Origin of the sequence: Curtobacterium sp. MCBA15_001, from assembly GCF_001864835.1 — a bacterium.
In the GTDB taxonomy this organism is placed as follows: Bacteria; Actinomycetota; Actinomycetes; order Actinomycetales; family Microbacteriaceae; genus Curtobacterium.
Window position 1 is genome coordinate 55003 of the sequence record NZ_MJGI01000027.1, and the last position, 54883, is coordinate 109885.

The following is a 54883-nucleotide window of genomic DNA, read 5'->3' on the forward strand; positions in this document are numbered from 1 at the left end:
GGGCGCTTCCGTTCGCTCGAGGTCCAGTCGATCGCCGGACGTCGGCGTTCGGGCGGCAGGTACCCGAGCCGGTAGACGGCCATCAGCTCGAGCTCCGGGGGCACGCGCAGCAGCTCCTGGATCTCCTCCCACGCGCCGGGCGTCTCCATCGGGAAGGACACGAACTGGATGCCGAGGCCGAGCTCGGTCGTCGCGAGCCAGATGTTCTCCATCGCCGCGCCCATGCTGAACACCGAGTAGAAGCCCGACAGCTGCTCCTTCCGGTACTCGTGCCGGTCGAGCATCACCCCGAGCAGCAGCGGCGACCCCGCGACCAGCTTCCGGTTCTCCTCGCCGAGGGTCTGCGGCACCCGGAGCGTGTTCATCAGCAGCTGCCCGCGCTTGGTGAAGACCTGCTTCGTGAAGGGCTTCAGCGGTCCGGGGAGCTTGTCGAACAGCATGCCGTCGCGCCGCTCGTCCATCTCGGCCTGACTGAAGCGGAAGTACGGCTTGTAGCGCTGGAAGAACGTGCCCTCGGCCATCGTGCGGGTCATCGAGCGGCCGCTGATCTCGGCGACCCGGTCGATCGTCGGCCGTTCCTCGACCAGGACGAAGCGCCACGGTTGGCTGTTGAGCTGCGACGGTGCGCGGCCGGCCAGTTCGACGAGCAGCCGCTGGTGCTCCTGGGACACGGGGTCGGGCAGGAAGGCGCCGTTCGTCGTCCGTCGCCGTCGGATGGCCTCGAAGAGCTCCACGCAGTTCCTCCCTGACGTCAGCGCCGCGCGAGCAGCGCCCCCAGGTAGGACGGTGCGGCGGCGACCGCGACCTTCCAGTGTGCTCTCGCTCGGGGGTCGGTGCGCGGGGCGACCGCGAGCGGCACGAGAGCCGGCAGCAGGAACAACGCCGACCGGTCTCGTGTCCACAGCGGGGTCGTGGCCGCGACGCCGGTCAAGGTGGCCGTCACGACGAACAGTCCGTGGTGGACGACCCGGAGCTTCCTCGTCCGGATCAGCCGGACGGCGACGGCCGTGCCCCAGAGGCAGTTCGCGACGTAGGCGACGCTCGCAGCCGTGACCAGACGCCGGGCGGGACGCGATCCCGTGGGAGCCGCACCGGGCCTCCTGGCCGTCCTGGGTCCCATGGACTCAGCCTAGGCGGAGTGCTTTCCGGACGGCAGAGTCGTCGTCGAGCCGTGGAGCAGCACCTTGCCATCGGTCGAGAGTGGGATCAGCCCGAAGAGGTTGACGACCAGCAGCACCGAAGCGGTGTACTGGGAGACGACATCTCCAGGGCGAAGCGTCCAGTACGCAACGGCGAAGACCGCCCCTGCGACGGGACCAGCGGAGGCGATCAGTCGAGCGCGATACCCGCAGACCGCGGGATGGAGCACCGCGACGACGCGAGACGAACAGATGACCGCACCACGTCCAGGTCCGACGAGCACTCGGACCGCCACCAGGTGTGCTGTCTCGTGCACGCCGACACAGAAGAGCATCGCAACAGGAGCAGCGACCGCCGCCCAGGTCGTCTCTGCCGATGCGCCGACCGCCAAGAAAGAAACACCGAGTGCCCCGGACATGACTGCGGTCGCTAGGCCCCACACCGATGCGAGTGCTCGGAACGCCGCAGTGGCAACGGCTAGCCGTCTGTCGCTGGGGACGACTCGACGGCGAGCGCTGCCGAGTACGTGGATGGCGCGTGCCGCTGCGACATCTTCGACACCGGACTCTGCGATGGTGTTCCTCCGGTGCCGCGCTGGGGCATGTGCGAGCCCGTTCTGGAGGAGGACTGCGCTGATCTCGTACACGCTGCCTTGGACGACCGCATCGAAACCGGTGGGAAGGTCAACGAGCTGATGTCCCGCGGCGACCTGACGTATGACGACACCTTCGTGGGGGCGGAGCGGCCTCAAGAGAGAACGGATGTCATCCTCCGATGCCGAACAGCGAACGGCGAGACTGTCATCAGGAGCAGACCAAGCAACACAGAGACAGCCGCTCCCAGTGGAGGCGGAGCGGAGTCGTCCACGAGCACGCTCGGGAATGCAGTGAGCGCAGCCGTCAGGATCGCCGCGAGCACACCTGCACCGGGGAGGTCGAGATCGCTCGGGAAGGCAACTCCAGCGAGGACGGCGGAGCAGAGGCACAGCCACACCGCTGGCAGGATCAGCAACCAGGTCGGAGAATCGAAGATCGGCGTCCCGATGAAGACGGACGCAGCCGCGATGGCCACGACGACGCCGGCGGCGACCATTGCGACGACGCTTGTCGTGTTCCACGGGTCGGAGCGGATCGAGATCACGAGCGATCGACGCCACAGAGTCCTCCTGTCGGTGGAGTAGAGGGGAAGGAGGAGGGCTGCTGGTGTTCCGATGACAGCAATCTGGAACAGCAGGCCCTGGATGTCGGGCTCAGCGATGATCGCCACGCCGACGCGGGTCCCGATCAACAGCGCTGCGACGATCACGAGCGACGAGGTCATCATCGGGTCCCTGAGAGCAAGCAACGCCGCCGTGCTCCCACGGTGTGAGCTGACGAACCGCGGGAGCCGGCGCGCGAAGCCTGCCGTTTCGGGGGGTCCTGAGGCGCGCGTGGTCTTCACGACTGCCAGAAGCAGCCCGACAGCAACGAGTGTGACGACGAGCGCCGCAACAGTCGCGGTGACGAAGCGGAGCGGTCCAGCCCCAGACAGCGACGCTACCCACGTCGAGGTCGTGAGAGTTCGGTAGGCGACGACTGCACCGCAGATCGTTGCGACGGCAGCGACGCTCGTGGCAGTCGCGTCACCCCGTCCCAGGGTGCTGGCGACTCGCCGGATGCCGTGGATCGACGCGGAGGCACCGCAGGAGGAGCCCACTCCGAGGATGATCGCGGCAGCCGTTGTGAACGCCGCGTCAGCACCACCGATCAGCGCTGTGCCAGAAGCGAGCAGGGGGGCAAGGACGACTGGGGCGAGAGTGCTCGAGACGATGACGGTCGGTGCGGCCATGGCGAAGGAACGTGCTCCTCGGCTGATCGGTGCACTCGCGAGCATCGTGTCCAACGACCGGATGCTCGGAGCAAGAACGGTCAGCACGCTGGTGATGCACGCACTGGCCAGCCCCGTCCCGAGGGCACTCTCGACGAGGACCTGCGTCCGGAGCGCCGACGGTATCCGGTCATCTCCCACTCCGGAGAACGCCGTCACCACCGCGAACACCAGCCAAGCGAGGACGAGTACGACGACACCGGACAGCACGGCATGTGTGCGCCAGCGTCTGCCCGTCACGCTTCGAGTCACGTCCCCCATCCAGACGGCCCCGACGAGCCGGCTGACCCGCACGACGTCACGCACGACGCCGAAGGCGGCGCGCACCTCGGAGGTGGTCGCCGACCAGCAAGACGACGAACAGCGATGCTGAAGCGCCAAGCCACCACACGATGATCCCGGCGCCGTCGAGACTCACGCTGGCGAGTTCTGATCCGGCTCCGGACACGACGCGGACGAGTCCTGGCAGCGCGATGTCCACGCCCCGGGACGTCGACGCGATCAACGCCACAGCAGCGGCGACGAACAGCAGGACGGGTGCAACCACCATCGCGGACGAAGCCGTGATCAGGAGCTTGACGATGGACATGGTTGTTCCTTTCAGGTGGAGAGTGCGGCAGTGAGGTCGGCGTGGATCGAAGCTGTGTCCGAGACGCCGGTGAGACGGAGCATGACGTCTTCGAGGGAGGCAGCATCGGTTTCAGCGATGAGCTGCGCGGGTCGACCGTCGGCGACGATTCGCCCGTGATCGAGCAGGACGATTCGCTCGAACCAGTGTTCAGCAGCGAGGACGTCATGGGTGGCGACGAGCACGGCAGACCCGGTCTCACGCATTGCATCGACGAGCGCGCGGATGACGACCACAGCGTGTGGATCGAGCCCCCGGAATGGTTCGTCCATCACGATCATCGACGGTCGGTGTGCGACGGCCCCGACGATCTGGAGCTTCTTCTTCGTTCCGTGAGACATCTCACCGATGAACTTGTCGAGGTGCGTTGTCAGCGCGAGCCGCTCGACGATCGCGTTCCTCCACGGACGATGATCGCGACGACCGCGAAGTCGATCCAGGTGCTCGAGGTACTCGACGCCCGTCAGGGAAGACGGAATCGGAAGTTCGTCGGGGACGAATCCGATCTGCTGTTTCGCCTGGATTGACGAGTGCGTCAGGCCGTCTACCTCGAGGAGATCGGCGTCGATCTCATGGATCCCGACCAGGCCGTGAACCAGGGTCGACTTTCCACTTCCGTTGGGACCGAGGAGTGCGACGAGCTCTCCGGGCCCGACCTCGAGGTCAACCCCGGAGAGACCGCGCGTGCCGCTTCGGTACCTCTTCGAACAGTCCAGCGCGAGAAGGCGGGGATGCGTCACGGCCGTCGTGTCACTTGAAGCAGCTGAACTTGACGTTCGCGTTCAGAGGATTGTTCCAGCTGATGTTCACGATGGCACTGAATCCGCGGTAGCCATGGGAGATGCACGATGCCGTGAGGTAGGCAACGAGACCAAGCCCCAGAACGATCGCCGCGGCGACCACGATGATGAGGACCGGATTGTGACTGGACGCGACCCGATCGAGGACTCGATCACGTGCGCTCAAGGCCAGGATGTTCGCTTGGACCGGGATGGTCGAGACTGCAAGAGACATCAGCACTTCCTTCCGTATGCCGGGCAACGCCTCGGCACCGCCGATCCGAGGTGACCTCGGATGCCGGACCTCGTTGCCCGGCACGACCGAACGTAGCACCTGAGATTTCAGGTGTCACGCACCATCATCGATGTCGAATGAGCGTGGACGATCCGGAATGTCAGCCCCGTGGCTGGAGTCAGACGGACTCGCGCGAGACCAGGCGGGACAGCACGATCGCGGACCGGGTGTGGTCCACCTGCGGGGCCAACCGGACGCGGTCGAGGGCTTCTTCGAGCGCCGGCAGGTCCCGCGAGCGCATGTGCACGACGGCGTCGGCGCTGCCGGTGACGGTGCCGGCGTCGACCACCTCGGGCACGGCGTCGAGCAGCGACCGGAGTTCGTCGGGCGAGACCGTGCCGCGGCAGTACAGCTCGACCCATGCCTCGGTGCCCCGGTCCTCGACCGCGGGGTCGACCTTGATCGTGAAGCCGCGGATGACGCCGTCGGCCACCAGCCGGTCGACGCGACGCTTGACGGCCGAGGCCGAGAGTCCGACCACCGACCCGATGTCGCCGTAGCCGGCGCGGGCGTTGTCCCGGAGTCGATCCAGGATGCGGTGGTCGAGCGAATCCATTGCACCTGACTCTACGCGGAGTTCTTGCGAGGACGCCGCACCCGACGCACGAAACGTGCGCGCGTTCGCAGCCTGTCGGAGCGTCCTGCTCCCTAGACTGATCGCAGGCGTCGACCTGGTCCGCCTGACGAACACGGTGAGTGAGCCTGCATCTCACCGAGATCGCTCCGAGCGGTGGTTCCTGGCAGGCTCGGGCCCGAAGTCCCCAGGAGGACTCCAGTGTCGAACACGACCACAGCGCCCAGCGCAGCGACCCACGCGGCTCCCGTCCGCACCGCCACCAAGCGCACGATCCTGATGTGCAAGCCGGACTTCTACACGGTGAGCTACCGGATCAACCCGTGGATGCACCCCGAGGACCCGACCGACACGTCGAAGGCCGTCCGCCAGTGGCAGGACCTGTACGACGTGTACCAGGGCCTCGGCTACGAGATCCACCTCATCGACCCGATCGACGGCCTGCCCGACATGGTCTACGCGGCGAACGGCGGCTTCGTGCTCGACGGCATCGCGTACGGGGCGAAGTTCCAGTACCCGGAGCGCCAGCCCGAGGGCCCCGCGTACATGGACTGGTTCCGCCAGGCGGGCCTGCGGGTCGCCGAGCCCGTCGAGACGAACGAGGGCGAGGGTGACTTCCTGCTCGTCGGCGACGTCATCCTGGCCGGCACCGGGTTCCGGTCCGACAGCACCTCGCACGAGGAGATCGCGAAGGTCTACGGCCGCGACGTCATCACGCTCAAGCTCATCAACCCGAGCTTCTACCACCTCGACACCGCGATCGCCGTGCTCGACCCCGAGCCCGACGCCGAGGGCACGTCGAACATCGCGTACCTCGAGAGCGCGTTCGACGAGCCCTCGCTCGCGATCCTGCGCGAGCGCTTCCCCGACGCGATCATCGCGACCGAGGAGGACGCCGCGATCCTCGGGCTGAACTCGTACTCCGACGGCTACAACATCGTGATCGCCGCGCGGGCGACGACGTTCGCCTCGCAGCTGCGGGCGAAGGGCTACAACCCGATCGGCGTCGACCTGTCCGAGCTGCTGCTCGGCGGCGGCGGCGTGAAGTGCTGCACGCTCGACCTGCACCCCGTCGGCACCGGCACCTCCGTGGCACGGTCCTGATGCCCACCGTCGACACCGGCACCGCGACCGCGGCGGCGCTCGCCGTCGAGGACCGCTCCCTCGCCCACAACTACAGCCCGCTGCCCGTCGTCATCGCCTCGGGCTCCGGCGCCACCGTGACGGACGTGGACGGCAAGGAGTACCTCGACGGCCTCGCCGCGTACTCGGCCGTCAACTTCGGCCACGGCAACCCCCGGCTGCTCGACGCGGCCCGGGCGCAGCTCGACCGCGTCACGCTGACCAGCCGTGCGTTCGTGAACGACCGCCTCGGCCCGTTCGCGTCCGCGCTCGCCGAGCTCACCGGCACCGACATGGTCCTGCCGATGAACACCGGGGCGGAGGCGGTCGAGTCCGCGATCAAGGTCTCGCGCGCCTGGGGCTACCGCGTCAAGGGCGTGCCGGCCGAGCACGCGACGATCATCGTGGCGAGCGGCAACTTCCACGGTCGGACCACGACGATCATCTCCTTCTCGGACGACCCCTCCGCGCGTGATGACTTCGGTCCGTACACGCCGGGCTTCCGCACGGTGCCGTACGGCGACGCCGAGGCCCTGCGCGCGGCGATGGACGAAACCGTCGTCGCGGTGCTGCTCGAGCCGATCCAGGGCGAGGGCGGCGTGGTCATCCCGCCCGAGTCCTACCTGCCGTCCGTGCGGGCGATCTGCGACGAGTTCGGCGCGCTGTTCGTCGCCGACGAGATCCAGTCCGGGCTCGGTCGCACCGGGCACACCCTCGCGGTGTCGCGCGTCGGCGTCCGCCCGGACCTGATCACGCTCGGCAAGGCCCTCGGCGGCGGCATCGTGCCGGTGTCCGCGGTCGTCGGCTCCCGCGAGGTCCTCGGCGTCCTGCGTCCGGGCGAGCACGGCTCGACGTTCGGCGGCAACCCGCTCGCCGCAGCCGTCGGGTCCGAGGTCGTCGCGATGCTCGCCGAGGGCACGTTCCAGCAGCGGGCCCTCGACGGCGAACCGCTCCTGCGCGGGCTGCTCGAGGACCTGGTCGGGCACGGTGTCGTGGCGCACCGCGTCGCCGGACTGTGGGCCGGCATCGACATCGACCCCGCGATCGGGACCGGCAAGGAGATCGCGAAGGCGATGGCGGCACGCGGAGTCCTGGTCAAGGACACCCACGGGTCGACGATCCGCTTCGCGCCACCACTCGTCGTGACCGACGACGAGATCGCCATGGCGATCGGCGTGCTCGGCGAGGTCCTGCGCGACCGCAGCTGACGCAGCGGACCCGCACCGGGCCTCCCGGCCGGAGGCGCGGTGCGGGCCCACGCAGACGCCGCTAGACCGCCCAGCGCTCCGCGAGCTGGTCCATCAGCGCGTCGAGCCGCTCGTCGACGACCTGCTCCTCCGGGTGCGCCTCGTACCACGCGATGACCTCGCGGACACCCTGCCGGTACGGAGTACGCGGGCGGTACCACGGCACCAGCGACCGGATCTTGCTGTTGTCGAACACCGAGCTGTTCGCCTTGTCGCCGAGCAGCGCAGCACCCCAGTCCGCGTCCACCGCGGCGATGGCATCGGCGGGCACGTGCACGATCCGCAGGTCCTCGACGCCCGCCGCAGCCGCGATCTCGTGGGCGATCGCGTTCCAGGTCGGGGCCTCGTCGCTCGTGATGGTGAACGCTTCTCCGATGCTCGAAGCGTTGTCGAGCAGCCCGGTGAACCCGACTGCGAAGTCACGGCTGTGCGTCAACGTCCACAGCGAACTGCCGTCGCCCGTGATGATGACCGGCTTGCCCGCCCGCATCCGTGCGATCGCCGTCCACCCGCCGGTCAGGGGCAGCTTCGTCTCGTCGTAGGTGTGCGACGGCCGGACGATCGTGACCGGGAAGTCCTGCTCGCGGTACGCCTGCATGAGCAGGTCCTCGCACGCGATCTTGTCCCGCGAGTACTGCCAGAACGGGTTCTTCAGCGGCGTCGACTCCGTGATCGGCAGGTGCGTCGCGGGGGTCTGGTACGCCGAGGCCGAGCTGATGAACACGTACTGGTTCGTCCGGCCGGCGAAGAAGTCGATGTCCGCCTGCACCTGGTCGGGCGTGAAGGCGATCCAGTTCACGACGGTGTCGAAGTGACGGTCGCCGAGGACGTCCGCCAGTGCGGCGCGGTCCGACACGTCGGCCTGGAGGCGCTCCACACTGTCCGGGATCGGCCTGCCTCCGGTGGTCCCGCGGTTCAGGACGGTGACGTCGATCCCCTGTCGGGTCGCCTCCGTCACACACGCGGCGCTGATGACGCCGCTCCCACCGATGAACAGGACACGCGCTCCGTTACTGGTCATGCGTCCACGAAACCACCTTCCGGGCGCGATGCCGCGCAGTTTCGGGGTGCGGGGTCGCTCGGGTGCATCGGAGGTGCGGTGATCGCGGCCGCGCGGCGATGACGGCGGGCAGGTCGGAGACCCGCTCGGCCCAGGCGCCGGCGACCGGGGACACCCACGAGAGCAGTTCGACGGCGAGCCGCTGGTCGCGGCCGAGGTCACGCTCGTGGATCGGTTCGTAGTGCGCGGCGCGGTTGCGGACGAAGTGCAGTTGCTGCAGGCGTTGCGCGACCTCTGCGCGACGGACGCGCAGATTCGGGGCTCCGTCCGGGAACGCCCGGTGCACGCCTGGTACCCAGAGCGCCGTGTGGTAGCGGGATTCCACGAGGTACCGCCAGAAGCCGAAGGTGAGCTCCGCGACCACACGGCCGTGCACCTCGGGACGGCGTCCACGTTGCGTGGCGCGGAGCCGGGCCTTCGCGAGGTCCGCAGCACCCTGAGCATCGAGCGGCACGTGATCGAACCACTCCGAGGAGTCAGACCTCCGGGATGCCCATCCCGCGAGCTCGCGATCGATGGCGTTCCGCACGATGACCTCGACCAGCCCGGTGAGCACGAGCACGCGCGACGCGGCGCGGAGGTCCCACTCGTAGAGCTCGACCGCCTCCGTCAGGGTCGTCGTGTTCTGGCGATAGGACGTCAGGCGTGGAGCGCTCAGCAGCGCCGCCACTCGCTCGTGATCCATTGGCATCCGTCACCCTCCCCATGTACCATCGGTGACGAAGACCCCGGAACGATCCCTGGCTCGCGCCACATCGCCGGGGTTTCGTCTTGCCCTGCCCGCATCTGGTACATCAGTCTACTGACGGGCCCCGTCGAGACTGATCGGGCCGCGGGACCTGGGGACTACTGTCGCGATCCGAGCCGCACCGACGCGGCCACGACAGGAGTGACACGCACATGGAGTACCGCTACCTCGGCAACTCGGGCCTCAAGGTCTCCGAGATCACCTACGGCAACTGGCTGACCCACGCGTCCCAGGTCGAGAACGACGCGGCCATCGCCTGCGTCCGGGCAGCGCTCGACGTCGGCATCTCGACGTTCGACACCGCCGACGTCTACGCGAACACCGGAGCCGAGACCGTCCTCGGCGAAGCGCTCAAGGGGGAGCGGCGGCAGTCGCTCGAGATCGCCACGAAGGTCTTCGGACCGACCGGGCCCAAGGGACACAACGACACCGGACTGAGCCGTAAGCACATCCTCGAGTCGATCGACGGGTCACTCGAGCGCCTGCAGACGGACTACGTCGACCTGTACCAGGCGCACCGGTTCGACCACGAGACCCCCCTCGAAGAGACGATGCAGGCCTTCGCCGACGTGGTCCGTTCGGGCAAGGTGCTGTACGTCGGCGTGTCCGAGTGGACCGCCGACCAGCTGCGTGCCGGTGCTGCGCTGGCGAAGGAGCTCGGCTTCCAGCTCATCTCGAACCAGCCGCAGTACTCCGCGCTGTGGCGGGTCATCGAGGGTGAGGTCGTCCCCACCTCGAGGGAGCTCGGCATCTCGCAGATCGTCTGGTCGCCCATCGCGCAGGGCGTGCTCACCGGCAAGTACAAGCCCGGTCAGCCGCTGCCCGAGGGCTCGCGTGCCACGGACGACAAGGGCGGCGCGGACATGATCAAGCGGTTCATGCGCGACGAGGTGCTCTCGTCCGTGCAGGAGCTCGAGCCGGTCGCGAAGGAGCTCGACCTGTCGATGGCGCAGCTCGCCGTGGCGTGGGTCCTGCAGAACGAGAACGTCGCGTCGGCGATCATCGGGGCGTCCCGCCCGGAGCAGGTGCACGACAACGCGGGCGCCGCGGGTGTGACGATCCCCGCCGAGCTCATGTCCCGCATCGACGATGCACTCGGCGGCATCGTGGAGCGCGACCCGGCGAAGACGAACGACAGCAGCCCGAAGACCCGCGAGGCCTGACGAGGGCAACGAGCTCAGCGTCTGCATCCTCGACCTGCCTGTCCTCCTGGCTGCGGCGGGTGGCCAGTCGGTCATCGGACGTCACCCTGCTGTCTGATGCGGCCGTCCCGAGCTGCTGCGAACCTCATCGCACGCGGCGTCACGGGGAAGCCGCACACTCAGGGGGTTCATCTCGATGAAGACAACCAACAAGCTCATCGCCGGCACCGTCGGCACGGCGGCGATGGCGTTGATGTTCGGCGCCATCGCCGTCGCACCGGCATCAGCGGCCACCACCGCAGCGTCGTCTGTCGTCTCCTCGAAGACGACGACGAACAGCGAGTGTGTGTCAGCGGTCACTGCAGCGCAGCGGAAGGGGGACACGACCGTGTCGCTCGCTTCCTGCACCTCCACGGTGACCCTGTCGGAATCGCCGGAGGAGAGCGTGACCGCTGCTGACCTCGCCCAGGCAGAACAGTCCTTGAGCGCGACGCAGTTCACCCAGCTCAAGGCGGCGGCTGCAGCGGGATCGGTGAAGAAGAAGAACTACAGCCAGGGCTTCAACAACATCACCGACAAGCAGTCGCAGAGCGGCACGTTCTACTACGACGGCAGCCGCGCCTGGGTGACCTCGAAGTACCGCGGCTACCAGGGCACGCACAACTGTGTCGTGAACTGGGCGGTCGGGTACGTCGTGGAGGAGAAGGCCTGCTCCGAGAGCGGTTCGAACTCGCAGCGCGACCTCTACGTGCGTTGGCACATCTCGGCCATCCCGTCCGGTGGCTTCGTGAACTGGGACGAGTCGCACACGATGCACGTCAACGCGACCGGCCGGATCTGGCAGTAGCCGAAGGGATCAGACGATGTTGGAGACCACGAACTACTCGCACGTCTGGGTGTTGCTGGCGACCGTGGTCGTGGCGGTTCCTGCAGTGCTCGCGATCATCTCGACGCTCCGCTCGCACATGCTCCGGCTCGGACGGAAGGCGATCTGGACCGTGCTCCTGCTCGTCCCCGTGATCGGAGTCATCGCCTGGCTCATCGTCAGGCCCACCGGGTTCGCCTTCACCAGACAGCGACCGACTCCGCATCAGTAGCCGAACGGGAGAGGCGCCGGACCGACAGGTTCGGCGCCTCTCCCGTTGTGGGACGACTCCGGATCGGTTCGCCCGCTGTCGTCTTCCGGGGACGTCATCCCCGGAAAACCAAAAACCCCCGGCGAACCGGGGGTTTCTTGGTGGCTGGACACGGCATCGATCCGTGGACCTTTCGATTTTCAGTCGAACGCTCTACCAACTGAGCTATCCAGCCGTGGCGACCCTGACGGGACTTGAACCCGCGACCTCCGCCGTGACAGGGCGGCACGCTAACCAGCTGCGCTACAGGGCCATGTTGAGTTGCTGTCTTGCTGTGGTGTCGTTCCGAACTGCTTGCTGTCTCACGTGGAGTGACCCCAACGGGATTCGAACCCGTGCTGCCGCCGTGAAAGGGCGGTGTCCTAGGCCACTAAACGATGGGGCCGCAAGCAGTACATCGCTGCACCGGAGGTCAAGCATACGGAAGCCCTGCGCGGATGACAAATCGAGTCGCCGACACCGGCTCCGCCCGGCGTGTCGCGCCCCGTCACGCGGGCCGCGAGGGCTTCACTCGCGACGGGCCCGCCCGAGATCTGCGGGTTTCCGATTCTGCGCCGTCGGTGTTCAGTGCGAACATCGTCGTCGGCCCGTGCCCCTCAACCGAGGGGCTGCCCCGGTCCGGCACCTGTTGTTACTGTTGCGCTTGTTGACAGTGTTACGTGCGTGAGCCATGCCGCGCTGTTACGAAATCGAGACCCATGTCGATGCCCACTCTCCTGAACCCCAGCCTCCGCCGCCGCGTGATCGCCGCCGCGGTCGCCGTCGTGCTCGCGACCGGGGCAGCCGTCGCGCTCAGCCCGGGCAGCAGTGCGTCGGCGACGAGCTACCCGAGCTGGGCCGACGTCCAGGCCGCCAAGGCGTCGCAGTCGGCGCAGCAGGACAAGGTCACCGAGATCAAGGGCCTCATCGCCGACCTCGAGACGCAGGCCACGGCGAAGCAGCAGTCGGCGGACGACGCGGGCACGGCCTACCAGACGGCGCAGACGACGTTCGACGCTGCGACGCTCCAGCAGCAGCAGCTCCAGGACCAGGCCGACGCGGCCGAGGTGACCGCGTCGAAGTCCGAGGCGCAGGCCGGCCAGCTCGCCGCGCAGCTCGGCCGTGCCAGCGCGAACGACGTCACCACTGACCTCCTGACCCACCCGACGGGGTCGAAGGACTACCTCTACGAGCTCGGCGCGATGTCGAAGCTGAGCGAGCAGGCCGACGGCATCTACTCCCAGGCGACGCAGGACCGTGGCACCGCACAGGCCGAGGCCGACAAGGCGGACAAGGCAAAGAAGGCCCTCGGGGCGCTGGCCGAGGCAGCGCAACAGAAGATGCAGGCCGCGCAGCAGGCTGCGGATGCGGCCCAGCAGGCCGTCGCGGCGCAGAACGACAACCAGACCCGACTCGAGGCGCAGCTCACGCTCCTGACCTCGAACGCCACCGATGTCGAGGCCAAGTACAACGAAGGCGTCGCCGCTGAGCAGGCCCGCCAGGCGGCCCTCGCCAAGCAGCGCGCCGACGCAGCCGCGGCAGCCGCACGCGCCGCCGCGCCGTCCGGGGGCGGGTCGGGCAGCGGCTCGAACGGCTCCGGTGGTGGGACGCCGACGGCGTCCGGCTGGGTCCGTCCGAGCGCCGGCTACCAGACGAGCCCGTACGGCTACCGCGTCGACCCGTACACCCACGCACACGCACTGCACGCCGGCGTCGACCTGGCCCCGGCCTGCTACTCGCCGATCTACGCGGCCCACGACGGAACCGTGACGTTCGCGGGCAACGGCGGCGGCTACGGCAACGAGGTCATCCTCGACAACGGCGGCGGCATCTCCACCGCCTACGGCCACATCGTCAACGGCGGGATCATGGTCAGCAACGGCCAGCACGTCTCCGCCGGGCAGCAGATCGCCCAGGTCGGTTCGACCGGCTGGTCCACGGGCTGCCACCTCCACTTCGAGACCCGGGTGAACGGCGCCGCCGTCGACCCGGTCCCCTTCATGGCAGCGCGGGGGATCTCGGTATGACCGTGTGCGCGCCCGAGAGGCCCTGACCCCCATGAAGCAGCCTGCACGCCCACTCGTCTGCGGCATCGCCACGATCTCGTTGCTCGGCATCGGGCTCTCGGTCGCCGTGGCCGGTCCCGCGGGGGCGACCCCCGCAAGCGCCCCGTCGTGGGCGGACGTGCAGGCAGCGAAGGCCGACCAGGCCGAGACGCAGCAGACCGTCGACGAGCTCGCCTCGCGGCTTGGGTCGCTGCAGGACTCCGCCGACCAGGCCGGCATCGTGGTGCAGCAGGCCGGGCAGACGTACGCGCTCGCGGCCTCCGAGCAGCAGGAGGCGCAGGCGACGCTCGACGACCTGGGTTCCCAGGCCGAGCGCGCGAAGGCGGCAGCGGATGCGTCGGCGGGTCAGGTCGCCGCACTCGTGGTCGAGCTCTCACGCACCGGCGGCGGGGACCTCTCCACGAGCATGCTCGTCGACGCCTCCGACGCCAAGGACCTGCTCTACCAGGTCGGCACCATGTCGCACCTCTCGGAGCGGTCCGCGACGGTCCTCGCCAAGGCGCAGGCTGACCAGAACACCGTCGACGCCCTGGCCGCCCAGAAGCGGCAGGCGACGAAGGCCCTCGCGAAGGCGACCGACGCCACGAAGAACGCCCTCGACACGGCGAACAGCGTCGCGGCCCAGGCGAACGGCGCGCTCCAGGACGCCCAGGGGCAGCAGAACGAGGTGCTCCAGCAGCTCGCCTTCCTCAAGGGCACGACCGTCGCCACCGAGAGCGCGTACTACACCGACCAGCGTGCACAGCAGGCCGAGGTCGCCCTCGCCGCGCAGGCGACGAAGGACGCCGCGGCCGGGTCGAGCGCCCCGACGCGGACGACCACCACCACGACGACGAAGAACAACCCGGTCCCGAGCACGGGCGGCAGCAACGGCGGCGCGAGCAGCAGCAACCCGGCTCCGGCTCCGTCGAAGTCGAGCAACGCAGCACCGGCCCCGGCACCAGCACCAGCCCCAGCCCCTGCTCCCGCCCCCTCCAAGTCGAGCGCCCCGGCCCCCGCGCCGGCCCCGGCCCCCGTGACCACCGCCCCGAGCACCCCGTCCAAGGCCGCCGGTGCCATCGCCTTCGCCCGCGCGCAGCTCGGCGACGCCTACGTCCTCAACGGTGCGGGGCCGAACGTCTGGGACTGCTCCGGCCTGGTGATGATGGCCTACAGCTCGCAGGGCATCGCGACCGGCGGGCACAACGTCGTCTGGCAGTACAACTACTTCAAGTCGATCGGCCGCCTGGTCCCGCTGTCGCAGCGTCAGCCCGGCGACATCCTCTTCTACTCGTCGAACGGCACTGCCTCTGGCGGTTACCACGACTCGATCTACACCGGCAACGGCCGCATGATCGAGGCGGCCCGCCCCGGCGTCGGCGTGGTCGAGCGTGGCGTGTGGCTGCCGAACCAGCTGCTGCCCTACGTGGCTCGCCCCTCCGGCTCGATGTAGCGCAGATCGCACCCACCAACGAACATCGCGCCCCGTCGAGACGGGGCGCGATGTTCGTACAGGGGTGCGGACCCCGGGCGGGCGAGCGGCCCGCGGAGCGTCAGTGCGAGCGGGGCACGTAGGCGGCCTGGCCGGCCGTCACGATGGCCTCGGCCTCGGCGGCGTCGCCCCAGCCCTCGGCCTTGACCCACTTGTTCGGCTCGAGGTCCTTGTAGCGCTCGAAGAAGTGCGCGATCTCGGCCTTCGTCTGCTCGTCGACGTCCGAGATGTCCTGGATGTGCGCCCAGCGCGGGTCCTTCGCGGGGACCACGAGGACCTTCGCGTCGTTGCCGGCCTCGTCGCTCATCTTGAAGACGCCGACCGGGCGGACCTTGACGCCCACGCCCGGGAAGGTCGGGTACTCGAGCAGCAGCAGCGCGTCCACGGGGTCGCCGTCGTCCGCCAGGGTCTTCTCGAAGAAGCCGTAGTCGGTCGGGTAGACGAACGAGGTGAACAGCACGCGGTCGAGGTACACGCGACCGGTCTCGTGGTCCACCTCGTACTTGTTGCGGCTGCCCTTGGGGATCTCGACGACGACGTCGTACGCGGCCATTGGTTGCTCCTGGTCTGTCGGTTGCACGGGAAAGCGCGGCTAACGTTACCGGGTGAACTCTCCGCGTCCCCGGCTCGACCCCGCCGTCGCCGCGACCCGGCGTGCGGTCCGCGGTCTGCTCGCCGAGGCACGCGCAGGACGATTCGTCGCCGACGGTGACCTGGTGCTGGTCGCGCTGAGCGGCGGAGCCGACTCGCTCGCGCTCGCGGCGGCCACCGCGTTCGAAGCACCGAAACAGGCACTCCGGGCCGGTGCGGTCGTCGTCGACCACGCGCTGCAGGCGGTTTCCGAGGCGGTGGCGAGCCGGGCCTCCAGACAGGCATCCGAGCTGGGGCTGGACCCGGTCGTCGTCCGGAGCGTCCAGGTCGGCACCGCAGGTGGTCCCGAGGCCGCCGCACGGGAGGCCCGCCACGCGTCGATCGCGCGGGTCGCGTCCGACCTCGGGTCGCCCCTGGTGCTGTTCGGCCACACCCTGGACGACCAGGCCGAGACGGTCCTGCTCGGCCTGCTGCGCGGCAGCGGGCCCGACAGCCTGTCCGGCATGCAGCCGCTCGCGGGCCGCGACGGTGGGCCGGCGTACGGTCGCCCGCTGCTCGGCGTCCGCCGTCACACCACGCGGCAGGCGTGCTCGGCGGCGGGGCTGGCCCCGTGGCACGACCCGCAGAACCAGGACGTCGCGTTCACCCGGGTGCGCGTCCGGAACGCCGTGATGCCGGTGCTCGAACGCGAGCTCGGGGCGGACGTCGCCGAGTCCCTGGCGCGGACGGCCGACCAGCTGCGTGAGGACTCCGCAGCGCTCGACCACTTCGCCGAGGAGATGGCCGAGGACCTGGCGGAGCACTCGGAGGCGGGCATCGCGCTGTCGGTGCGGCAGCTCGCGGCGAACCCGCCCGCGCTCCGGCAGCGGCTGGTGCGCCTGGCGGTCGAGAGCGAGTTCGGCGTGACCCTGAGCCGGTTGCAGACGCTCGAGGTGTGTCGTCTGGTGACCGACTGGAGCGGGCAGGGGCCGATCGACCTGCCCGGCGTCCGGGCCACCCGGGACGGGGACCGGCTGTCGTTCGCTGCGCAGTAGGGTGGCGTGGTGGAACTCTCCGACGTGCAGGACGACCTCTCCGAAGTGCTCTTCACCCCCGAGCAGCTCGACGACAAGATCGCCGAGCTCGCCGCGGCGGTCGACCGGGACTACGCCGACAAGGACCCGCTGCTCGTCGGCGTCCTCAAGGGCGCGGTCATGGTCATGGCGGACTTCTCCCGCCACCTGACGCTGCAGGCGAAGATGGACTGGATGGCGGTGTCGTCCTACGGCTCCGGAACGAAGTCGTCCGGTGTGGTGCGGATCCTCAAGGACCTGGACACCGACCTGCACGGGCGTGACGTCATCATCGTCGAGGACATCATCGACTCCGGTCTGACGCTGTCCTGGCTCAAGCAGAACCTGGAGTCGCGCGGGGCCGCCAGCGTCGAGATCGTCACGCTGCTGCGCAAGCCCGAGGCTGCCAAGGTCGCGGTCGACGTCCGGTACGTCGGCTTCGACATCCCGGACGCCTTCGTGGTGGGCTTCGGCCTCGACTACGACGAGCGCTACCGCAACCTGCGCGGCATCGGGGTCCTCGCCCCGCACATCTACTCGTAGACGAACCCGGAGTTCTTCGTCGACGGACCCGGTCGCCGGTGGGCGAACCGGCAGTTCGCCCGCAGAGGACACCCATTCTCGCCACAGAATCGCGGCCGTATGCTGGCGAGCACGCAACTTTCGGCAGAGAAAGGCTCGGGCCCTGGCGCCCGGATCACATGGACTTCAAGCGCATCCTCCGCGGGCCGTACCTCTACGTGCTCATCGCACTCGTGGGGATCTGGATCGGATGGGCCTTCATCAGCCAGTCCGGCACGCAGCAGATCGACACGCAGAAGGGGCTCGAGCAGCTCTCGGACGGCAAGGTCTCCTCCGCGGTGGTCAACTCCACCGAGCAGCGGGTCGACCTCACCCTCAAGGACGGTGGCACGACCGAGCAGTTCTACTACTCGACGCCGCGTGGTGCCGAGGTCGTGGACGCGATCGCCAAGGCCGACCTGCCCAAGGGCTACAACGACACCGTCCAGCAGTCGAACTGGTTCGTCTCGCTGATCCTGACGCTCCTGCCGTTCCTGCTCATCCTCGGCCTGTTCTGGTTCCTGCTCTCGAGCGCTCAGGGCGGCGGCTCGAAGGTCATGCAGTTCGGCAAGTCCAAGGCGAAGATGAACAACAAGGAGAACCCGCAGGTCTCCTTCTCCGACGTCGCCGGTTCGGACGAGGCGATCGAGGAACTCCACGAGATCAAGGAGTTCCTCAAGGAGCCGGCGAAGTTCCAGGCCGTCGGCGCCAAGATCCCCAAGGGCGTGCTGCTGTACGGCCCTCCCGGAACTGGCAAGACCCTGCTCGCGCGCGCCGTCGCCGGCGAGGCGGGCGTGCCGTTCTACTCGATCTCCGGCTCGGACTTCGTCGAGATGTTCGTCGGTGTCGGCGCCAGCCGTGTCCGTGACCTCTTCGAGCAGGCCAAGGCGAACTCGCCGGCCATCGTCTTCATCGACGAGATCGACGCCGTCGGTCGTCACCGCGGCGCCGGCATCGGTGGCGGCAACGACGAGCGTGAGCAGACGCTGAACCAGCTCCTCGTCGAGATGGACGGCTTCGACGGCAAGACCAACGTCATCCTCATCGCCGCGACGAACCGTCCGGACGTGCTCGACCCCGCGCTGTTGCGTCCGGGCCGCTTCGACCGCCAGATCGGCGTCGACGCCCCGGGTCTGGCCGGCCGCAAGCAGATCCTCGAGGTGCACGCGAAGGGCAAGCCGCTCGCTGCGAGCGTCGACCTCGAGCTCCTCGCCCGCAAGACGCCGGGCTTCACCGGCGCTGACCTGGCGAACGTCCTCAACGAGGCCGCCCTGCTCACCGCCCGATCGAACGCGCAGCTCATCGACAACCGCGCGCTGGACGAGGCCGTCGACCGTGTGATGGCCGGCCCGCAGCGTCGGACCCGGATCATGAGCGACCAGGAGCGCCTGATCACGGCCTACCACGAGGGCGGCCACGCCCTGGCGGCGGCTGCGATGCGGCACACCGACCCGGTGACGAAGATCACGATCCTGCCGCGCGGCCGGGCACTCGGCTACACGATGGTGCTCCCGCTCGAGGACAAGTACTCCGTCACGCGCAACGAACTGCTCGACCAGCTCACCTACGCCATGGGTGGCCGCGTCGCCGAGGAGATCGTCTTCCACGACCCGACGACGGGTGCGTCGAACGACATCGAGAAGGCCACGGGCACCGCACGCAAGATGGTGACCGAGTACGGCATGAGCCAGGCGGTCGGTTCCGTCAAGCTCGGGTCGGGCTCGAGCGAGCCGTTCGTCGGTCGTGACATGAGCGGCGGCACGGGACGCGACTACTCGGAGAACATCGCCGAGACGGTCGACGCCGAGACCCGTGCGCTGCTCGAAGCCGCCCACGACGAGGCCTACCAGGTGCTCAACGACAACCGCGACATCCTCGACCGCCTGGCCGGTGAGCTCCTCGAGAAGGAGACGCTTGACGCCCCGGAGCTCGTCGAGATCTTCAAGGACGTCCGCAAGCTCCCGGAGCGCCCGCAGTGGCTCTCCAGCGACAAGCGCCCGGTCAGCAACCTGCCCGCGATCGACGTCCCCGGCAAGGCAGCCAACACGGCCGCCGAGTCGAGCGACCGCGAGCCGTCGAAGACCCCGCGGCACCGTCCGTTCGGCAACCCCGGCATCGCTCCCGCCTAGGCCGGCATGACCGACCTCCCGACGCGACGGGACCGCCGCCTCGCCGTGGCTGGCCGTCGCCGTGACCCGGGTGTGCCCAGCAACGGGCGCACCCGGGTCATGGGCATCCTCAACGTCACGCCCGACTCGTTCTCCGACGGTGGACTGCACGCGGCCTACGACGCAGCCGTCGCGCACGCACGGGACCTCGTCGCCGGTGGGGCCGACATCGTGGACGTCGGCGGCGAGTCCACCCGCCCGGGTGCCGAGCGTGTCCCGGTCGAGGTCGAGCAGCAGCGGGTGCTGCCGGTCGTCGAGCAGCTCGTGGCCGAAGGCATCCCCGTCAGCGTCGACACGATGAACGCCTCGACCGCCGAACGGGCCGTCGAGCTCGGTGCCGCGATCGTCAACGACGTCTCGGGTGGGCTGGCCGACGACGACATGGCGCGCGTGGTCGCAGCGACCGGGTGCGGGTTCGTCGTGATGCACTGGCGCGGGCACAGCGACCGGATGTACCGCGACGCCGTCTACGCGCACGCGGTCGACGAGGTCCGGCGCGAGGTCGAGATGCGCGTCGCCGAGCTCATCGTCCTCGGGGTCCGTCAAGACCAGGTCGTCATCGACCCGGGGCTCGGGTTCGCCAAGCAGGGCGTGCAGAACTGGGAGATCCTGGCGGGCTACGAACGCTTCGCCTCGATCGGTCTGCCCGTGCTCGTCGCGGCGTCGCGCAAGCGGTTCCTCGACGGCATCGGCAGCCCGGTCGGCGCACCACCGGCGGACCGCGACCTCGCGACCGCCGCCATCAGCCTGTTGGCAGCCGAGCGCGGGGCCTGGGGCGTGCGCGTGCACGACCCGGCACCCACCCGCGCCGTGCTCGACGTCTGGGAAGCCTGGAGGGCAGCTCGATCGTGAACGACACCATCCGCCTCGTCGGAGTCCGTGCACGTGGCCACCACGGGGTCTTCGACCACGAGCGTCAGGACGGCCAGGACTTCGTCGTCGACGTCGCCGTCGAGGTCGACGCCCACGCGGCCGCCGGTCCGGACGACCTCGAGAAGACCGTGCACTACGGGGTGCTCGCCGAGCAGGTCGTCGCCGAGATCGAACGCGACCCGGTCGACCTCATCGAGACCCTGGCCGAGCGCATCGCCGCCGCGGTCCTCACGCACGACGCCGCCCTGGCGACCGAGGTCACCGTGCACAAGCCACAGGCACCCATCACGGTGCCGTTCACCGACGTCTCGATCACGATCCGCCGCGAACGCACGCGGACGACCGTCGCTCCGGACGCCGCGTGACCCGCGCCGTCGTCGCACTCGGCGCCAACCTCGGCGACCGGGGGAGCACCCTGCGAGCCGCAGCGACCGCCGTGGCCGCGCTGCCCGGGGTCACCGCCGTGGCGTCGAGCCACGAGGTCGAGTCCGTCGCCCTGACGCTCGACGGCCTGGACACGGACAAGCCCCGCTACCGGAACGCCGTCGTGGTCGTCGACACCGAGCTCAGCGCCCAGGACCTGCTCGACGCCCTGCGCCGGGTGGAGGACGAGCATGGTCGGACCCGTGACGTCCGCTGGGGTGACCGGACGCTCGACCTCGACGTGGTGACGTACGGCGACGAGCACATCGCGACCGACACCCTCGACGTGCCGCACCCGCGAGCGCACGAGCGGGCCTTCGTGCTCGCGCCGTGGCTCGACGCCGACCCCGACGCCGTGCTGCCCGGTCGCGGACCGGTGGCCGACCTGCTGGCCGCGCTCGGCGACGACACCGAGCGCGTCGACGAGCCGCGCCTGCTCGACCCGGCGACCACGGCCTCCCGACCGAGCGCGAGCGGGACGGACGCCGCCTCATGAAGACGACCCGCGCCTCCACCCTCGTCAGCCTGGCCGTCGTCGCGGGCATCGCCGGCTTCGCGCTCAACGCCGCGCTGGCCTCGCGCCAGGCGCCCGCGCTCATCCTCGTCAGCCCCCTCGGCTTCGCGCTGGCGTTCATCGGCATCGTGCTCATCGCCCTGGCGGTCCCGGTCCGGCGGCACGCCCGCGGCGACGCCGGTCGTCGTGTCGACCCGATCTACGCGACCCGCGTCGTCGTGCTCGCGAAGGCATCGAGCATCTGCGGTGTGCTCTTCGGCACCTTCGCGCTCGGCTTGCTCGTGTACCTCCTGACCCGCTCGGTCGTGCCTTCGCTAGGCTCGACACTGCCGAGTGTCCTGGCGGTCGGCGGCGGGATCGTGCTCACCGTGTGCGCCCTCGTCGCCGAGCGCATGTGCATCGCCCCACCGGACGACGACGACCGCGACGACCCGCGGGGTGGCACCACGGCACGATGACCACCTGGAGGGCCCGATGCCGCGCGAACGACTCGACGAGCCGGGCCTCGGCCTGACCGGCATCACCTGGACCCGGGTGTCCGCCAAGCTGGTGTGGACCGAACTCGTCACGACCGTGCTGGCCGGCGTCGTCGTGACGGCGGGCTGCGTGCTGTTCGCGGTGCTGAACGGCGGCCCGTCGGACACCGCCGGGCTCGTCTGGACCTGCATCGCCGTGGCCGTCGGCATCGCCACGGTGATCACCGCGATCCTGACGCCGCGCCGGGTCCGCGCGATCGGCTACGCCCTGCGCGAGGACGACTTCGTGCTCCGCAAGGGCCTGATGTGGCAGCGCTTCACCGCGGTGCCGTACGGCCGGCTGCAGCTGGTGGACGTCAACCGCGGGCCGCTCGACCGCGCGCTCGGGATGAGCGAACTGAAGTTCGTGACCGCCGCCGCGTCGACGAACGTCCGCATCCCGGGCATCCCCGCCGAGCACGCCGACGAGCTCCGCGACCAGCTCGTCGAGCTCGCCGAGTCCCGCCGCGCCGGGCTCTAGGAGCCACCGTGACGTTCAAGCCCGGCCCGCCGCCCCCGGCACCCGCACGCCGCGGGAACGCCGCTGCGGCCGCGCCCCTGACCGACGGCGAGTGGCACCGGCTGCACCCGCTCACCCCGCTGCTGCGCGGGGGCATCTTCCTGATCGTCGTGCTCGGCATCCTGGTGAACAACCTGCGCGACACCCTGGTCGAGATGGTGATCCCCGGTGGCGGACCACAAGAGGACGGCGACCCCGTCCGCTACGTCTACGAGCACGGTGCCGTCGGGTGGGTGCTGCTCGGCATCGTCGGCTTCCTGGTCGTGCTCATCGGCCTGTTCTGGCTGTCGTGGCGGATGCACGAGTTCCGCGTCACGGGCGAGATCGTCGAGGTGCGCTCGGGGGTGCTGTTCCGCAACCACCGCAAGGCGCGGCTCGACCGGATCCAGGGCATCAACGTCTCGCGGCCGCTCATCCCACGGCTGTTCGGCACCGCGAAGCTCGAGATCGCCCAGGCGGGCAACGACGCCAACGTCCAGCTGGCCTACCTCGGGGCGAAGGCGGGCGACGACCTGCGGCAGCGCATCCTGGTGCTGGCGTCCGGAGCGCAGGAGGACGAGGCCGACGGGCAGAGCGACCGCCCGCGCTACGACTCCGAGGGCATCGTCTCCGACCGCGTGCATGAGTTCCTGTCGCCAGAGTTGGACGCCGGGGCCGTGCGTGCGACGCGGATCGTCAAGGTGCACCCCGGGCGGCTCATCGCGTCGATGGTGCTCTCCGGCACGACGGTGTTCCTGTTGGCGGTCATCGCCGCGATCATCATCAGCATCGCGGTCACCGGCGAGTACTTCCTGCTCGTGTCGCTGTTCCCGGCCGTGATCGGCGCCGGCGGCTACTACGTCCGCAAGTTCTCGAAGTCGCTGCAGTACACGATCGCCGACACCCGGGACGGCATCCGCATCGGCTTCGGTCTCGTGTCGACGTCGAACGAGACGCTGCCGCCCGGCCGCATCCACGCCGTGAGCGTCGCGCAGCCCCTGCTCTGGCGGCCGTTCGGCTGGTGGGACATCCGGATCAACCGGGCGACGAACGCCGGCAACGGCGCATCGAGCAACCAGCAGGTCTCGTCGATCGTGCTGCCCGTCGGCACCGCGGCCGACGTCCGGCAGGTGCTCGAGATCATCCTGCCGTCCCTGGTCGGCAGCGCGGTCGTCGGGCCGCAGGCATCGAAGGACCTGCTGCGCGAGGGATCCGCCGAGGCCGTCAGCGTCGTCGACGACAGCCTCACCACCACCGGCGACCAGGGGGGCTTCCGGCACTCGCCCCGTCGTGGCCGCTGGCTCCGCCCGCTGTCCGCCCGCCGGAACGGGTACCGCTTCGTGCAGGGTGCCGTGCTGCTGCGGCTCGGGGCCGTGTGGCGCAGCCTGGTCGTCGTGCCGCTGCCCCGCGTGCAGAGCGTCAAGGTCTCCCAGGGCCCGGTCGACCGTCTGTTGCGGCTGGCGTCCGTGCACGTGCAGACCGTGCACGGGCCGGTCACCGCGGCCATCGGCGCGCTCGACGCCCGTGACGCCCAGCAGCTCTGGTCCGAGGCATCGTCGCGTGCGGTCGAGGCCGCAGCGACCGACACCTCGCACCGTTGGCGGTCCGGGCGTGGGTCCGGCGCGTCCGGCCAGGAGGCCCGGGTCGCCGCCGACACGTTGCCAGCGCGACCGTCCGGCCAGGGTGACGGGCCGTGGGCCAGCCACACCGAGCCTCCTGTCGGGTGGACCGACGTGCCAGCGCCCGGAGCGGTGCGGTGAGGGCCGGTCGCCTGGGCGTCGGCGTCGTCGGCGCCGGACGGGTCGGACCCGTGCTGGGAGCCGCACTGGCGAACGCCGAGCACGCGGTCGTCGGCATCACCGCCGTCTCCGAGGACAGCCTCGACCGCGCCGAGGCCCTGCTGCCCGGCGTCCCCGTGATCGACACCCCTGCACTGGTCGAGCGGAGCGAACTCGTGCTGCTCGCGGTGCCGGACGACCAGCTCGCCGGCCTCGTGCAGGGGCTCGCCGACGCGGGGATCTGGCAGCCGGGGCAGCTCGTCGTGCACACGAGCCCGGACCACGGCGTCGGTGTCCTCGCCCCCGCCATGGCCGCCGGCGCGATCCCACTCGCGATCCACCCCGCGATGGCGTTCACCGGCACGAGCGTCGACCTCGCCCGCCTGCGTGATGCCTACTGCGCGGTCACCGCTCCGGCGCCCGTGCTGCCGATCGCCCAGGCGCTCGTCGTCGAGATGGGTGCGGAGCCCTTCGTCGTCACCGAGCAGGACCGCCCCGCGTACGCCGATGCCGTGCGCGCCGCGGTGAGCTTCTCGACCGCGATCGTCGACCAGTCGGCGGGAACGCTGTCGGGCATCGGGGTCGAGCACCCCGGACGGGTGCTCGGCGCCCTGGTCCGTTCAGCGGTCGACAACGCGCTCGCCGCCGCCGACGGCCAGTCGACGCTGTAGCCGCGCGCGCCGCCCGCCCTCGCACGCGGGGCACGGGACGGCGGACGCGGGCGGGTACCATCGATGCGATCCCCCACGACCTCCGGAGCCGCACCCGCATGACCGACGAGACCGCCACCACCGACACCGCGATCGCCGACGCCGCCGCCCTGGCCGAGCAGGAGACGAGTGAGCAGCGGCAGGTCCGGCTCGACAAGCGGGCGCGACTGCTCGACGCCGGCGTGCAGGCCTACCCCGCCGAGCTGCCGATCACGACGACGATCCCCGCGGTCCGCGCGCAGTACGAGCACCTGGAGACCGGCGAGGAGACCCAGGACGTGGTGGGCGTCGCCGGCCGCATCGTGTTCTCGCGCAACACCGGCAAGCTCTGCTTCGCGACGCTGCAGTCCGGCGACGGCGCACGCATCCAGGCGATGGTGTCCCTGGCCGAGGTCGGCGACGAGTCCCTCGCGCGCTGGAAGGAGTTCGTCGACCTGGGTGACCACGTGTTCGTGCACGGACGGGTGATCTCCTCGCGCCGCGGCGAGCTCTCCGTGATGGTGGACGACTGGGCGATGGCGGCGAAGGCGATCCTGCCGCTGCCGAACCTGCACAACGAGCTCGGCGAGGAGACCCGGGTCCGTCAGCGCTACCTCGACCTGATCGTCCGCGACCAGGCCCGCGCCACCGTCCGTGCCCGTGCCGCCGTGATGGCGTCGCTGCGTGAGACCTTCACGGCGCACGAGTACCTCGAGGTCGAGACCCCGATGCTGCAGACCCAGCACGGCGGCGCCTCGGCCCGGCCCTTCGTCACGCACTCCAACGCGTTCGACACCGAGCTCTACCTGCGCATCGCGCCAGAGCTGTTCCTGAAGCGAGCCGTCGTCGGTGGCATCGACCGGGTGTTCGAGATCAACCGCAACTTCCGCAACGAGGGCGCCGACTCGTCGCATTCGCCCGAGTTCGCGATGGTCGAGGCCTACCAGGCGTACGGCAACTACGAACAGATGGCCGACCTGACGCAGGAGCTCGTGCAGAACGCCACGCGCGCGGTCACCGGCGGACCGCTCGAGGTCACCCTGCCCGACGGGTCGAGCTACGACCTCGGCGGCGAGTGGCCGCGCATCGACATGTACGGGTCGCTGTCCGAGGCGGCCGGGCGGGAGATCACGCCGGAGACGCCGCTGGCCGAGCTGCAGGAGCTCGCGGCGGCCGAGGGCGTCGAGGTCGCCCACGCCACGCACGGCAAGTACGTCGAGGAGCTCTGGGAGCACTTCGTCATCGACTCGCTCGACCGCCCCACGTTCGTGATGAACTTCCCGGTCGACACCTCACCGCTCACCCGCGAACACCGCACCCGCCCGGGCATCGTCGAGAAGTGGGACCTGTACGTCCGCGGTTTCGAACTCGGCACGGCGTACTCCGAGCTGGTCGACCCGGTCGTGCAGCGCGAGCGGTTCGTCGAGCAGGCGAAGCTGGCGGCCGGGGGCGATCCCGAGGCGATGCGCGTCGACGAGGAGTTCCTGCGTGCGCTCGAGCACGCGATGCCCCCGTCGGGCGGCATGGGCATGGGAATCGACCGGCTCCTGATGGCGATCACCGGCCTGGGCATCCGCGAGACGATCCTGTTCCCGCTGGTCAAGTAGTCCCAGCTGACGTCATCGGCGCCGGGGTTAGGATGCTCGGGTGCCGCATGGAGTCGTGACCGGGATCATCTTCGCCCTGACGCCGACCGTCGTGGTCGGCCTCGTGTTCTGGTTCGTCATGCGCGCCATCATGCGGGCGGACCGCACCGAGCGCGCCGCGTACGCCAAGGTCGAGGCAGAAGAGCGCGCGCGGTTCGAGCGCGAGCACGGCGTTCCCGCACCCGCACCCGCCTCCGCGGAGTAGCCGGAACCCGACGTCTGCGCGTCGCCGCGCGTTCACACGCCCGTTGCCGTCCGGTGTGAGCATCGACGCCATGTCCATCACCCAGCTGTTCCGTACCCGCAGCCTCGTCGGCGACATCGAGAGCGAGTACGACGAGTACGACCGCGACGCCGACCTCGAGGTCTCGAAGCGTCGCGAGGGGTGGCTCGAACCCTCCTGGTGAGGTCGCGACCTGCCTGCTGTTCGGGGTACGGCGACCGGATCGACGTGATCCGGTTCGACGTACCCCTTTTCCTTGTCCACGAAGCGCTGCACCCCGGGGTACAAGCTTGCGCTGATGCAAGAACTCCCTCCGTACCACCGGAAAACCGGCGACATCCCCTTGCTCGTGCGGATGTACCTGCGGCAGACTGACGGCACGGTGTACCCCGTGGGGGGCGGCCCCCACGATGAAGCACGGAGATGCCTGGGAATCATTCGGTTCCGTTTGTGGGGTACACCTCGGGACCGCTCTACTTGGTCTCACCCACCGCCGTCACCGTCAATGCAGGGAGAGTCACATGACGATCGCAACGACAACACCGAGCACGACCTCGCGCCGGACGAAGAAGGCCACCGCCAAGGCCGAGCCCACCAAGGTCGAGAGCACCACCCTCGACACCGTGGCCGAGGTCGAAGCGGACGAGCAGCTCGCCGGGGTCCGCGGTGCATCGGTCGACCAGGTCGGTGACTACCTGCGCCACATCGGTCGTCTGGCCCTCCTCACCGCTGAGGAAGAGGCCGACATCGCCCGCCGCATCGAGGTGGGCCTGTTCGCCGGCGAGAAGCTGGTGACCGAAGCCGGTCTCCCCAAGGCCCTGCAGCGCGAGCTGAAGTGGCTCGTCCGCGACGGCGAGCGTGCCAAGGAGCGGATGATCACCTCGAACCTCCGCCTGGTGGTCAGCATCGCCAAGCGCTACTCGCAGCGCGGCCTGCCCTTCATGGACGTGATCCAGGAAGGCAACCTCGGCCTGGTCCGTGCGGTGGAGAAGTTCGACTTCACGCAGGGCTACAAGTTCTCGACGTACGCCACCTGGTGGATCCGTCAGGCCATCTCCCGTGGCCTCGCCGACAAGGCGCGCACCATCCGCATCCCGGTGCACACGGTGGAGCTCATCAACAAGATCTCCCGCACCGAGCGCGACCTGACCGTGGACCTCGGCCGTGCGCCGATGCCGGAAGAGGTCGCCGCCGAGCTCAGCATGAGCGTCGAGGAACTGGTCGACCTCAAGGGCCGTTCGCACGAGCCCGTGTCGATCCACACCGTCGTCGGCGACTCCGACGACAGCGAACTCGGCGACTTCATCGAGGACGAGGACGCCGCGTCGCCGAACGAGCTCACCGAGACCACGCTCCTGCACCGCGACATCCGCTCCATCGTGGCGGAGCTGCCGAGCGACGAGGCGAACGTGATCCGCATGCGCTACGGCCTCGACGACGACAAGCCCATGACGCTGGACGAGATCTCGAAGATCGTGCACACCACGCGTCAGGCTGTCAGCCGCGTCGAGTCCCGCGCCAAGCTGCGGCTCTTCGCCAAGGCGGTCTCGCAGGACATGCAGCTCTACCTGACCGAGTAGCGCACGAAGGCTTCGGTCGGCGTCCACTGCGACGTCGACTCGGGGAACCGGGTCGTTCTGTGGGAAGACGATCCGGTGGGGTGATGGGACGGCCCGTCCGAGCACAGCTCGGGCGGGCCACATCCATGTCCGGGGACGGTCGGCGCGCAGACGCCGCGCGGCTTCGGCGGCGCGCTCAGTCCTCGGCGTCGCGCCGCAGCTTCTGCCGCAGGTCGCTCGGGATGAGCTCGACGAGCTGGTCCGGCCGGACGGGCAGGTCGAGCAGGCTCAGCTTCACGCGTCCGGTCCGTCCGTGCCGCTCCGCATCGAGTCGGACGACGCTGCCCGCGTCCTTGCGCAGCCGCATGTCGATCTGGGCACCCGTCGCGACCTCGCCGACGACGAGCCCGTCGACCTCGAGCGCCGCGCTCCGGGTGCCCTCGGCGATGTCGAAGCGGTAGCGCTCCCGCGCGGCGAGCACGACGGCGCGGTCGATGCCGGCCATCGGGGCGACGGGGGTGACGACCGAGCCGGAGAGCGCGGGGGAGAGGACCGGTCCGCCGGCGGCGTAGTTGTAGGCCGTGGACCCCGCCGGTGTCGCGGCGACGATGGCGTCGGCGCGGTAGTAGCCGTACCCGAAGCCGCCCACGCTGAGGTCGGCGGACACCTGACCGGCACCGGGACGCCGGACGATCGTCAGGTCGTTGAACGCGAGGTAGTCGGTGCGGGCGCCGCTCCAGGACAGCTTCGCCTCGAGCGCGTGGTGCGGTTCGAGCTGGTAGTCGCCCGCTGAGAGCCGTTCGAGCGCGGCCTCGAGTTCCGGCGGCTCGATCTCCACCAGGAACCCGACGTTGCCGTGGTTGACGCCCAGAACCGGGACCGGCCGCCGGGCGACCAGTCGCATGGCGCCGAGCATCGTGCCGTCACCACCGAGTGCGACCACGAGGTCCACGATCTCGGTGAAGTCCTCGTCCTCGACCACGTCGATCGTCGCGCCGATCCGGGCGGCGTCGATGCGTCGGGCGACCAGGCGGCCAAGGCCGGAGGAGTTCCAGCGCTGCAGGGTCGCGACGGACTCCTGCACGTTCTTGGTCGGGTGCACGACGAGACCGACGACGGGCTGCTCCATGCGCCGGATGCTACCGGGCTGACCTGACCCGAAGGGTTCTCAAATCCGGCCGTATGCAATATTCTGTATGGATGCGGCCGTCAACCCTCTCCCTCAGCGTGCCCACCGTCCAACACGGCCGCGAGGTCGTCCTGCTCGCGGAACACGAATCGCGAGACTCCGGGTTCGGGTTCGTCGACGCGGAGCACCTGCTCGTCGCCGCTGTCCTCCTGTGCAGTGGCATGCCACGGCTGCGCGACGTCCTGGAGCGCCACGGCGTGACGACTGCCCGCGTCCGCGAGGCCATCCGGGTGTTCGTCGGCGCCGGGGTCCCGCCCTACCCCGGGCACGAGGACCGTGTCACCTGCACCCCTGCCGGCGCCCGCGTCCTCGCGCGGTCCGCCCAGATCGCCGGGCCGCACGAGCGTGTCCGACCGCACCACGTCCTGCTGGCCGTGCTCGACGGTGTCGACGACCCGCTCATGGGTGCCGCGCACGACGTCCTCGACCGGCTCGACGTCGAGCCCCGCCGGTTCCGCCGAGCGCTCCGCCGCGCCGCCCGCCACTGACGCCGCCGCTCCCTCGCGCCGCCCGCCGCCGACCCGTCGCGCTCGCCGCCGATGCGCGCACTGCGGGCGATCGAGGTCACGCCCACGGCGAACAGGGGCAGCCTGGACGGGCAGCGCTGGTTACGCTCGATGTACGTCACCGGACTCCCACGGGTCCGGCAAGGGAGAGCACATGTTCGAGAGATTCACCGACCGAGCCCGTCGTGTTGTCGTCCTCGCTCAAGAAGAAGCGAAGATGCTCAACCACAACTACATCGGCACCGAGCACATCCTCCTCGGCCTCATCCACGAGGGCGAGGGCGTCGCCGCCAAGGCGCTGGAGTCGCTCGGCATCTCGCTCGATGCCGTCCGCGAGCAGGTCCAGGACATCATCGGGCAGGGCCAGCAGCAGCCGACCGGGCACATCCCGTTCACGCCGCGCGCCAAGAAGGTGCTCGAGCTGTCCCTGCGCGAGGCGCTGCAGCTCGGCCACAACTACATCGGCACCGAGCACATCCTGCTCGGCCTGATCCGCGAGGGCGAGGGTGTCGCAGCCCAGGTCCTCGTGAAGCTCGGCGCGGACCTCAACCGTGTCCGCCAGCAGGTCATCCAGCTCCTCTCTGGCTACCAGGGCAAGGAAGCGGTCGCCGTCGGCGGCGAGCAGCAGCAGAACGCGCAGCAGGGTTCGCAGGTCCTCGACCAGTTCGGTCGGAACCTCACCCAGGCGGCGCGCGACGGCAAGCTCGACCCGGTCATCGGGCGCGAGAAGGAGATGGAGCGGGTCATGCAGATCCTCTCCCGTCGCTCCAAGAACAACCCCGTCCTGATCGGTGAGCCCGGCGTCGGCAAGACGGCCGTCGTCGAGGGCCTCGCGCAGGCCATCGTCAAGGGCGACGTCCCCGAGACGCTCAAGGACAAGCAGCTCTACTCGCTCGACCTCGGTTCGCTCATCGCCGGTTCCCGCTACCGCGGTGACTTCGAGGAGCGCCTCAAGAAGGTCACGAAGGAGATCCGCACCCGCGGCGACATCATCGTCTTCATCGACGAGATCCACACGCTCGTCGGTGCCGGCGCTGCCGAGGGCGCGATCGACGCCGCGTCGATCCTCAAGCCGCTGCTCGCTCGTGGTGAGCTCCAGACGATCGGTGCCACCACGCTCGACGAGTACCGCAAGCACTTCGAGAAGGACGCAGCCCTCGAGCGCCGCTTCCAGTCGGTGACGGTCAACGAGCCGTCGCTGCCGCACACCATCAACATCCTCAAGGGCCTCCGCGACAAGTACGAGGCGTTCCACAAGGTGTCCATCACCGACGGCGCGATCGTGTCGGCGGCGAACCTGGCGGACCGCTACGTGCAGGACCGCTTCCTGCCCGACAAGGCGATCGACCTGATCGACGAGGCCGGCGCCCGCCTGCGCCTGTCGATCCTGTCCGCCCCCCCGGAGCTCCGCGAGTTCGACGAGAAGATCTCCACGGTCCGTGGCTCGAAGGAAGCCGCGATCGAGGAGCAGGACTTCGAGAAGGCCGCCAGCCTGCGCGACGAGGAGAAGAAGCTGCTCGGCGAGCGGCTCCGCCTCGAGAAGCAGTGGCGTGCCGGTGACGTCGCCGCGTCCGGCACCGTCGACGAGGGCATCATCGCCGAGGTCCTGGCCCAGGCCACGGGCATCCCGGTGTTCAAGCTCACGGAAGAGGAGACCTCGCGTCTCGTCTTCATGGAGAAGGCCCTGCACCAGCGCGTCATCGGTCAGGAAGAAGCCATCTCGGCCCTCTCCAAGACGATCCGCCGCACCCGCGCCGGCCTCAAGGACCCGAACCGCCCCTCGGGCTCGTTCATCTTCGCCGGGCCCACGGGTGTCGGCAAGACCGAGCTCGCCAAGGCGCTCGCGGAGTTCCTGTTCGACGACGAGGGCGCACTGATCTCCCTCGACATGTCGGAGTTCGGTGAGAAGCACACCGTCTCGCGCCTGTTCGGTGCCCCTCCCGGGTTCGTCGGGTTCGAGGAGGGCGGCCAGCTCACCGAGAAGGTGCGCCGCAAGCCGTTCTCCGTGGTCCTGTTCGACGAGATCGAGAAGGCCCACCCGGACATCTTCAACTCGCTGCTGCAGGTGCTCGAAGAGGGCCGCCTGACCGACGGTCAGGGCCGCGTCGTCGACTTCAAGAACACCGTCATCATCATGACCACGAACCTCGGTTCGCAGGGCATCGCCGGTGGCCCGGTGGGCTTCCAGGTCGAGGGTGACTCGGGCGTCGGCTACGACCGGATGCGCGCGAAGGTGAACGAGGAGCTGAAGAAGCACTTCAAGCCCGAGTTCCTGAACCGCGTCGACGACACGATCGTGTTCCCGCAGCTGTCGCAGTCCGAACTGCTGCAGATCGTGGACCTGTTCGTGAAGCGTCTGTCCGACCGGATGCTCGACCGCGACATGACCGTCGAGCTGACGCTGCCGGCCAAGGAGCAGCTCATCAAGGTCGGGTTCGACCCGGCCCTGGGTGCTCGTCCGCTGCGCCGCGCGATGCAGCACGAGGTCGAGGACCAGCTCTCCGAGCACATCCTGCAGGGTGAGCTCACCGCGGGTGACCACGTGAAGGTGGACTTCCGCGAGGGCAAGTTCGAGTTCGAGACCGGGCGTCAGCCGGGTCGCGAAGAGGTCCTCGCCGGTGCTCCGTCGCTCGAGAAGACGCCGGAGACCCCGCAGGGCGAGATCGAGTCCTAGGACCCACCGCACGACAGACGGGAGGCCCGGTGCCAGCTGGCACCGGGCCTCCCGTCTGTCTGATGGTCGCGATCAGACCAGCGGCTCGTCGCCGCGTTCGGCGTCGCTCGCGACGTCGCTGTCGGCAGTGCCGTCGGAGTCACCGGTCAGCCCGTCGGCCAGACCGTTGGTCTGGTCGAAGGGGTGCCCGATCGACTCGTCGTTGAGATCGGCGAGGGACCCGTTGTCCTCGCGGTGTTCCGGGTTGGTGTCCTTGTCCATGTGCCGGACGGTACGCCGGAGCCCCCGTGCCGTTCCCAGCACGGGGGCTCCGTCGATCGTGGTCAGGCTCAGGCCTGGACGTCACCGCGCCAACCGGCATCGGTGGGCGCCGACTCGACGCGCTCCTTGTAGTTCTGCAGGTCCTTCTTGACGGCGTGGCCACCGACGCCGACCGCCGAGCCGAGCTTCTCGAGGAAGCCGGAGGGCTCCCAGTCGATCTGCGCGGTGACGCGGGTCTCGTGGTCGGAGAGCTTGTGGAACGTGACGACGCCGGCATGGTCGGTGTCGCCGTCCTTCACGGTCCAGGCGACGCGCTCGTCGGGGTGCTGCTCGGTGATGACGGCGCGGAACTGGCGCTCCTGGCCGGCGACCTTGACGGTCCAGTCGGTCGTGGTGTCGTCCACCTGGACGATCTTCTCGACCTCGTCGAGGAAGTGCGGGAACTCCTCGAAGCGGGTCCACTGCCCGTAGGCGGCGCTGACGGGGACGTTGACGTCGATGGTCTCGATGATCTGGGGCATGTCCCCGACGGTAGGCGGCGGGCGCTGGGCACAGCACAGGCTGGTGTCCCCCAGGCACGCGGTTCCGGTTCGTCGGTCTAGGGTTGTCGCGATGGCTGAGCACGGGAAGCACGCGTTCCACGAACGGGACGACCACGGGATCCTGGTGCGCCCGGCGCTGGCGTCGGACGTCCCGCACATCCAGCGGCTCATCGCCCCGTACGTCGACCGGCGGATCCTGCTCGGCAAGGAGAACGTCGCGCTCTACGGCTCGATCCAGCAGTTCCGGATCGCCGAGGGGCCGGACGGCACCCCGATCGGGTGCGGCGCCCTCGCCGTCTTCTGGGACGACATCGCCGAGGTCCGCACGCTCGCGCTCGACGCGGACTGGATCCACAAGCGGGTGGGGCACCGCATGCTCGAGGCGCTCGAGCACGACGCCCGCGAGCTCGGCGTCGCACGCATCTTCTGCCTGACGTTCGAGGTCGACTTCTTCGCCAAGCACGGGTACCTGGAGATCGGCGAGGAAGTCGTGTCTCCGTCGGTCTACGCGGAGCTGGTGCGGTCCTCGGACGAGGGCGTCGCGGAGTTCCTCGACCTGGCGCGGGTCAAGCCGAACACGCTCGGCAACACCCGCATGCTGAAGATCCTCTGACGCTTTCGGTCGCTCGTCGGCGGGGTTCCCTCGTCGGACGCGCGGCGGTGTCTACCCTGTGCGCATGTCGTCGTTCCGTCACCCCGTGGGCCCGCAGAAGCCGGGCGTGTACTGGCGCCGCCGTCTGACCGTCCTCGGCGTCATCGCCGTGATCGTCGTCGTCATCGTGCTCATCGTCGTCGGCCGCGGCAACGGCGCTCCGGCGGCCGCACCGTCCCCCTCGGCGTCGTCTGCTGCTCCGACCGTTCCGGCGTCGCCATCGGCTGCGGCTTCTGCTTCGTCCGCGCCGTCGTCCGGGCCGTCGGCTGACCCGTCAGCGTCGGCTTCTGCCGGGTCGTCGTCCTCGGATGGGGCGGCGGCCGACGGTGCGACGTGCTCCAAGGGGCAGATCGCCCTGAAGCCCGTGCTCGACAAGAGCGCCTACGGCCCAACCGAGGACCCGAAGGTCGCCATGTCGATCGAGAACAGCGGGTCGAAGTCCTGCCACATGGACCTCGGCTCGGCGCAGCAGGTGCTGACGATCAGCTCCGGCGCCGAGCAGTACTGGTCCTCGAAGGACTGCCAGACCGGTGGGACGAGCCAGGACGTGACGATCAAGGCCGGGCAGACCCTGACCACGCCGGCGATCGCCTGGGACCGGACCCGTTCGTCGACGACCACGTGCGACTCCTCGCGGCCGTCGGTGACCGGTGGGGGAGCGAGCTACCACCTGTCGGTGTCGGTGGGGAACATCACGTCGGCCGACTCGGCGCAGTTCGTCCTGAACTGAGGCAGCCGCTTCGCGTCCGGGGGTCGTCAGTCGAACTCCGGCGTCGTCGTCTTGCAGCTGACGGGCTGACCGGGCTGGCCCTGCTCTTCGGCGATCACCCGCTTGCCGTCGAGCAGGATGCGGCAGGTGGCCGTCTGCCCGTCCGACGGGGTCGCCTGGACCGAGGCCGGATCGGTCGCGAGGACGATCGTCTCGTGCGTCCAGGCCGCGCCCGCAGAACCGTTGCCGGCGCCGGGCTTGGTGGACGCGGTCGACAGGGTCTGCCGCTCGGCGGCTTCGCCACGCTTCTCGGCACCGAGGTAGGCGACGTCGTGCAGGGTGGCCGCGTCCGGGGAGTCGACGGTGACTTCGTACGTGACGGACCAGGCATCGCCGACCTGCTGGTTGATCTGCGCGCAGCCCGTCAGTGCGAGGGCTGCTGCGCCGAGGACGGCCGCGGCGGCGATGCGGGCGGCGGTGGTGCGCCGGGTCATGGTGGTGCGGGCGTTCGTGGTGCTCGTGCCGGTGGTGTTGGCGTTTGTGGTGCGTGTGTCTGTGCTGCGATTGGTCATACAAACACGATCGCGGCCGGCCGATCGAACTTCGTCATGACGAAGGTTCGATCGAGTCCGACCGCGGTCGTGTTCGGGGTCAGCCGACCGGATGACGGTCAGCGTTCCCCTGGGGTTCAGCCGATGACGGTGATGTTCTCCGCCTGCGGGCCCTTGCGGCCCTCAGTGATCTCGAACTCCACCTTCTGGTTCTCTTCGAGGCCGCGGTAGCCGCTGCCCGAGATCGCCGAGAAGTGCGCGAAGACGTCGGCGCTGTTGTCGTCCGGGGCGATGAACCCGAAGCCCTTTTCGTTGTTAAACCACTTGACGGTTCCAGTTGCCATGATGGCGTTTCCTTAACTGTTCTTGCTTTCCATCGCGGTATGACACGCAGACGGAGCCTCGTCGTATGTCGACGAGGGTGATGCGCCACGCGGGCAGGTGCCGGCGGGACGGGTTCGGGGTCAGGCCCGGAGGCCAGTGACCCGTGTGTCCGGCTGAGGGGCGAAACCACCTCGGTCGGACGTTGGGCGCCGCCGAAGCGGTGTGACCAACGTAGCGTGTCTGCGGGGGAAGGGCCAGACGCGGTCGCCGGTTTCGGCGAAATCTGGTGAACTTGATCGTGATGGCAGAGAAGGAACAGCGTTTCCGGAGCGAACAGCTCGAGGACGCGCTCGCGAAGCAGGACGTGGCAGCGGTGGCGTACGCGCTGCGGAACGACATCGTGATCGTGCCGCGGCTGGTCACCGGCAAGAAGGACATGCAGGTGCGGGTGTTCGGGCGGGAGGGCTCGGAGCAGCGCATCCTGCTGCTGTTCTCGTCGGCGGACGCCTACACGGCGATGGTCCCGGACGAGAAGGTCCGGCAGGTCATGGTCTACGACGCGGCGCGGCTGGAGGAGTTCCTGGCGGCGCACCTGGACTCGCTCGAGGGTGTGTTCTTCGACATCGCCGGGCCGTACACGATGCAGGCCGAGCCGGCGGACCTGCTGGCCGCATTGCGCGCCTGACTGCGTGACGTGCCCTGGCTCATCGCCAGGGTCGAACGTCAGAAGGCAGCGTCGAGTTCGCGTTCGCGGACGGACTTCGTCATCGAGAACGCGACGCGGAGGGCTTCGCGCAAGTGCTCGGCGTCGGCACCGAGCACGGTCGTGAAGCCGAGGCGCCGGGCTTCGCTCGCACGCTGCTTGGCGCCCGTCGCCGGACGGATCTCACCCGCGAGGCTGATCTCGCCGATCGCCGCGAGGGTGTGCGGGTAGGGGCGGTCCCTGGCGGCGCTGGCGAGGGCGAGCACGATGGCGAGGTCGGCGCCCGGTTCGGTCAGCTTCATCCCACCCACCGTGGACACGTAGACGTCGGCGTCGGAGAACTTGATGCCGGCGCGACGTTCCAGCACCGCCAGCAGCATCGCGACACGGGAGGCATCGACGCCGTTGACGACCCGGCGGGGCTGCGGCGCGGACGTCGGGACGACGAGCGCCTGGACCTCGACGGGCAGCGCCCGACGGCCCTCCATCGCGACGGTGATGCACGTGCCGGACACGGGTGTGCCGTTGCGGGACATGAACAGGCCGCTCGGGTCCGGGACCTCGTGGATGCCGTCACCCGCCATGTCGAAGCAGCCGACCTCGTCCGTGGGACCGAAGCGGTTCTTCAGGGCGCGGACGAACCGGAGCGCCGTCTGGCGGTCGCCCTCGAAGTGACAGACGACGTCGACCAGGTGTTCGAGCAACCGCGGTCCGGCGATCGAGCCGTCCTTGGTGACGTGCCCGACGATGAGCACGGGCAGGTTGCGCTGCTTGGCTTCGCGGATCAGGGTCGACGCGACTTCACGCACCTGGGAGGTGCCCCCCGCGATGCCGTCGACCGACGCGGACGAGATCGTCTGCACGGAGTCGGCGATGAGCAGGTCCGGCTGCACCTGGTCGATCTGCCCGAGGATGACGCCGAGGTCGACCTCGCTCGCCAGGAACAGCTCGTCGTGCATGGCCCCGGTGCGCTCAGCACGCAGGCGGACCTGGTCGACGGACTCTTCGGCGCTGACGTAGAGCACGCGCTTGCCCTCGGCCGCGGCGCGTGAGGCCACTTCGAGCAGCAGCGTCGACTTGCCGACGCCGGGCTCACCGCTCAGCAGGACCGCAGCGCCCGGGACGATCCCGCCGCCGAGCACGCGGTCGAACTCACCGATGCCGCTGCGCCAGCGCGGGACGGCACCCACGCGTGCCTGGGTGATCGGCTGGGCGACACGGGTGCCCGCGACGGCCACGGCACTGGTGCCACGGACGCTCGCCGTGGCGGCGGAGGTGTCCTCGACCGTGCCCCACGACTGGCACTCGCCGCAGCGGCCGACCCACTTGATCGTGGTCCAGCCGCACTCGGAGCAGCGGAAGGTCGACTGGGGGCGGGCCATGGGACGAGGTTAGGCCGCGCCGCCGACATCACCGGACCGGCTCGCAGGCCCCTCCGAGCCGGTGCCGGTGCGGTCCTGCGCGCCCGGGATCGGGATCGAACCGGTCACCCGTTCGCGCAGGCGGTCCATCCGGCCGGGGCGGTGGGCGTGCTCGATGTCGTCGGCACCGGCGGTGTCCTGCTCGGCGCGCGCGTTCGCCACGGCACCGGCCTCGCGCCCGAGGTCCTCGGCCTCTCGTGCCGACAGGTAGTGCCGGATCGCGGCGACGGTGTCCACACGGGCGTCGATCGCCGGCTCGAAGGCGCTGGCCCAGATCTCGTACCCGCGGTCGTTCGGGTGGAACAGGTCGCCGTAGGTGTTGAAGAACGTGCGGCGGATGCCGACCCGCTTGGTGATCGTGTGCAGCGGTGCCACGGTCAGCCCGAGTTCGTCGGCCACGCGGTGGATGATCTCGTTCGCGACGGCGACCTTGCGTTCGCGGTCGGGGGAGAACATGCACGGCAGCTCGGCCACCACCGCGTGCGAGGGCACGGCGGCGTAGATGGCCCGGATGTTCCGCTCGAACTTGTCCGGGTGGAAGTCCGCGATGTCGTTGGCGCCGATCGACACCGTGCAGACGTCGGGCGCGAAGCCGCGCAGCTTCGGCAGTTGGTCCTTCTTGGCGCCCCAGGTCGTCGCCCCCGAGACGCTGAGGTTCACCATGCGGACGGTCATGCGCGAGCGGTGCTTGATCCGGCGCGCGAGCAGGCCGACGTACCCGCGGGAGGGCACCGTCGCTCCGACACCCTGGGCGGCTGAGTCGCCGATCGCCAGGTACGTGAGCTGTCCCTCGTGGTGGAGCCGTTCGCGCCACCACTCGGCGTGCGTCGGCAGCATCTCGACGACGCGTTGGGAGGCGGCGCGCTGTCCCTTGACGCCGGCTCGGGCGCCGAGGGCCGCGCCACCGGCGACCACCAGGCCGCCGCCGATCGAGGAGAGCAGTGCGATGAGCGTGCGGGACTTCATGTCGTCGACGGTACGCCCGCAGCACTCGTCGGATCAGGGCGGATCCTGTGTCGGTGCGGAGCGCCCTGGGGGTGACCGCCTGTGGAGGGTGGGCCGTCCTGCGGTGTCGCGGGGGGCCTCCCGGATCGTGTAAACTCTCTCCCGGTACCGTGTCCGAGCGGCCGAAGGATCATGTCTCGAAAACATGTGTGGGGGCAACTCCACCGTGGGTTCAAATCCCACCGGTACCGCCACAGGGCCGTTTGTGTTTCTAGCCTCAACGGTTTGCGAAACTCGGCCCAAAAGAAGAACCCCCGGCTCAGGCCGGGGGTTCTTCTGGTTCCGCTGGCGTTCGGCGACGCGATTTGACTCGCTGGTCCGTAGGACTGGCGGAACCAAACGGGCGTGACGGCGTTTTTGGGCGCGCTGAAGCACCCCGGACGCTGGCGGAGCGTTTTCAGGCGCGTTGGAGCGTCCGGGGTGCTGGTGGTGCTTGATGAGTTGCGTGAGGCTCCGTACCGGCCTACGTCCGCGGCATCGGTACGAGCTTCACCGGGTCGGGGTTGCGCTTGTAGTTGGAGCGTCCGAGCCGGTCGCGTCGGCGCTGCAGGCGTTCGTGCTTCTGCTTGCGCGGCTGAGGCGGCCGCCCTTCTTGGGCGCGCTTGTCGAGGATGTAGAGCTCATGTTCGAACTGGATGATGCGTTTCATGTTCGTGGCGACCATGAGGAGCGCGAACGCGAACTGCTGAGCGGCCATGCCACGCATGGGTCGGTGCGATGACTTGTCGAGCTCGATGTCGTCCTTGACGGTGTCGTTCAGGCTCTCCATCGCGTTCCTCCCGACACGGTAGGTGCGGAACCAGTCCTTGCTGTGCCAGCGGAGCTTCTGCCGGTTCTTGACGTTGTCGCTCGACTTCACCGTGATGGTGTTCTGGCAGCAGACTCGGTTATCTTCGGCGAGTTGCGGCATGTCCCGCTCGTAGATGCGGGGCCGGTCGGCCTCCTCGGACGGCTTGGCTTTGGCGTGGAGTTCCCGCAGCGGGCAGTCGACGGTCGGTGACGGGCCGAGGGCCGGGCAGGAGAACCGCATCTTCGACCCGTCTTTTGCACGGTCGTGCAGGTGCAGTTCGTAGTCCTCGCGTGTGCGGAGGTTCTTCCAGTGCTGCTCTTCGGTGATGGAGCCTTCGTCGAAGTCTTTGCCGGTCTCAAGGAGGTCCTTCGGTGTACCGGCGCAGAAGTAGCGGTCGTCGGCGAAGGGGGCACCGCCGACACCGTTGCTGATGCCGAGTTGCGAGTTGTGCTTTCCTCCGATGTAGTCCTTCACGACGTCGATGTTTCGGTCGGCGAGGGGCTGGTGGAACTTCTCGGCGGTGAGCCCGCTGTAGCCGCGGTCAAAGACGAGGCGGGTGATGTCGTATCCACGGTCGAGGAGCGAGTCCACGAGGGCGATGGTGTGCTCACCAACGCGCTTATTCGGTGTGCCGAGGCTCGCCGCGCGAACCAGCTGTGGGGGAGCGCCTTCGTGGTCTCCGGTGGGGTCCTCGTGGACGTCGATGATGATGTTCGCCATGAACACCATCTCCCAGTCGGAAGCCTTGATGGTTCCCCCTTCTGCTGCGGCGTCGCGGTTCTTGCGGCTCTTCTTCCGAGGGAAGAGGTCCGCTTCGAGCTCGAGGACTGGTTTGTCGACTTCCTTGCCGGTGTAGTGGTTGGCCATCGGCAGTTCCTGCTTGGTGTACTTGTCGCGTTGCCATCTGGACTGCTGGCTCCCGGCACGCATCGTCGTCTGGTCGACCGACAACGCGGTCCGCTTGCGCCGCCACTTCCGGGGCTGCTGCATCAGCGTCATCTCGATGAGCGCGTTGGTGAACCACTCGCCGCGGGCGCGCATCACGTCGACGTGGTCGAGGTCGAGGTTCTTCTCCCACTTGGTTCGTTCGGCGTGTGTCATCGACGCCCACCGCTTCCGGTCCCAGCCGTCGAAGGTGTCGATGAGTCGGTGTACGGCGCGGAAGGCGAGGAAGTACCAGTCGCGGTACTTCCCGTCGTAGAGGTGGCTGATGCCGAGGACTTCGCGTGCTTCCGGGGTGAGTCGCGATTCGAGCACACGACCCATGTCGCGGACGCGGACGGTCGAGTTTTCGATGACGAGGATGAGCGCGATGACGAGGATGACCGTGTCGTCGATGTGCGCCTTCCGGCCTCCGGGTGCCGAACCTGCTGCGGCGCGGTCGTCGGCCCGCCACCGTTGGATGGCGGGCACGACCTTCGACATGTGCACGCGGCTGAGCCAGGTCAGGACGAGGTCGGCGTCGATGAGGCTCTGCGCGCCACTGCCGGCTCTGACCTCCCGGTCGGTGACCGCGTCGCCGGACGGGACCCGTTGCGGTGGGAGGCTCGCGGCGACCTGTGTGTCCCAGGCGTTCATGTCGTCGATTGCGCTCATCGGTTGTCACCGGTACCGAGGAACTGGGACGCGTCCGCCCCGCGCTTGCGAGAGTTTGCGCTTTCGGCGGGCGCCCGGAGTGCGGTGTCGTACTGGTCGACGCTGTCCAGCGCGACCGCGTCGAGGTAGCGCTGCAGTGAGTTGAGGCCGCCGCCGGCCACTGCCAGCACAACCGGGATGGGGAACCGGCTGACGATATCGAGCATCCAAGTGTCGCGGAGCCGCTGGAGGTTCGGCGCCGGATGCCCGCCCATATAGACGCTCCGGAACGCCGTGTGGCGCCCCTTGCCGGTGTTCGTCGGGTACAGCAGCAGCTCACCGTCGACAAACGTGTCGAGGTACTGGTCGAGGTAGTGCGCCCAGTCGGTCCGGACGGGCACGGTGCGTGCGCTGTTCCGGCCGGTGACCCGAACGGAGATGCCGTGTGCGGTCCGGAAGGCATCCTCACCGCGCAGGTCGAGCAGTTCACCGGTGGTCAGTCCGGCGCCGCCGGCGAAGGCGAGCGCTATGTGCGCCGCACGCCGCTTCTGGCGGTTGCGGACGGTCCGTGCCCACGACTCCAGCTCCGCGAGCTCACGACGCGAGTACGGGGCGAGCGGGGCCGTCGGGCGGCCACCCACACCACCGCGGTGACGTTCGACACCGGCGACAGCGTTCGCAACACGGTAGAGCCGTGAACGCATCATCGTTCGCGTGCTCTCCGCGCCCGTTCTGCTGCGGATGAAGCGGTTCATCATCGACGGGTAGAACAGGTCATCCCTGTCCAACGGAGCGTGCTGCTCGTTCATCGCCCAGAGCACGTACTGTCCGACAGTCGAGACGAGTTCGATAGCGATTCGAGCATCGGTAGGGTCATGTGCGAGGACCGCGTCGATGACGAAGTCCCGTACGGCGAGCCAGTCCGCGGGCGCGACGTGGACGGGGCGATATCGCATCAGAGCCTCCCGCACCCGCGTGTTGTGCTCGTTTCTTGGATCAGAGTGTGCTACAGAAATGGGCGCAGGGGAAGGGCTGGCCGCTGGGGTATCGGTCTGGTTCTGCACGAACGTTGTATGCGCGGACGTCGGAACCGGCTGGTTCTTGCGAAAGAAATGCCAGATCAGAGATCACTTCGGTCGACGAGGCTCGGGCGTGTCGTGTTGGCGCGTGGCGTACCAACCTCTGACCTGACAGACCGGGACCCCTGACCTCACCCGGTATGCGCCAGATATCGAGGCGGCGGCGTGCGCACACAGACATCGTCGCGCGTGGCAGACGTCGATGTCGGGCCCGACGCTCAGCATCGTGTTCTTGGCGGGGTCAGGTCCCAGCGCCGTAGAGTCGTGGCCATGCAGAAGAAGTGCGGAATCCCCACCGCCACGGGTCCGTGCCGTAACGGTGTCCTCTGTCCAGTTCACCCTGGCAAGCAAGAGAACGCCGAGAGCTTGTGGCCTCCAGCGCTCCGGCCCGCGGAGTAGCGTCTCCGCCGCATATCGGTCGGTATGACCACACTGAGTCCTGTTGACGCGTCGCGCACATCGTGGCTGCGTATCAACGGCAACGAACTCATAGTCCGGCGCCGCCGATACGCGCATCCAATCGGTGCCTCAATCGCGGTTCATGCAATTCCGGCGGTCGCGCCGGGAGGTGTCTGGTACGACCTCTGGCGACAGGTCTGCCGGGGTGCCGCTGGTCGTCCGGTCGCTGTCGCACTCGATACCCGCGCGCCCGAACCGGGGACGCTTTCGGCCGTACTGAGCAAAGTCCTCGAGCGTCGGTTGACGAGTGTGGGCTGGTACCGCGACTGGGCGATGGTTCCGGATCTGTTTGGCTCGGAGTTCATCCTTCCCACTGGCACCTGCCCTCGTCTCGGCCTCCGAGAATTCCGGGCGTATCGCGATGTGCTTCGAGCGTGGGACTTCGGGCGCGACGGAGATCCGCTCGTGGCAGCGGGTCCCGTCCTCACGTCAAGCACGACCAACGCAGATTGGGCAGAGGACGTTCCATGGAGTTTCTACGGAGCTGTGATGGCTTCGCCGCGTCGAGCCGAGCAGATCCACGATCACCTGACGGGGTTGGGTTTCTCTTCTGACAGCTCGGACCATCTTGCCGTCGGGGGATGGCCCGGGGTCCCGCAGCTGGACGATCAACGAACGGCGTGATGCCAAAGTGTTGATCGTGGCTTCCAATCGATGACCAGAAGACGCCGGCGGCGAGGGTGGACGAGGCCTGACGCGCCGTAGGGTGTCGAAGGTCGCCGTACTTCGCGATCCATCTTGGCTCGCTTCGAACCCCCTGGGCGATGGGGAGTCCCATGACCGTGCCTCATCGTCTGTCACGGAAGACTTCGATCGCAGTGTGTTCCGGATACAGGACGATTGTCGCGTGTTGCAGTGTTCCCAATACGCCACAACAGTAGTACTCAACAAGCGAGTAGAGACACACCCATCCCGATGGACGTGCTTTGCGGTACTCGTCGACGGCGATGGGCGCGCTGTTTGGCAGGAGCTCCGGAATGAACGGGCACTGCTGCTTCGCTCACTCCTCCACGAACGGAAGCACTCGATCGAGTGCTTCCGCGGATCGTAGTCCGGCGACGCGGAGCAGTCGTTTCAGGGGCGTTCCGGCTTCGAGGTGGTGCGCGAGCCACGTCGCGCGCATCCGTCGCGCCTGGAGCTGGACCGTCGGGCCTTTCCGGGAGACGAAGTCGGTGATGAGGTTGGTGTTCCCACCTCGTTGTTCCGCGCGGAACACCCACCCGTCGGAGCCGATGAAGTCCGTCCGTTCCCGCATGCGGGTGGTCCACTCGAGGAGTAACGGCACGGTCCGCGAAGCGGCGCCGTGCACGGTGACGCTCGTCCCATCATCAGTGATGTCGGACGTGCGCGCTGCGATGATCTCCGCTCCGGTCAATCCGGCGCCGAGCCCTAACGCGAGCAGTGCACCCGCCGACGTGCGCCGCTCCATCGTCCGCTGCTGCCAAGCCCATGCGTCGAGGACAGCGAGTTCCGCCCGGACGTATGGCCTGGAGGCGTCAGCCTTCCCGAGCGCCTTGAACTTCCCTGCGGCACCGTCGCCGAGGAGCGTTTCCGACACTCGACGGAGCCGTGCACGGATGGTGTTCCGACTCGCCCGGTTGTAGGACGCAAGGTGGTGGTTGATGAACCGGCCGATATGTACCGGGTCGAACACGACGTCGTCTTCGACCGGGGCGGATGAAGTGCGAGTGAAGTGCACGAGTTGTGTGACCGCCGGATACAGCTCTCGGGCGGAGTAAACGACCTCCGGTTCGACGCGGACGATGACGCTGCGCACGTACTCCTCGATCGCTGCCCAGTCATCGGCGGGCAGCTTCGGCCGGTAAGCGCCCGCGGAGTCTTCTCTCACCGTCGCCGCTCCGTTTTGCACGCCGTGACGTCCTCGTACGAGCCGGTATGACGTGTCGTGGTGGTGGCGCCCAATACGCTGGGGCCATGGGACGTCCGATGCGGCAACTGCCGGTAGAGCTCGCCGGCGCGCCCTGGCCGGAGGTCCCCGCGACCGACCCACTCGCGGAGGTGGCGCGGCAGTTCGTCGTCAACGTCCGCGCGGCGATGAACGGCCGGAGCGTTCGGTCTGTCGCCGCCGAGGTCGGCATGGGTAACGTGACCCTGCTCACGGTGCTCGCGGGGAAGGCCTGGCCGGACTTGGCAACCATTGCGCGGCTCGAAGCGGGCCTGGACGCCGAACTGTGGCCTGGACGCGAGGCTCATTAGAGCCCCCAAACGACGGTGAGGAAGGCGCCGTTCACCCTGCGGATCTCCTCCGGCGTGCCGCCCAACGCTTCCGGCAACGACCAACGGGCCGCGGTCGTCGCGGCGAGGATCTGCATCGGGGACCACGTGGCAAGGTCGTTCGGATCCATCCGGGCCACAGGCTGCATTGGCTGCCGACGTCGCGACGCATCGCGGAAGCGGTCCCCGGCGAGCTCCTCGAGAAGCCGATCGAGAGCGCCTCGCTCGACGAGGTCGCCGAAGAAGTCCGAAACGGATTCCCACGTCTTGAGGTCGACCACCCGGAACGCTGACGCATCCGACCCGCGTCCGCTGATGGTCAACCGTCCCGCTTGCTCCCGTGCCCAGACCGCCACACCGGAGGGAATGGTTACGTTCGTCGGCCAGGAGACCCCTACTGCGGAGCGTCCGTCCGTCCGTCTCGGGTCCGATCCCCGATTGCTCATAAGAACGAGCATAGCCCCCTTGGTGGGTTCCGGGACCCTTAAGTGCCCTGCACAACCCGCTCGCGGCAGTGATCATCGCGAACGCGATCGGCACGGTCGGCGGCATCACGACCGGATCCCTCGTCGTCGGCCTCACCAGCGACGACTGCGGCCGCACAATGCCCTGTGCCACTAGCGGCACCAGGGCAATCCGTGTCGTCCTCCATCCGGAGCGCGATTGGCTCCGCTGCTGATGGGCACACTCGCCGCGTGGCGTGATGCCGCCGCCTTATCTCACTGACCGTCCCGAACAGAAAGCACGACAATGACCTCCTCCTTGCAACGCCGCGGAATCACCTTCACCTAGGGCCGCGGAGAGACGGCGCCGCGTCGTCCTGCGCGTGACGGAGGTTGGACCGATTCAGTTCAAGCTGAGTGCGCAGCTGCGCCGGCACGCGGTGGCCGAATCGGTCGAAGAGTCGGTCTAGCTGGTCGCACTCCTGGAGCCACGACGTCGGGTCGATCTCGAACAGCTGCTCGAGCTGTCGCCGTGAGACGTCGATGCCGTCGGTGTCGATCTGGTCCGGACGCGGCAGCAGGCCGATGGCGTCTACGACGCCGGCAACCTTCCCCTCAAGGCGTCGGATGATCCACTCGATGACCCGCGAGTTCTCGGCGAATCCCGGCCAGAGGAACTTGCCGCGCGCGTCCTTCCGGAACCAATTCACCTGGAAGACCTCGGGCGTGTTCCCGTTCAGGACATCCCGCATCTCAATCCAGTGCGCCCAGTAGTCGGCCATGTTGTACCCGCAGAACGGCAGCATCGCGAATGGGTCGTGGCGGAGCTCTCCGACCGTGCCCTCTGCGGCGGCGGTCTGCTCCGATGAGATCGTTGCACCCATGAAGACGCCGTGGTCCCAATCGCGGGCCTGCATTACGAGCGGCACGTTCGTTGCGCGACGCCCGCCGAAGAGGATCGCATCGACGGGCACGCCGTCTGCCGCGTCCCAGTCGTCCGCGATCGAGGGGCACTGGTCGGCTGCGACAGTGAACCGTGCGTTGGGGTGCGCCGCGGGGCGACCGGCGTTCGGCGTCCAGTCGTTGCCCTGCCAGTCGATCAGGTGCGCGGGCGCCTCATCGGTGAGACCCTCCCACCAGATGTCGCCGTCGTCTGTGAGTGCCACGTTGGTGAAGATCGCGTTCCCCCAGAGCGTGTGCACCGCGGTCGGGTTCGTGGTGTATCCGGTGCCGGGTGCGACGCCGAAGAACCCTCGTTCCGGGTTGATGGCGCGGAGGCGGCCATCGGTTCCGGGACGCATCCACGCGATGTCGTCGCCGATGGTTTCGACCTTCCAGCCGGGGATCGACGGGGTCATCATCGCGAGGTTCGTCTTGCCGCAAGCGGACGGGAACGCTGCGGCGACGTGGAACACCGCGTCCTCGGGAGTGGTCACCTTGATCAGGAGCATGTGCTCGGCGAGCCAACCGTCGTCGCGTGCCATCGCCGACGCGATGCGCAACGAGAAGCACTTCTTGCCGAGCAGCGCGTTTCCGCCGTACCCCGATCCGAACGACCAGATCTCGCGCGTCTCCGGGAAGTGCGAGATGTACTTCACCGGGTTGTGCGGCCAGGCGACGTCCGATCGGGCGATGCCACCTTCGGTCTCGAGCGGGTAGCCGACGCTGTGGAGGGCCGGGACCCACTCGGTGTCGTGGCCGATCGCCTCGAGCGCTTCGGATCCGGCGCGCGTCATCATCGCCATACTGAGCACCGCGTATGGGGAGTCGGTGACTTGGATCCCGATCTGCGAGATCGCTCCCCCGACGGGGCCCATGGAGAACGGCACGACCCACATGGTCCGACCGCGCATGCTGCCGTCGAACAGGCTGCGGAGCTCGTCCTTCATCGCCGCGGGGGCTCGCCAGTTGTTCGTCGGGCCCGCGTCGTCCCGGTCCAAGGAGCAGATGAAGGTCCGCTCCTCGACCCGTGCGACGTCCTCCGGTGCAGAGCGTGCGAGGAAGCTGTTCGGGCGGAGGTCCTCGTTCAGCCGGATAAGGGTGCCGGCGGCGACCATCTCGTCGGCGATAGCGGCTCGCTGCTGGTCGGAACCGTCGAACCATCGGATGTCGCTCGGCTGGGTGAGACCCGCGACTTCGATGACCCAGTCGGCGATGTCGGCGCGGACGTCTGCCGGGGTGATGGTGTCGGAGGGCGGGGTGATGGTCATGGGGCAGTCCTTCCGTTACGGTGCCTGACCTGAGTGAGCTTGAGCGTGTCAGCGGTGGTGGCGATGGAGGCTTCGGCGCGAGCGGGGTCGGTGGTGAGGTCGTGGCGGTGCGAGGGGATGAGGGCGTCGAGTGTCGGCTGCCAGCCGTCCCAGCGCCCGGGGAAGCACCGTCGGAGCAGGTCGAGCATGATCGCGACTGCGGTCGACGCTCCGGGTGAGGCCCCGAGCAGGCCGGCGATGCTGCCATTGCCGCCAACGACGACTTCGGTGCCGAATTGAAGGGATCCGCGGCCGCGTGAGTCGGGCTTGATGACTTGGACGCGTTGACCGGCGGTGATCAGCTCCCAGTCGTCGGCCTGCAGGTTCGGGACGAAGTCGCGGAGGGCACCGTCGCGTTTGCGCCGGCTGGCGAGGATCTCTCCTACGAGGTACTTGAGGAGGCCGGGGTTGCCGGCGGCGACTGAGAGCAGCGGGCCGAGGTTGTGTCCCCTGATCGAGCCGGGTAGGTCGGTGACGCGGCCGCCGATGAGGAACTTGGGACTGAATCCGGCGTACGGGCCGAACAGCAGGGAACGCTGGCCGTTGACGACGCGGGTGTCGAGGTGGGGAACGGACATCGGCGGGGCACCGACCGCGGCCTTGCCGTACACCTTCGCGTGGTGCTGTTCGACGATGGCGGGCGCCGTGGTCTTCAGGAACAGGCCTGAGATGGGGAATCCGCCGTACCCCCGGATCTCGGGAATTCCGGATTGCTGCAGAAGGCTGAGCGATGCCCCGCCCGCGCCGACGAACACGAACCTCGCTGAGACGCTCCGTGTTGCCTCGCCCGCCGCGCGGACCGTCACCGACCATGGACCGTGCTGCGGTCGCCGTAGACCGACTATTTTCGCGTTGGTTCGGACGACGCCGCCGCGGTGCTCGATGTCGGTCACGAGAGCCTCTGTGAGCCTCCCGAAGTCGACGTCCGTGCCGGCGGTCGACCGGGTCGCGGCGATCGGTTCGGCACCGCGTTCTTGGGTAAGCAGCGGCGCCCACTCGGCGATCTGCGCGGTGTCGGTGGTGTGCTCCATTTCCGCGAAGAGTGGACGCGTCCGCAAGATCTCGAAGCGCCGGCGCAGGTAGTCGACGTCGGCGTCGCCGCGCACGAAGGTCATGTGGGGCACGGAGTTGATGAACGTGTGGGGTTCCGGCAACGTCGCTTCCCGGACCAAGGTGGACCAGAACTCACGGCTCAGCTGGAACTGGGCGTTGATGGTGGTCGCCTTCGTGCCGTCGAGCTCGCCGTGCGGCCCCTCGGGCATGTAGTTGAGTTCGCAGAGGCCGCTGTGTCCTGTCCCGGCGTTCCGCCACGGCCCGCTGCTCTCCAGTGCGAGCTTGGGGCCGCTCTCGTAGATGTGGATGGTCCAGGTCGGCTCGAGCCGACTCAGCATCGCGCCGAGAGTGGCGCTCATCACTCCGCCGCCGATCAGGACGACGTCTGCTGTCTCGCTCACGGGTGTTCCCTTTGTTGATGCCCTGGCCGGGTGGGTCACGACCCGGCCAGGGCGGTCGGTGCTCCCGGTCAGAAAGCCTTGAGCACGGTGCTGACGTGCTCGACCCGGGGCGGTTCTGCGAAGAAGGTGTGGACGAGTGCGCGCCACGCGGCGAATCCCTCGGACTGACGGAAGTCGATCGTGTGCGCCTCGACGCTGTCCCAGCCGACGAACAACCGATATCGGTTGGGGTGTTCGACCGATCGACGCAGCTCGAACGTGCGGCATCCTGGCGCCGTCTGGAAGTGCGCGGCGGCTTCCGCAGCCGCGGCCTCGAATCGGTTCGTTGTGCCGTCGAGGATGTTGATCTCGGCGATCTCGGTGACACTCATGCTGACCGTCCCTTCGTGTCGAGGGCCTGCTCCGCATCGATCCGTCCGGTCTCGCCGGACGCGATCAGCGTCCGGGTCGCGTCCAAGGAGGCGTAGGTCCAGAGGATCCGCATCCGGTTCGTGTCCGACGCGTTTTTGAACCGGTGGGGGATGTTCGCCGGAACGAACGTGGTGTCGTGCAACGTCAACGGCGTCTCCTCGCCGTTGATGTCAACGATTGCGTCACCCTCGATGATCATTACCGACTCCACGCAGTTGTGCGTGTGCAGCCCGATGGCGGCGCCAGGCTCGAACGTCGTGACCCCGTTCAGGAACCCGGTGCCACCGCGTGCCGAGGTGACCATGGGCGTGGTGCGTGCACCGTTGCCGCGGTCGATGGTCGGGAGCTCGTCTGGTCGGAAGATGACCGGCTTCCACGAGCTGATCGACGTTGTGTCTCGCATGTCCATCACTCCGTGGCTTCGGTGACCGTAGCCGCGGCCGGCTTCGGCGCTGCGGTCGTGCCGATCGACAAGGTCTTCACGTTGACGAACTCGCGGATGCCGTTGACGCCGAGTTCACGGCCGTAGCCGGAACGCTTGATACCGCCGAACGGCAGACGCGGGTCCGACGCGACGACGCTGTTGACGAACACGGCGCCGGCGTCGATCTGCCGAGCGAGGTCCTCCGCCTTGGAGAGGTCGGCCGACCAGACCGCCGCGCCGAGCCCGAACTCGGTGTCGTTCGCCAGCTCGACGGCCTCGGTCGCGTCCTTTGCGCGGATGACGGCGGCGACCGGCCCGAAGGTCTCCTCCACGAATGCTGCATGCTTTGGGGTGACGTGGTCGATGATCGTCGCCGGGTAGTAGAACCCGGGGCCCTCCACCGGTACGCCACCGGTGACGAGGACACCGCCTGCGTCGAGGGTGCGCGTGACCTGGTCGTGCAACTCGTCACGGAGGTTCCCCCGCGCCATCGGCCCGATGTTGGTGTCGCGTTCGAATGGGTCGCCGAGCTTGAGCGCCTCGACGTTCGCTTTGAACTCCGCAACGAACTCGTCCGCAATGGACTCCTCGACGATGAACCGCTTCGCGTTCACGCACGACTGCCCGTTGTTGGTGTAGCGCGCCTTCACCGCCGCCTTCGCAGCTGCGGGGACGTCCGCGTCGGCGAGGACGATGAACGGGTCCGAGCCACCCAGCTCGAGTACCTGCTTCTTCAGCGCGGTCCCCGCCTGGCTGGCGACGATCGCCCCGACCTCGGTGGAACCGGTGAGCGTGACCGCCGCGATCCGGTCGTCAGCGATGAGTCCTGCGACCTCGGATGAGTTGATCAGCACGCTCCTGAAGAGTCCGGCCGGGGCACCCGCCTCGCGGATGACCTCCTCGACCGCGAGCGCCGCGGCGGGGACGTTGTTGGCGTGTTTGAGGATCGCGCCGTTACCGGCGGCGAGTGCGGGAGCGATGAAGCGGAAGAACTGCCAGAACGGGTAGTTCCACGGCATGATCGCGAGCACCACTCCGAGCGGCTCGTAGAGCACGCGGCTGTCCGCTGCGGACGACGCGACGGGGGTGTCGGCGAGGAACTCGGCCGCGTGGTCGGCGTAGAAGTCGAGGGTGAGCGCGCACTTCTCGATCTCCGCCTCCGCCTCGACGATGGGCTTGCCCATCTCCGCGGTGATGGTGTGGGCGTAGCGCGGCACGCCCGCACGGAGCACTGCCGCCGCGCGACGCAGCAGCGCGGACCGCTCGCCGATGGGGGTTCGTCGCCAAGCGCGCTGCGCGGTGACCGCGTCATCGAGGATGGTGTCGACCTCCGTCGCCGGAGTGTTGTCGTACGTGGCGAGCTGGGCCCCGTTGCGGGGATCCACCGAGGTGATCATGGTTCTCCTTCTAGTTCTCTGCGGACGCAGCCGTCAGAAGAGTGGGTAGGCGAGGGTCAGACCGCCGACGAGGAGCATCACGCCGGCGACGATGGCGCCGCGCCAGATGACCTTCTTGAAGTGGTCGGCGAGGTTGACGTTGGCGAGGCCGATGAGCAGCAGGAACGAGGCGACGAGCGGGCTGGACTGGTGCAGCGCCTGCCCGACCAGCGATGCGCGGGCCATCTCGACGCCGCCGATCCCGAAGTGTTCCGCGGTCTGGGCGAGGATCGGCAGGACGCCGAAGTAGAACGCGTCGTTCGTCATGATGAAGGTCAGCGGGACGGAGAGCGCGCCGGCGATGAGTGCCATGAACGGCCCCATCTGGTCGGGCACGATGCCTACGAGCCACTTCGCCATCGCGTCGACCATGCCGGTACCGTCAAGGACGCCGGTGAGCACGGATGCGGCGAAGACCATGCCGACGACGCTGATGACGCTGTCGGCGTGTGCTTTGAGCTGCTCGGACTGTTGCTTGATGCGCGGGAAGTTGATCACCAGCGCTACCGACGCGGCGATCATGAAGATCACGACCGGCTCGGTGACGTCGACCACGAGGGTAACCATGACGGCGAGCGTCAGGATCAGGTTGAACCAGATCAGCTTCGGCCGAGCGTTCGGGCGGTCGAGGATGCCCTTGACGCCGTCGAGCTCAGCGGCGAAGTTGTTGCTGATGACCACCGAGGAGCCAGTCCGCGGGGTGCCGATAGACCCGGTGGCGGTGCGCTCCGAGTAGACGGCACGGGTGAAACTGCGACCGTTGTCGGCGCCGATGATCGCCGGCTCGCCGGCGCGCGCCTTCCGGAGGAAGCCGGGAGAGGCCTGCAGTTCCAGCTTGCCGAGACGGTTCCGCTCCTGGATGCCCATGAAGTAGCCGAGCACGAGGACCGTCAGTAGACCAGCCGCGATGGCCGGCACCATCGGCACGAAGATGTCGATCGGCGAGACGTTCAGCGCCGCCGACGCGCGGGCGGTCGATCCGCCCCATGGGACGGTGTTGAGGACACCGTTCGACATCGCCGCGACCACCGTCAGGGTGACCGGGTTCATCCCAAGTCGCATGTAGATCGGCAGCAGCGCGGAGGTGACGATGATGAACGTCGTCGAACCGTCACCGTCCAGCGACACGATCGTGGTCAGCAGCGCCGTCCCGACGACCAGGCGCACCGGGTCGTCCTTGACGAACCGGAGGATGAGACGGATCAGCGGGTCGAACAGCCCAACATCGATCATGGTGCCGAAGAAGATGATGGCGAAGAACAGCAGACCGGCGGTCGGCGCCAGCTTCAGCAGCGACTCGATGACCATGTCACCCATGTCGAGGCCGTGGCCGGCGAAGAGTCCGAAGACGATCGGAACGATGATGAGCGCCGCGATTGGCGTCATCCGTTTGGCCATCACCAGGACCATGAAGACGGCGATCATGCAGAAGCCGAGTATCACGAGCATCGTTGCTCCCTTGCTCAGGACGAACCAGAACGCCGCCATGCGCGACGTGTGAACAGTATGCACACAGGTATACCTGACGGCAAACGTAGACTGGTTGGTATGAGCGACATGCAGATGGTTCCGGCATCGCAGGCCGTCGAGTTGAACGGCGTCCGGATGGGCAAGACCGAGCGGGTCTACGAGCAGCTCAAGCACGACATCCAGAACGGCACCTTCCGACCCGGGCAGATCCTGCCCGAGGTGATGCTCGTGGAACACACGGGCATGTCGCGGACGCCGGTACGGGAGGCACTCCGACGCCTCGCCGCGGACGGCCTCGTCGAGATCCAGCCACGTCGCGCCCCGATGGTGACCAGGCTCTCGCTGGCGGGCGCACGGGCGCTGTTCGACTTCCGGCGGATCCTCGAACCGGCGGCGATGCGCGAGGTCGTAGGGCGTGCAACACGCGAGCCCCGCATCGGACATCTCTTCGCCGGCATCGCCGCGGACTTCGAGGACCTCAGTATCCAGGAGTACTCCGAGGCCTTCGCGGACCGGTTCTCGGAACTGACGGCACGGTTCGACGACAACGTGGTGGAGCTGACGCCGAACGAGTACCTCTCGCAGGCGATCCACGAACTTCGCCCGCACACCGCACGCCTGCGGCACATCGCGCATCAGGACATCGGCCGGCTGTCGGAGTCGATCCGGGAACACATCGAGATGTGCAGGGCGATTGAGTCGGGCGACGCCGAACGGGCGGCCGCCGCATGCACCCACCACCTCTTCCACGTCGACCAAGCCATCTTCAACGCGCTCCTGGCATCCTCTCGGATGGACCAAGCGATCGTCGACCTCTGACCTGAGCAACCAGCCGATCGGCCAGTCTTCGGTGGCGCCGGCGTCGGCGCTACCGCTCCGCGACGATCCGTGGGCCACGCGTGACGATCTGCGTGCCGGGGGCGATTGTCTCGTCGACCGCGCGTCGCCACGCGGCGTAGTGCGGCGCCGACCGATGCGCGACCGTGAACGCCTCCTCGTCGTCGTACACCTCGTAAAAGCCGTAGCGACGACCAGGCTCCAGCTCGACGACGTCGAACGACGAGCACCCGGGTTCGTCAGCGACGGTCGCGGCGGCGTTCGCCTTGATCGCCTCCAAGAACGCGTTCTCTCGCCCCGGAACGACCTCGACGGTGACCCAAACGCTGTACATACTTCCTCCTTAGTCCGAACGGGTATACCTTAGGGTGTACAGGACCGAGCGACGTCGCTCGTGATCGAAAGGCTTACACCCATGGTTGGACCAACCATCACCCGGAATCGTGTCAGCGCAGACGTACTCGAGGCGTTCGCGGCTGACGTCCTTCGCCGCTCCGACGTCGCAGCGGCCGACGCGGCGCTCATCGCGAACAGCTTGCTCCAGGCCGACCTGTGGGGGCACCAGTCGCACGGGCTGCTGCGCCTGCCGTGGTACGTGGCGCGGATCCGCTCCGGCGCGATGCGTGCCGACGCCCGACCGGAGACGCTGATCGACACGGGCTCCTTGCTCCTCCTCGACGGGCACGACGGCATCGGCCAGGTGCTCACGGAGCATGCTCGGGTCGAAGCCGTGCAGCGCGCTCGTGAGCACGGGATCGGCGCGGTCGGGGTGCGGAACTCGAACCACTTCGGTACCGCGATGTACTACACCCGCCGCGCCGCAGCGGACGGATGCGTCTCGATCCTCACCACGAATGCCTCCCCGGCGATGGCGCCGTGGGGTGGCCGCGAGAAGGCCGTGGGGACGAACCCGTGGTCGATCGCCGCCCCATGGGAGGACAAGGTCGTCGCGTTGGACATCGCGAACACCGCGGTCGCCCGCGGGAAGATCTACCTCGCCCGGCAGAAGGAGCAGCCGATCCCCGAGAACTGGGCGCTGACCGAGGACGGCCACTCCACGACGGATGCCGCCGAGGCCGTCCACGGTGTGATCCTGCCGATGGCCGGACACAAAGGGTATGCGATCAGCTTCATGATGGA

The 54883-nt window shown here is 68.6% G+C and carries 59 protein-coding genes and 4 tRNA genes (2 of these 63 running past the window's edge); 30 read left to right on the forward strand and 33 right to left on the reverse strand.

Going from position 1 to position 54883, the window contains the following annotated elements:
- The 8 genes from BIU90_RS16210 to BIU90_RS16240 all read right to left on the reverse strand — a co-directional run.
- Window positions 1-734 carry the 5' portion of a nitroreductase family protein gene (locus BIU90_RS16210; protein ID WP_071301275.1) on the reverse strand. The gene continues 97 nt to the left of window position 1, outside the view, so the window shows 734 of its 831 coding nt (coding positions 1-734); its start codon is at window positions 732-734; its stop codon lies off the left edge, out of view.
- A 17-nt stretch (window positions 735-751) separates the two neighbouring features.
- A complete protein-coding gene (locus BIU90_RS18435) occupies window positions 752-1120 on the reverse strand; it encodes a hypothetical protein (RefSeq protein WP_139195324.1) in 369 nt (122 codons plus the stop codon).
- A gap of 9 nt (window positions 1121-1129) precedes the next feature.
- Window positions 1130-1558, reverse strand: coding sequence for a hypothetical protein (locus BIU90_RS18440; RefSeq protein ID WP_139195325.1), 429 nt, complete (start codon window positions 1556-1558; stop codon window positions 1130-1132).
- 329 nt (window positions 1559-1887) lie between these two features.
- Window positions 1888-3312 (reverse strand): hypothetical protein, encoded by a 1425-nt coding sequence (locus tag BIU90_RS16220; RefSeq protein ID WP_139195326.1) that lies wholly within the window; start codon window positions 3310-3312, stop codon window positions 1888-1890.
- Window positions 3305-3595 carry a hypothetical protein gene (locus BIU90_RS16225; RefSeq protein ID WP_071301277.1) on the reverse strand — a complete coding sequence of 97 codons (291 nt, stop codon included), beginning with the start codon at window positions 3593-3595 and terminating at the stop codon, window positions 3305-3307. Before BIU90_RS16225 ends, BIU90_RS16220 begins: the two co-directional genes overlap by 8 nt.
- An 11-nt stretch (window positions 3596-3606) precedes the next feature.
- Window positions 3607-4374 carry an ABC transporter ATP-binding protein gene (locus tag BIU90_RS16230; RefSeq protein WP_071301278.1) on the reverse strand — a complete coding sequence of 256 codons (768 nt, stop codon included), beginning with the start codon at window positions 4372-4374 and terminating at the stop codon, window positions 3607-3609.
- A 10-nt stretch (window positions 4375-4384) separates the two neighbouring features.
- On the reverse strand, window positions 4385-4732 hold the full coding sequence (locus tag BIU90_RS16235; RefSeq protein WP_139195327.1) for a hypothetical protein: 348 nt from the start codon (window positions 4730-4732) through the stop codon (window positions 4385-4387).
- 94 nt (window positions 4733-4826) lie between these two features.
- Window positions 4827-5264 (reverse strand): Lrp/AsnC family transcriptional regulator, encoded by a 438-nt coding sequence (locus BIU90_RS16240; RefSeq protein WP_071301280.1) that lies wholly within the window; start codon window positions 5262-5264, stop codon window positions 4827-4829.
- A 219-nt stretch (window positions 5265-5483) separates the two neighbouring features.
- Between BIU90_RS16240 and ddaH the strand changes: the two genes are divergently transcribed.
- The gene (gene ddaH, locus BIU90_RS16245; RefSeq protein ID WP_071301281.1) at window positions 5484-6386 is read left to right on the forward strand and encodes a dimethylargininase; all 903 of its coding nucleotides are present in this window, start codon (window positions 5484-5486) and stop codon (window positions 6384-6386) included.
- Window positions 6386-7612, forward strand: coding sequence for an ornithine--oxo-acid transaminase (gene rocD / locus BIU90_RS16250; RefSeq protein WP_071301282.1), 1227 nt, complete (start codon window positions 6386-6388; stop codon window positions 7610-7612). Before ddaH ends, rocD begins: the two co-directional genes overlap by 1 nt.
- A gap of 61 nt (window positions 7613-7673) precedes the next feature.
- Here the strand turns inward: rocD and BIU90_RS16255 are convergent, their stop codons facing one another.
- Together BIU90_RS16255 and BIU90_RS16260 are read right to left on the reverse strand one after the other, a co-directional pair.
- On the reverse strand, window positions 7674-8672 hold the full coding sequence (locus BIU90_RS16255) for an NAD-dependent epimerase/dehydratase family protein (protein ID WP_071301283.1): 999 nt from the start codon (window positions 8670-8672) through the stop codon (window positions 7674-7676).
- On the reverse strand, window positions 8662-9396 hold the full coding sequence (locus BIU90_RS16260) for a hypothetical protein (protein ID WP_175470238.1): 735 nt from the start codon (window positions 9394-9396) through the stop codon (window positions 8662-8664). The genes BIU90_RS16255 and BIU90_RS16260 overlap by 11 nt, the downstream gene beginning before the upstream one ends.
- A gap of 215 nt (window positions 9397-9611) precedes the next feature.
- On the opposite strand from BIU90_RS16260, the gene BIU90_RS16265 reads away from it, so the two are divergent.
- Window positions 9612-10622, forward strand: a complete 1011-nt coding sequence (locus BIU90_RS16265; protein WP_071301285.1) for an aldo/keto reductase family protein — start codon at window positions 9612-9614, stop codon at window positions 10620-10622.
- 81 nt (window positions 10623-10703) lie between these two features.
- Here BIU90_RS16265 and BIU90_RS18445 read toward each other — a convergent pair whose 3' ends face one another.
- Complete coding sequence (locus BIU90_RS18445) at window positions 10704-11015, reverse strand: hypothetical protein (protein ID WP_139195328.1); 312 nt, start codon at window positions 11013-11015, stop codon at window positions 10704-10706.
- 31 nt (window positions 11016-11046) lie between these two features.
- Here BIU90_RS18445 and BIU90_RS18450 point away from each other — a divergent pair, with 31 nt between their 5' ends.
- Both BIU90_RS18450 and BIU90_RS16275 read left to right on the forward strand, forming a co-directional pair.
- Complete coding sequence (locus BIU90_RS18450; RefSeq protein ID WP_139195329.1) at window positions 11047-11448, forward strand: hypothetical protein; 402 nt, start codon at window positions 11047-11049, stop codon at window positions 11446-11448.
- A 16-nt stretch (window positions 11449-11464) separates the two neighbouring features.
- On the forward strand, window positions 11465-11698 hold the full coding sequence (locus BIU90_RS16275) for a PLDc N-terminal domain-containing protein (protein ID WP_071301287.1): 234 nt from the start codon (window positions 11465-11467) through the stop codon (window positions 11696-11698).
- 138 nt (window positions 11699-11836) lie between these two features.
- Here BIU90_RS16275 and BIU90_RS16280 read toward each other — a convergent pair.
- From BIU90_RS16280 to BIU90_RS16290, 3 genes are all read right to left on the reverse strand, one after another.
- Window positions 11837-11912, reverse strand: a tRNA-Phe gene (locus tag BIU90_RS16280).
- Window position 11913: 1 nt separating this feature from the next.
- A tRNA-Asp gene (locus tag BIU90_RS16285) sits at window positions 11914-11990 on the reverse strand.
- Between the two features lie 59 nt (window positions 11991-12049).
- Window positions 12050-12122 (reverse strand) — tRNA-Glu (locus BIU90_RS16290).
- Window positions 12123-12435: 313 nt separating this feature from the next.
- Between BIU90_RS16290 and BIU90_RS16295 the strand changes: the two genes are divergently transcribed.
- Window positions 12436-13743 carry a peptidoglycan DD-metalloendopeptidase family protein gene (locus BIU90_RS16295; protein ID WP_071301288.1) on the forward strand — a complete coding sequence of 436 codons (1308 nt, stop codon included), beginning with the start codon at window positions 12436-12438 and terminating at the stop codon, window positions 13741-13743.
- A 31-nt stretch (window positions 13744-13774) separates the two neighbouring features.
- Window positions 13775-15214: an NlpC/P60 family protein gene (locus BIU90_RS16300; protein WP_071301289.1), complete on the forward strand. Its 1440-nt coding sequence runs from the start codon at window positions 13775-13777 to the stop codon at window positions 15212-15214.
- 100 nt (window positions 15215-15314) lie between these two features.
- Here the strand turns inward: BIU90_RS16300 and BIU90_RS16305 are convergent, their stop codons facing one another.
- Window positions 15315-15806, reverse strand: a complete 492-nt coding sequence (locus tag BIU90_RS16305; protein ID WP_071301290.1) for an inorganic diphosphatase — start codon at window positions 15804-15806, stop codon at window positions 15315-15317.
- A 52-nt stretch (window positions 15807-15858) separates the two neighbouring features.
- Between BIU90_RS16305 and tilS the strand changes: the two genes are divergently transcribed.
- From tilS to BIU90_RS16370, 14 genes are all read left to right on the forward strand, one after another.
- Window positions 15859-16878: a tRNA lysidine(34) synthetase TilS gene (tilS, locus tag BIU90_RS16310; RefSeq protein ID WP_071301291.1), complete on the forward strand. Its 1020-nt coding sequence runs from the start codon at window positions 15859-15861 to the stop codon at window positions 16876-16878.
- A 9-nt stretch (window positions 16879-16887) separates the two neighbouring features.
- Entirely contained in the window at window positions 16888-17439 is a 552-nt protein-coding gene (hpt, locus tag BIU90_RS16315; RefSeq protein WP_071301501.1) for a hypoxanthine phosphoribosyltransferase, read from the forward strand.
- Window positions 17440-17597: 158 nt separating this feature from the next.
- Window positions 17598-19586 (forward strand): ATP-dependent zinc metalloprotease FtsH, encoded by a 1989-nt coding sequence (gene ftsH, locus BIU90_RS16320; RefSeq protein WP_071301292.1) that lies wholly within the window; start codon window positions 17598-17600, stop codon window positions 19584-19586.
- A 6-nt stretch (window positions 19587-19592) separates the two neighbouring features.
- Window positions 19593-20477 (forward strand): dihydropteroate synthase, encoded by an 885-nt coding sequence (gene folP / locus BIU90_RS16325; protein ID WP_083404031.1) that lies wholly within the window; start codon window positions 19593-19595, stop codon window positions 20475-20477.
- Entirely contained in the window at window positions 20474-20863 is a 390-nt protein-coding gene (folB, locus tag BIU90_RS16330) for a dihydroneopterin aldolase (RefSeq protein ID WP_071301293.1), read from the forward strand. Before folP ends, folB begins: the two co-directional genes overlap by 4 nt.
- Window positions 20860-21417, forward strand: a complete 558-nt coding sequence (gene folK, locus BIU90_RS16335; RefSeq protein ID WP_071301294.1) for a 2-amino-4-hydroxy-6-hydroxymethyldihydropteridine diphosphokinase — start codon at window positions 20860-20862, stop codon at window positions 21415-21417. The genes folB and folK overlap by 4 nt, the downstream gene beginning before the upstream one ends.
- Window positions 21414-21893 (forward strand): DUF3180 domain-containing protein, encoded by a 480-nt coding sequence (locus BIU90_RS16340; RefSeq protein WP_071301295.1) that lies wholly within the window; start codon window positions 21414-21416, stop codon window positions 21891-21893. The genes folK and BIU90_RS16340 overlap by 4 nt, the downstream gene beginning before the upstream one ends.
- Window positions 21894-21909: 16 nt before the next feature.
- A complete protein-coding gene (locus BIU90_RS16345; RefSeq protein WP_071301296.1) occupies window positions 21910-22431 on the forward strand; it encodes a PH domain-containing protein in 522 nt (173 codons plus the stop codon).
- An 8-nt stretch (window positions 22432-22439) separates the two neighbouring features.
- Window positions 22440-24209: a PH domain-containing protein gene (locus BIU90_RS16350; RefSeq protein ID WP_071301297.1), complete on the forward strand. Its 1770-nt coding sequence runs from the start codon at window positions 22440-22442 to the stop codon at window positions 24207-24209.
- Complete coding sequence (locus tag BIU90_RS16355) at window positions 24206-24898, forward strand: Rossmann-like and DUF2520 domain-containing protein (RefSeq protein ID WP_254787091.1); 693 nt, start codon at window positions 24206-24208, stop codon at window positions 24896-24898. Before BIU90_RS16350 ends, BIU90_RS16355 begins: the two co-directional genes overlap by 4 nt.
- A gap of 98 nt (window positions 24899-24996) precedes the next feature.
- Window positions 24997-26523 carry a lysine--tRNA ligase gene (lysS, locus tag BIU90_RS16360; protein ID WP_071301299.1) on the forward strand — a complete coding sequence of 509 codons (1527 nt, stop codon included), beginning with the start codon at window positions 24997-24999 and terminating at the stop codon, window positions 26521-26523.
- A 40-nt stretch (window positions 26524-26563) separates the two neighbouring features.
- Entirely contained in the window at window positions 26564-26767 is a 204-nt protein-coding gene (locus tag BIU90_RS16365; RefSeq protein ID WP_071301300.1) for a hypothetical protein, read from the forward strand.
- A 70-nt stretch (window positions 26768-26837) separates the two neighbouring features.
- Window positions 26838-26969 carry a hypothetical protein gene (locus tag BIU90_RS19195; RefSeq protein WP_302847400.1) on the forward strand — a complete coding sequence of 44 codons (132 nt, stop codon included), beginning with the start codon at window positions 26838-26840 and terminating at the stop codon, window positions 26967-26969.
- 337 nt (window positions 26970-27306) lie between these two features.
- The gene (locus BIU90_RS16370) at window positions 27307-28365 is read left to right on the forward strand and encodes a sigma-70 family RNA polymerase sigma factor (RefSeq protein ID WP_071301301.1); all 1059 of its coding nucleotides are present in this window, start codon (window positions 27307-27309) and stop codon (window positions 28363-28365) included.
- Between the two features lie 175 nt (window positions 28366-28540).
- Here BIU90_RS16370 and BIU90_RS16375 read toward each other — a convergent pair whose 3' ends face one another.
- A complete protein-coding gene (locus BIU90_RS16375) occupies window positions 28541-29473 on the reverse strand; it encodes an NAD(+)/NADH kinase (RefSeq protein ID WP_071301302.1) in 933 nt (310 codons plus the stop codon).
- A 98-nt stretch (window positions 29474-29571) separates the two neighbouring features.
- Here BIU90_RS16375 and BIU90_RS16380 point away from each other — a divergent pair, with 98 nt between their 5' ends.
- On the forward strand, window positions 29572-30021 hold the full coding sequence (locus BIU90_RS16380) for a Clp protease N-terminal domain-containing protein (protein ID WP_071301303.1): 450 nt from the start codon (window positions 29572-29574) through the stop codon (window positions 30019-30021).
- Window positions 30022-30193: 172 nt separating this feature from the next.
- On the forward strand, window positions 30194-32713 hold the full coding sequence (locus BIU90_RS16385) for an ATP-dependent Clp protease ATP-binding subunit (protein WP_071301304.1): 2520 nt from the start codon (window positions 30194-30196) through the stop codon (window positions 32711-32713).
- Between the two features lie 72 nt (window positions 32714-32785).
- Here the strand turns inward: BIU90_RS16385 and BIU90_RS19075 are convergent, their stop codons facing one another.
- Together BIU90_RS19075 and BIU90_RS16395 are read right to left on the reverse strand one after the other, a co-directional pair.
- A complete protein-coding gene (locus BIU90_RS19075; protein WP_071301305.1) occupies window positions 32786-32974 on the reverse strand; it encodes a hypothetical protein in 189 nt (62 codons plus the stop codon).
- Between the two features lie 68 nt (window positions 32975-33042).
- Window positions 33043-33495 carry an SRPBCC family protein gene (locus BIU90_RS16395; RefSeq protein WP_071301306.1) on the reverse strand — a complete coding sequence of 151 codons (453 nt, stop codon included), beginning with the start codon at window positions 33493-33495 and terminating at the stop codon, window positions 33043-33045.
- 91 nt (window positions 33496-33586) lie between these two features.
- Here BIU90_RS16395 and BIU90_RS16400 point away from each other — a divergent pair, with 91 nt between their 5' ends.
- The gene (locus tag BIU90_RS16400) at window positions 33587-34129 is read left to right on the forward strand and encodes an amino-acid N-acetyltransferase (RefSeq protein WP_071301307.1); all 543 of its coding nucleotides are present in this window, start codon (window positions 33587-33589) and stop codon (window positions 34127-34129) included.
- A 64-nt stretch (window positions 34130-34193) separates the two neighbouring features.
- Window positions 34194-34898 (forward strand): hypothetical protein, encoded by a 705-nt coding sequence (locus tag BIU90_RS16405; RefSeq protein ID WP_071301308.1) that lies wholly within the window; start codon window positions 34194-34196, stop codon window positions 34896-34898.
- A gap of 26 nt (window positions 34899-34924) precedes the next feature.
- On the opposite strand, the gene BIU90_RS18835 is transcribed toward BIU90_RS16405, so the two are convergent.
- Together BIU90_RS18835 and BIU90_RS16415 are read right to left on the reverse strand one after the other, a co-directional pair.
- Window positions 34925-35449, reverse strand: coding sequence for a hypothetical protein (locus BIU90_RS18835; protein ID WP_083404032.1), 525 nt, complete (start codon window positions 35447-35449; stop codon window positions 34925-34927).
- A 116-nt stretch (window positions 35450-35565) separates the two neighbouring features.
- Window positions 35566-35772 carry a cold-shock protein gene (locus tag BIU90_RS16415; RefSeq protein WP_056126521.1) on the reverse strand — a complete coding sequence of 69 codons (207 nt, stop codon included), beginning with the start codon at window positions 35770-35772 and terminating at the stop codon, window positions 35566-35568.
- Between the two features lie 281 nt (window positions 35773-36053).
- Here BIU90_RS16415 and BIU90_RS16420 point away from each other — a divergent pair, with 281 nt between their 5' ends.
- Window positions 36054-36437, forward strand: a complete 384-nt coding sequence (locus BIU90_RS16420; RefSeq protein ID WP_071301504.1) for an SseB family protein — start codon at window positions 36054-36056, stop codon at window positions 36435-36437.
- 38 nt (window positions 36438-36475) lie between these two features.
- Here the strand turns inward: BIU90_RS16420 and radA are convergent, their stop codons facing one another.
- Together radA and BIU90_RS16430 are read right to left on the reverse strand one after the other, a co-directional pair.
- Window positions 36476-37837 carry a DNA repair protein RadA gene (gene radA / locus BIU90_RS16425; RefSeq protein WP_071301309.1) on the reverse strand — a complete coding sequence of 454 codons (1362 nt, stop codon included), beginning with the start codon at window positions 37835-37837 and terminating at the stop codon, window positions 36476-36478.
- Between the two features lie 9 nt (window positions 37838-37846).
- On the reverse strand, window positions 37847-38842 hold the full coding sequence (locus BIU90_RS16430; RefSeq protein ID WP_071301310.1) for an SGNH/GDSL hydrolase family protein: 996 nt from the start codon (window positions 38840-38842) through the stop codon (window positions 37847-37849).
- A 143-nt stretch (window positions 38843-38985) separates the two neighbouring features.
- Here BIU90_RS16430 and BIU90_RS16435 point away from each other — a divergent pair.
- Window positions 38986-39075 (forward strand) — tRNA-Ser (locus BIU90_RS16435).
- A 269-nt stretch (window positions 39076-39344) separates the two neighbouring features.
- On the opposite strand, the gene BIU90_RS16440 is transcribed toward BIU90_RS16435, so the two are convergent.
- From BIU90_RS16440 to BIU90_RS16450, 3 genes are all read right to left on the reverse strand, one after another.
- On the reverse strand, window positions 39345-41267 hold the full coding sequence (locus tag BIU90_RS16440) for a hypothetical protein (protein WP_139195330.1): 1923 nt from the start codon (window positions 41265-41267) through the stop codon (window positions 39345-39347).
- The gene (locus BIU90_RS16445; protein ID WP_139195331.1) at window positions 41264-42310 is read right to left on the reverse strand and encodes a hypothetical protein; all 1047 of its coding nucleotides are present in this window, start codon (window positions 42308-42310) and stop codon (window positions 41264-41266) included. Before BIU90_RS16445 ends, BIU90_RS16440 begins: the two co-directional genes overlap by 4 nt.
- Before the next feature lie 1474 nt (window positions 42311-43784).
- Window positions 43785-44654, reverse strand: coding sequence for a hypothetical protein (locus BIU90_RS16450; RefSeq protein ID WP_139195332.1), 870 nt, complete (start codon window positions 44652-44654; stop codon window positions 43785-43787).
- Between the two features lie 65 nt (window positions 44655-44719).
- Here BIU90_RS16450 and BIU90_RS16455 point away from each other — a divergent pair, with 65 nt between their 5' ends.
- Window positions 44720-45001, forward strand: a complete 282-nt coding sequence (locus tag BIU90_RS16455; RefSeq protein WP_139195333.1) for an XRE family transcriptional regulator — start codon at window positions 44720-44722, stop codon at window positions 44999-45001.
- On the opposite strand, the gene BIU90_RS16460 is transcribed toward BIU90_RS16455, so the two are convergent.
- The 7 genes from BIU90_RS16460 to BIU90_RS16490 all read right to left on the reverse strand — a co-directional run bounded on the left by BIU90_RS16460 (window position 44998) and on the right by BIU90_RS16490 (window position 53143).
- A complete protein-coding gene (locus BIU90_RS16460; protein WP_139195334.1) occupies window positions 44998-45300 on the reverse strand; it encodes a hypothetical protein in 303 nt (100 codons plus the stop codon). The genes BIU90_RS16455 and BIU90_RS16460 overlap by 4 nt on opposite strands.
- A 503-nt stretch (window positions 45301-45803) precedes the next feature.
- Window positions 45804-47672, reverse strand: a complete 1869-nt coding sequence (locus BIU90_RS16465; RefSeq protein ID WP_071301316.1) for a phosphoenolpyruvate carboxykinase (GTP) — start codon at window positions 47670-47672, stop codon at window positions 45804-45806.
- Window positions 47669-49165 carry a malate dehydrogenase (quinone) gene (gene mqo, locus BIU90_RS16470; RefSeq protein WP_302847401.1) on the reverse strand — a complete coding sequence of 499 codons (1497 nt, stop codon included), beginning with the start codon at window positions 49163-49165 and terminating at the stop codon, window positions 47669-47671. The genes BIU90_RS16465 and mqo overlap by 4 nt, the downstream gene beginning before the upstream one ends.
- Window positions 49166-49233: 68 nt before the next feature.
- Window positions 49234-49536 (reverse strand): antibiotic biosynthesis monooxygenase, encoded by a 303-nt coding sequence (locus tag BIU90_RS16475; protein ID WP_071282713.1) that lies wholly within the window; start codon window positions 49534-49536, stop codon window positions 49234-49236.
- Window positions 49533-49979, reverse strand: coding sequence for a cupin domain-containing protein (locus BIU90_RS16480; RefSeq protein WP_071301506.1), 447 nt, complete (start codon window positions 49977-49979; stop codon window positions 49533-49535). The genes BIU90_RS16475 and BIU90_RS16480 overlap by 4 nt, the downstream gene beginning before the upstream one ends.
- A gap of 5 nt (window positions 49980-49984) precedes the next feature.
- A complete protein-coding gene (locus tag BIU90_RS16485; RefSeq protein WP_071301317.1) occupies window positions 49985-51397 on the reverse strand; it encodes an NAD-dependent succinate-semialdehyde dehydrogenase in 1413 nt (470 codons plus the stop codon).
- A gap of 33 nt (window positions 51398-51430) precedes the next feature.
- Window positions 51431-53143, reverse strand: coding sequence for a CitMHS family transporter (locus BIU90_RS16490; protein WP_254787092.1), 1713 nt, complete (start codon window positions 53141-53143; stop codon window positions 51431-51433).
- On the opposite strand from BIU90_RS16490, the gene BIU90_RS16495 reads away from it, so the two are divergent.
- Window positions 53042-53725: a GntR family transcriptional regulator gene (locus BIU90_RS16495; protein ID WP_083393910.1), complete on the forward strand. Its 684-nt coding sequence runs from the start codon at window positions 53042-53044 to the stop codon at window positions 53723-53725. The two genes, BIU90_RS16490 and BIU90_RS16495, sit on opposite strands and share 102 nt — an antisense overlap.
- Before the next feature lie 49 nt (window positions 53726-53774).
- Here the strand turns inward: BIU90_RS16495 and BIU90_RS16500 are convergent, their stop codons facing one another.
- Window positions 53775-54077: a putative quinol monooxygenase gene (locus tag BIU90_RS16500; protein WP_071246394.1), complete on the reverse strand. Its 303-nt coding sequence runs from the start codon at window positions 54075-54077 to the stop codon at window positions 53775-53777.
- Between the two features lie 81 nt (window positions 54078-54158).
- On the opposite strand from BIU90_RS16500, the gene BIU90_RS16505 reads away from it, so the two are divergent.
- Window positions 54159-54883, forward strand: the 5' portion of a protein-coding gene (locus BIU90_RS16505) for an Ldh family oxidoreductase (protein ID WP_083393906.1). It continues 334 nt past the right edge of the window; 725 of the gene's 1059 nt are visible here — the first part of the coding sequence; its start codon is at window positions 54159-54161; its stop codon lies beyond the right edge, outside the window.

Excerpts from the sequence above, each read along its gene's own strand:
- BIU90_RS18435 (WP_139195324.1), bottom strand. The coding sequence starts at position 1,120 with ATGGGACCCAGGACGGCCAGGAGGCCCGGTGCGGCTCCCACGGGATCG.
- BIU90_RS18440 (WP_139195325.1), bottom strand. The coding sequence starts at position 1,558 with ATGTCCGGGGCACTCGGTGTTTCTTTCTTGGCGGTCGGCGCATCGGCA.
- BIU90_RS16225 (WP_071301277.1), bottom strand. The coding sequence starts at position 3,595 with ATGTCCATCGTCAAGCTCCTGATCACGGCTTCGTCCGCGATGGTGGTT.
- BIU90_RS16240 (WP_071301280.1), bottom strand. The coding sequence starts at position 5,264 with ATGGATTCGCTCGACCACCGCATCCTGGATCGACTCCGGGACAACGCC.
- rocD (WP_071301282.1), top strand. The coding sequence starts at position 6,386 with ATGCCCACCGTCGACACCGGCACCGCGACCGCGGCGGCGCTCGCCGTC.
- BIU90_RS16255 (WP_071301283.1), bottom strand. The coding sequence starts at position 8,672 with ATGACCAGTAACGGAGCGCGTGTCCTGTTCATCGGTGGGAGCGGCGTC.
- BIU90_RS16260 (WP_175470238.1), bottom strand. The coding sequence starts at position 9,396 with ATGGATCACGAGCGAGTGGCGGCGCTGCTGAGCGCTCCACGCCTGACG.
- BIU90_RS16265 (WP_071301285.1), top strand. The coding sequence starts at position 9,612 with ATGGAGTACCGCTACCTCGGCAACTCGGGCCTCAAGGTCTCCGAGATC.
- BIU90_RS16275 (WP_071301287.1), top strand. The coding sequence starts at position 11,465 with ATGTTGGAGACCACGAACTACTCGCACGTCTGGGTGTTGCTGGCGACC.
- BIU90_RS16295 (WP_071301288.1), top strand. The coding sequence starts at position 12,436 with ATGTCGATGCCCACTCTCCTGAACCCCAGCCTCCGCCGCCGCGTGATC.
- BIU90_RS16300 (WP_071301289.1), top strand. The coding sequence starts at position 13,775 with ATGAAGCAGCCTGCACGCCCACTCGTCTGCGGCATCGCCACGATCTCG.
- BIU90_RS16305 (WP_071301290.1), bottom strand. The coding sequence starts at position 15,806 with ATGGCCGCGTACGACGTCGTCGTCGAGATCCCCAAGGGCAGCCGCAAC.
- ftsH (WP_071301292.1), top strand. The coding sequence starts at position 17,598 with ATGGACTTCAAGCGCATCCTCCGCGGGCCGTACCTCTACGTGCTCATC.
- folP (WP_083404031.1), top strand. The coding sequence starts at position 19,593 with ATGACCGACCTCCCGACGCGACGGGACCGCCGCCTCGCCGTGGCTGGC.
- BIU90_RS16340 (WP_071301295.1), top strand. The coding sequence starts at position 21,414 with ATGAAGACGACCCGCGCCTCCACCCTCGTCAGCCTGGCCGTCGTCGCG.
- BIU90_RS16345 (WP_071301296.1), top strand. The coding sequence starts at position 21,910 with ATGCCGCGCGAACGACTCGACGAGCCGGGCCTCGGCCTGACCGGCATC.
- lysS (WP_071301299.1), top strand. The coding sequence starts at position 24,997 with ATGACCGACGAGACCGCCACCACCGACACCGCGATCGCCGACGCCGCC.
- BIU90_RS19195 (WP_302847400.1), top strand. The coding sequence starts at position 26,838 with ATGTCCATCACCCAGCTGTTCCGTACCCGCAGCCTCGTCGGCGACATC.
- BIU90_RS16370 (WP_071301301.1), top strand. The coding sequence starts at position 27,307 with ATGACGATCGCAACGACAACACCGAGCACGACCTCGCGCCGGACGAAG.
- BIU90_RS16375 (WP_071301302.1), bottom strand. The coding sequence starts at position 29,473 with ATGGAGCAGCCCGTCGTCGGTCTCGTCGTGCACCCGACCAAGAACGTG.
- BIU90_RS16385 (WP_071301304.1), top strand. The coding sequence starts at position 30,194 with ATGTTCGAGAGATTCACCGACCGAGCCCGTCGTGTTGTCGTCCTCGCT.
- BIU90_RS19075 (WP_071301305.1), bottom strand. The coding sequence starts at position 32,974 with ATGGACAAGGACACCAACCCGGAACACCGCGAGGACAACGGGTCCCTC.
- BIU90_RS16395 (WP_071301306.1), bottom strand. The coding sequence starts at position 33,495 with ATGCCCCAGATCATCGAGACCATCGACGTCAACGTCCCCGTCAGCGCC.
- BIU90_RS16400 (WP_071301307.1), top strand. The coding sequence starts at position 33,587 with ATGGCTGAGCACGGGAAGCACGCGTTCCACGAACGGGACGACCACGGG.
- BIU90_RS16405 (WP_071301308.1), top strand. The coding sequence starts at position 34,194 with ATGTCGTCGTTCCGTCACCCCGTGGGCCCGCAGAAGCCGGGCGTGTAC.
- BIU90_RS18835 (WP_083404032.1), bottom strand. The coding sequence starts at position 35,449 with ATGACCAATCGCAGCACAGACACACGCACCACAAACGCCAACACCACC.
- BIU90_RS16415 (WP_056126521.1), bottom strand. The coding sequence starts at position 35,772 with ATGGCAACTGGAACCGTCAAGTGGTTTAACAACGAAAAGGGCTTCGGG.
- BIU90_RS16420 (WP_071301504.1), top strand. The coding sequence starts at position 36,054 with ATGGCAGAGAAGGAACAGCGTTTCCGGAGCGAACAGCTCGAGGACGCG.
- radA (WP_071301309.1), bottom strand. The coding sequence starts at position 37,837 with ATGGCCCGCCCCCAGTCGACCTTCCGCTGCTCCGAGTGCGGCTGGACC.
- BIU90_RS16430 (WP_071301310.1), bottom strand. The coding sequence starts at position 38,842 with ATGAAGTCCCGCACGCTCATCGCACTGCTCTCCTCGATCGGCGGCGGC.
- BIU90_RS16440 (WP_139195330.1), bottom strand. The coding sequence starts at position 41,267 with ATGAGCGCAATCGACGACATGAACGCCTGGGACACACAGGTCGCCGCG.
- BIU90_RS16455 (WP_139195333.1), top strand. The coding sequence starts at position 44,720 with ATGGGACGTCCGATGCGGCAACTGCCGGTAGAGCTCGCCGGCGCGCCC.
- BIU90_RS16465 (WP_071301316.1), bottom strand. The coding sequence starts at position 47,672 with ATGACCATCACCCCGCCCTCCGACACCATCACCCCGGCAGACGTCCGC.
- BIU90_RS16475 (WP_071282713.1), bottom strand. The coding sequence starts at position 49,536 with ATGAGTGTCACCGAGATCGCCGAGATCAACATCCTCGACGGCACAACG.
- BIU90_RS16480 (WP_071301506.1), bottom strand. The coding sequence starts at position 49,979 with ATGCGAGACACAACGTCGATCAGCTCGTGGAAGCCGGTCATCTTCCGA.
- BIU90_RS16485 (WP_071301317.1), bottom strand. The coding sequence starts at position 51,397 with ATGATCACCTCGGTGGATCCCCGCAACGGGGCCCAGCTCGCCACGTAC.
- BIU90_RS16495 (WP_083393910.1), top strand. The coding sequence starts at position 53,042 with ATGGGCAAGACCGAGCGGGTCTACGAGCAGCTCAAGCACGACATCCAG.
- BIU90_RS16500 (WP_071246394.1), bottom strand. The coding sequence starts at position 54,077 with ATGTACAGCGTTTGGGTCACCGTCGAGGTCGTTCCGGGGCGAGAGAAC.